This is a genomic window from Alphaproteobacteria bacterium (assembly GCA_018063245.1).
GTDB lineage: Bacteria > Pseudomonadota > Alphaproteobacteria > JAGPBS01 > JAGPBS01 > JAGPBS01.
Genome location: JAGPBS010000002.1, coordinates 1 through 56,188, shown reverse-complemented (window position 1 = coordinate 56,188; position 56,188 = coordinate 1). Strand labels below are relative to the sequence as shown.

Annotated in this window: 46 protein-coding genes and 1 tRNA gene; 24 read left to right on the top strand and 23 right to left on the bottom strand. The window is 39.9% G+C overall.

What is annotated here, in order from left to right; all coding sequences use genetic code 11:
* The 14 genes from KBF71_00545 to KBF71_00480 all read right to left on the bottom strand — a co-directional run.
* On the bottom strand, positions 1–2,540 hold a 2,540-nt coding region (locus tag KBF71_00545), incomplete at its 3' end, for a sel1 repeat family protein (protein ID MBP9876808.1).
* A 206-nt stretch (positions 2,541–2,746) separates the two neighbouring features.
* Positions 2,747–4,579: a penicillin-binding protein 2 gene (gene mrdA, locus KBF71_00540; protein ID MBP9876807.1), complete on the bottom strand. Its 1,833-nt coding sequence runs from the start codon at positions 4,577–4,579 to the stop codon at positions 2,747–2,749.
* Positions 4,580–4,591: 12 nt separating this feature from the next.
* Positions 4,592–5,107, bottom strand: a complete 516-nt coding sequence (mreD, locus tag KBF71_00535; protein MBP9876806.1) for a rod shape-determining protein MreD — start codon at positions 5,105–5,107, stop codon at positions 4,592–4,594.
* A gap of 54 nt (positions 5,108–5,161) precedes the next feature.
* On the bottom strand, positions 5,162–6,010 hold the full coding sequence (gene mreC, locus KBF71_00530) for a rod shape-determining protein MreC (protein MBP9876805.1): 849 nt from the start codon (positions 6,008–6,010) through the stop codon (positions 5,162–5,164).
* 69 nt (positions 6,011–6,079) lie between these two features.
* Complete coding sequence (locus KBF71_00525) at positions 6,080–7,114, bottom strand: rod shape-determining protein (GenBank protein ID MBP9876804.1); 1,035 nt, start codon at positions 7,112–7,114, stop codon at positions 6,080–6,082.
* 147 nt (positions 7,115–7,261) lie between these two features.
* Complete coding sequence (locus KBF71_00520) at positions 7,262–8,149, bottom strand: hypothetical protein (protein ID MBP9876803.1); 888 nt, start codon at positions 8,147–8,149, stop codon at positions 7,262–7,264.
* A gap of 58 nt (positions 8,150–8,207) precedes the next feature.
* Positions 8,208–9,419, bottom strand: coding sequence for a TIGR03087 family PEP-CTERM/XrtA system glycosyltransferase (locus KBF71_00515; protein MBP9876802.1), 1,212 nt, complete (start codon positions 9,417–9,419; stop codon positions 8,208–8,210).
* A 3-nt stretch (positions 9,420–9,422) separates the two neighbouring features.
* Positions 9,423–10,457 (bottom strand): FemAB family PEP-CTERM system-associated protein, encoded by a 1,035-nt coding sequence (locus KBF71_00510; GenBank protein ID MBP9876801.1) that lies wholly within the window; start codon positions 10,455–10,457, stop codon positions 9,423–9,425.
* Positions 10,447–11,283 carry a DUF3473 domain-containing protein gene (locus KBF71_00505; protein MBP9876800.1) on the bottom strand — a complete coding sequence of 279 codons (837 nt, stop codon included), beginning with the start codon at positions 11,281–11,283 and terminating at the stop codon, positions 10,447–10,449. Before KBF71_00505 ends, KBF71_00510 begins: the two co-directional genes overlap by 11 nt.
* Positions 11,284–11,372: 89 nt before the next feature.
* A complete protein-coding gene (locus tag KBF71_00500; GenBank protein MBP9876799.1) occupies positions 11,373–12,365 on the bottom strand; it encodes an XrtA-associated ATPase in 993 nt (330 codons plus the stop codon).
* Positions 12,366–12,376: 11 nt separating this feature from the next.
* Entirely contained in the window at positions 12,377–13,891 is a 1,515-nt protein-coding gene (locus KBF71_00495) for a hypothetical protein (protein ID MBP9876798.1), read from the bottom strand.
* A gap of 13 nt (positions 13,892–13,904) precedes the next feature.
* The gene (locus KBF71_00490) at positions 13,905–15,026 is read right to left on the bottom strand and encodes an AAA family ATPase (protein ID MBP9876797.1); all 1,122 of its coding nucleotides are present in this window, start codon (positions 15,024–15,026) and stop codon (positions 13,905–13,907) included.
* Positions 15,027–15,029: 3 nt separating this feature from the next.
* Positions 15,030–16,595 (bottom strand): hypothetical protein, encoded by a 1,566-nt coding sequence (locus KBF71_00485; protein MBP9876796.1) that lies wholly within the window; start codon positions 16,593–16,595, stop codon positions 15,030–15,032.
* A 40-nt stretch (positions 16,596–16,635) separates the two neighbouring features.
* Complete coding sequence (locus KBF71_00480) at positions 16,636–17,253, bottom strand: polysaccharide export protein (protein ID MBP9876795.1); 618 nt, start codon at positions 17,251–17,253, stop codon at positions 16,636–16,638.
* Between the two features lie 116 nt (positions 17,254–17,369).
* On the opposite strand from KBF71_00480, the gene galE reads away from it, so the two are divergent.
* From galE to KBF71_00460, 4 genes are all read left to right on the top strand, one after another.
* Entirely contained in the window at positions 17,370–18,365 is a 996-nt protein-coding gene (galE, locus tag KBF71_00475; GenBank protein ID MBP9876794.1) for a UDP-glucose 4-epimerase GalE, read from the top strand.
* A 102-nt stretch (positions 18,366–18,467) separates the two neighbouring features.
* A complete protein-coding gene (locus KBF71_00470) occupies positions 18,468–18,770 on the top strand; it encodes a TIGR02300 family protein (protein MBP9876793.1) in 303 nt (100 codons plus the stop codon).
* Positions 18,771–18,896: 126 nt separating this feature from the next.
* Positions 18,897–18,972 (top strand) — tRNA-Ala (locus KBF71_00465).
* 23 nt (positions 18,973–18,995) lie between these two features.
* Positions 18,996–19,562 carry a DNA-3-methyladenine glycosylase I gene (locus KBF71_00460; GenBank protein ID MBP9876792.1) on the top strand — a complete coding sequence of 189 codons (567 nt, stop codon included), beginning with the start codon at positions 18,996–18,998 and terminating at the stop codon, positions 19,560–19,562.
* A 7-nt stretch (positions 19,563–19,569) separates the two neighbouring features.
* Here KBF71_00460 and KBF71_00455 read toward each other — a convergent pair whose 3' ends face one another.
* Positions 19,570–20,607 (bottom strand): NAD(P)/FAD-dependent oxidoreductase, encoded by a 1,038-nt coding sequence (locus KBF71_00455; GenBank protein MBP9876791.1) that lies wholly within the window; start codon positions 20,605–20,607, stop codon positions 19,570–19,572.
* A gap of 145 nt (positions 20,608–20,752) precedes the next feature.
* On the opposite strand from KBF71_00455, the gene KBF71_00450 reads away from it, so the two are divergent.
* From KBF71_00450 to KBF71_00430, 5 genes are read left to right on the top strand one after another with little or no spacing between them, the layout of a single operon-like run.
* On the top strand, positions 20,753–21,184 hold the full coding sequence (locus KBF71_00450; protein MBP9876790.1) for an Rrf2 family transcriptional regulator: 432 nt from the start codon (positions 20,753–20,755) through the stop codon (positions 21,182–21,184).
* Complete coding sequence (locus KBF71_00445) at positions 21,181–21,546, top strand: group 1 truncated hemoglobin (GenBank protein ID MBP9876789.1); 366 nt, start codon at positions 21,181–21,183, stop codon at positions 21,544–21,546. The genes KBF71_00450 and KBF71_00445 overlap by 4 nt, the downstream gene beginning before the upstream one ends.
* Positions 21,543–22,514, top strand: a complete 972-nt coding sequence (locus tag KBF71_00440) for a 2Fe-2S iron-sulfur cluster binding domain-containing protein (protein MBP9876788.1) — start codon at positions 21,543–21,545, stop codon at positions 22,512–22,514. The genes KBF71_00445 and KBF71_00440 overlap by 4 nt, the downstream gene beginning before the upstream one ends.
* A gap of 59 nt (positions 22,515–22,573) precedes the next feature.
* On the top strand, positions 22,574–23,668 hold the full coding sequence (locus KBF71_00435; GenBank protein ID MBP9876787.1) for a GNAT family N-acetyltransferase: 1,095 nt from the start codon (positions 22,574–22,576) through the stop codon (positions 23,666–23,668).
* A 59-nt stretch (positions 23,669–23,727) separates the two neighbouring features.
* Positions 23,728–24,786 carry a GNAT family N-acetyltransferase gene (locus KBF71_00430; GenBank protein MBP9876786.1) on the top strand — a complete coding sequence of 353 codons (1,059 nt, stop codon included), beginning with the start codon at positions 23,728–23,730 and terminating at the stop codon, positions 24,784–24,786.
* Here the strand turns inward: KBF71_00430 and KBF71_00425 are convergent.
* The gene (locus KBF71_00425; protein ID MBP9876785.1) at positions 24,760–25,425 is read right to left on the bottom strand and encodes a hypothetical protein; all 666 of its coding nucleotides are present in this window, start codon (positions 25,423–25,425) and stop codon (positions 24,760–24,762) included. The two genes, KBF71_00430 and KBF71_00425, sit on opposite strands and share 27 nt — an antisense overlap.
* 51 nt (positions 25,426–25,476) lie before the next feature.
* Between KBF71_00425 and KBF71_00420 the strand changes: the two genes are divergently transcribed.
* The 4 genes from KBF71_00420 to addA all read left to right on the top strand — a co-directional run bounded on the left by KBF71_00420 (position 25,477) and on the right by addA (position 35,318).
* Positions 25,477–26,364 (top strand): LysR family transcriptional regulator, encoded by an 888-nt coding sequence (locus tag KBF71_00420; GenBank protein MBP9876784.1) that lies wholly within the window; start codon positions 25,477–25,479, stop codon positions 26,362–26,364.
* Between the two features lie 362 nt (positions 26,365–26,726).
* Positions 26,727–27,155: a tRNA (adenosine(37)-N6)-threonylcarbamoyltransferase complex ATPase subunit type 1 TsaE gene (tsaE, locus tag KBF71_00415; protein MBP9876783.1), complete on the top strand. Its 429-nt coding sequence runs from the start codon at positions 26,727–26,729 to the stop codon at positions 27,153–27,155.
* Positions 27,136–28,878: a phosphotransferase gene (locus KBF71_00410; GenBank protein ID MBP9876782.1), complete on the top strand. Its 1,743-nt coding sequence runs from the start codon at positions 27,136–27,138 to the stop codon at positions 28,876–28,878. The genes tsaE and KBF71_00410 overlap by 20 nt, the downstream gene beginning before the upstream one ends.
* 2,870 nt (positions 28,879–31,748) lie before the next feature.
* Entirely contained in the window at positions 31,749–35,318 is a 3,570-nt protein-coding gene (gene addA / locus KBF71_00405) for a double-strand break repair helicase AddA (GenBank protein ID MBP9876781.1), read from the top strand.
* Here the strand turns inward: addA and KBF71_00400 are convergent.
* From KBF71_00400 to KBF71_00390, 3 genes are all read right to left on the bottom strand, one after another.
* The gene (locus tag KBF71_00400) at positions 35,287–36,441 is read right to left on the bottom strand and encodes a VanZ family protein (protein MBP9876780.1); all 1,155 of its coding nucleotides are present in this window, start codon (positions 36,439–36,441) and stop codon (positions 35,287–35,289) included. The genes addA and KBF71_00400 overlap by 32 nt on opposite strands.
* Before the next feature lie 328 nt (positions 36,442–36,769).
* The gene (locus tag KBF71_00395) at positions 36,770–37,987 is read right to left on the bottom strand and encodes a UbiH/UbiF/VisC/COQ6 family ubiquinone biosynthesis hydroxylase (GenBank protein ID MBP9876779.1); all 1,218 of its coding nucleotides are present in this window, start codon (positions 37,985–37,987) and stop codon (positions 36,770–36,772) included.
* A gap of 5 nt (positions 37,988–37,992) precedes the next feature.
* On the bottom strand, positions 37,993–39,174 hold the full coding sequence (locus KBF71_00390) for an ATP-binding protein (protein ID MBP9876778.1): 1,182 nt from the start codon (positions 39,172–39,174) through the stop codon (positions 37,993–37,995).
* A 165-nt stretch (positions 39,175–39,339) separates the two neighbouring features.
* Here KBF71_00390 and KBF71_00385 point away from each other — a divergent pair, with 165 nt between their 5' ends.
* From KBF71_00385 to KBF71_00370, 4 genes are all read left to right on the top strand, one after another.
* The gene (locus KBF71_00385) at positions 39,340–40,572 is read left to right on the top strand and encodes an aminotransferase class I/II-fold pyridoxal phosphate-dependent enzyme (protein ID MBP9876777.1); all 1,233 of its coding nucleotides are present in this window, start codon (positions 39,340–39,342) and stop codon (positions 40,570–40,572) included.
* Positions 40,573–40,633: 61 nt separating this feature from the next.
* The gene (locus KBF71_00380) at positions 40,634–43,093 is read left to right on the top strand and encodes a DNA translocase FtsK 4TM domain-containing protein (protein ID MBP9876776.1); all 2,460 of its coding nucleotides are present in this window, start codon (positions 40,634–40,636) and stop codon (positions 43,091–43,093) included.
* Positions 43,094–43,120: 27 nt separating this feature from the next.
* A complete protein-coding gene (locus KBF71_00375; protein MBP9876775.1) occupies positions 43,121–43,765 on the top strand; it encodes an outer membrane lipoprotein carrier protein LolA in 645 nt (214 codons plus the stop codon).
* A gap of 26 nt (positions 43,766–43,791) precedes the next feature.
* Positions 43,792–44,529: a hypothetical protein gene (locus KBF71_00370; GenBank protein ID MBP9876774.1), complete on the top strand. Its 738-nt coding sequence runs from the start codon at positions 43,792–43,794 to the stop codon at positions 44,527–44,529.
* Between the two features lie 187 nt (positions 44,530–44,716).
* Here KBF71_00370 and KBF71_00365 read toward each other — a convergent pair whose 3' ends face one another.
* The 4 genes from KBF71_00365 to KBF71_00350 form a co-directional block, all read right to left on the bottom strand.
* Complete coding sequence (locus KBF71_00365; protein ID MBP9876773.1) at positions 44,717–45,652, bottom strand: hypothetical protein; 936 nt, start codon at positions 45,650–45,652, stop codon at positions 44,717–44,719.
* A gap of 85 nt (positions 45,653–45,737) precedes the next feature.
* Complete coding sequence (locus KBF71_00360; GenBank protein ID MBP9876772.1) at positions 45,738–46,769, bottom strand: hypothetical protein; 1,032 nt, start codon at positions 46,767–46,769, stop codon at positions 45,738–45,740.
* A gap of 5 nt (positions 46,770–46,774) precedes the next feature.
* Complete coding sequence (locus tag KBF71_00355; GenBank protein MBP9876771.1) at positions 46,775–48,271, bottom strand: mannose-1-phosphate guanylyltransferase/mannose-6-phosphate isomerase; 1,497 nt, start codon at positions 48,269–48,271, stop codon at positions 46,775–46,777.
* Complete coding sequence (locus KBF71_00350; protein ID MBP9876770.1) at positions 48,268–49,416, bottom strand: isovaleryl-CoA dehydrogenase; 1,149 nt, start codon at positions 49,414–49,416, stop codon at positions 48,268–48,270. Before KBF71_00350 ends, KBF71_00355 begins: the two co-directional genes overlap by 4 nt.
* Before the next feature lie 309 nt (positions 49,417–49,725).
* Between KBF71_00350 and KBF71_00345 the strand changes: the two genes are divergently transcribed.
* The 7 genes from KBF71_00345 (at position 49,726) to KBF71_00315 (ending at position 55,958) form a co-directional block, all read left to right on the top strand.
* Positions 49,726–50,652 (top strand): PEP-CTERM sorting domain-containing protein, encoded by a 927-nt coding sequence (locus KBF71_00345; GenBank protein MBP9876769.1) that lies wholly within the window; start codon positions 49,726–49,728, stop codon positions 50,650–50,652.
* 130 nt (positions 50,653–50,782) lie between these two features.
* Positions 50,783–51,121, top strand: coding sequence for a ferredoxin family protein (locus KBF71_00340; protein ID MBP9876768.1), 339 nt, complete (start codon positions 50,783–50,785; stop codon positions 51,119–51,121).
* A gap of 78 nt (positions 51,122–51,199) precedes the next feature.
* Positions 51,200–52,519 carry a type III secretion system ATPase SctN gene (sctN, locus tag KBF71_00335; GenBank protein MBP9876767.1) on the top strand — a complete coding sequence of 440 codons (1,320 nt, stop codon included), beginning with the start codon at positions 51,200–51,202 and terminating at the stop codon, positions 52,517–52,519.
* Positions 52,516–53,010, top strand: coding sequence for a YscO family type III secretion system apparatus protein (locus KBF71_00330; protein ID MBP9876766.1), 495 nt, complete (start codon positions 52,516–52,518; stop codon positions 53,008–53,010). Before sctN ends, KBF71_00330 begins: the two co-directional genes overlap by 4 nt.
* Positions 53,011–53,694: a hypothetical protein gene (locus KBF71_00325; protein MBP9876765.1), complete on the top strand. Its 684-nt coding sequence runs from the start codon at positions 53,011–53,013 to the stop codon at positions 53,692–53,694.
* A 25-nt stretch (positions 53,695–53,719) separates the two neighbouring features.
* Complete coding sequence (locus tag KBF71_00320) at positions 53,720–54,985, top strand: FliM/FliN family flagellar motor switch protein (protein MBP9876764.1); 1,266 nt, start codon at positions 53,720–53,722, stop codon at positions 54,983–54,985.
* 73 nt (positions 54,986–55,058) lie between these two features.
* A complete protein-coding gene (locus tag KBF71_00315) occupies positions 55,059–55,958 on the top strand; it encodes a class I SAM-dependent methyltransferase (protein ID MBP9876763.1) in 900 nt (299 codons plus the stop codon).
* The last annotated feature ends 230 nt before the right edge of the window (positions 55,959–56,188 follow it).

Sequence of the window (56,188 nt, the reverse complement as noted above, 5' to 3'; positions counted from 1 at the left end):
GCCTCATCCGTCAGCTCAACACAGACCTTGTCTGTGTCAATTTGCCATGGATCAGTGCAACCATCAAGAACGTCTTGAAAGGCTTCGCTCAGATGTGTATAGGCCGTTGATTTAGGCAATGCTAGGACCTTGTTCAAATATGTCCGCACCAGACCTATAAGAGAAAGAGGTCTAAAGTGCTGATAAAACATATCCAATATTTCCTGCTTCGATCTTGCAAGAAGGGGTTCGTACATTAAAGGGGTATGAACATCAAAGAAAATACTATCTTCAAGACCAATCTCACCACCAATCATATTCTTCACATGAATCGTTTGGTGAGCGGCTTCCATGACCTCATCACCAGGTTTCAAACAGCAGAGAACTTTATAAAAGTATGATTGGGGATTCGTGATAAATGCTTCAATGGCATTCGTAATCCCTTCATATACCATTTCTTCACCTGGTTTCATCTGAGCGATGTCTTCAATTGGCTGACTCGATCTGATCGGAAATTCCGCTGCAACAGAAGGATAGTAAGCATCAACGCCCTCTCTCTTTCCATAGATACATCCGCCGATAGAAGCCAGCGTCCTCAGCAAGGTCTCTTCACGATTCGACAAAACCTGCCCTTCTTCTCTTTCTGCAGACTTTGAGAAAATATTCTCCACAATCTTCATAAATTTCAGAGCAATCAAAGGCACTAACTCACCTGGCTTTTTATTCTCATAGGTTAATAGATTGAGAAGATAAGAACTTCCAAGGGCTTGAGACTCTAACTCAACCAAAGATGAACCCGTCACATCCTTGACGGCGCCTTCAAAACCTGGCTCATTCTTTCTCTGTATCAGAGATTGAACTGCAGATTGCAGACGCGCATGCAGATCCAGCTTCGGCAGATCTCTGACATAAACTTGCCTTCCGACCAATTCATTTTTCAAAAACGCAGGCTTCAGAGACATCTTAACGCCTTGATAAGTTTCAGTTGGCAATTGAGTCACCTCACAAGCAACAGCCCTATTCTCCTTAATATCTGCGTAAATCTTATATGGGCTTGTGGCCTCATTCAGCTGTGACAAGCGAATATCTGCTGCAACATATTCTTGAGTAAATTCATCAAACTCACCAAACATATCACTTTTTTCAAAGACCTTAGATAGAAACTGACAAAATTGAGTTATTATTCTAGCATCAGGATCTCTTAGAATTTCAATCCATCTCAGTTTGATGGCATCAAGATCAAGCACCACTTTCTCAAGGAAGAAAATTAACATTTCTGGATAATTTGGACCCTCATTACCCCATTGAAGTAAGCCCGAAACTGAAAGCTGATCATCCCAGGCTTGGAATAACGCTCTAAGATCATCTCGACTTTGAGTGCCTTGAAAGAAAGCGATAACTTTTTCTTGCATATCAACGGGAAGATAAAAGAAGACCCGCGTAAAACAAAGACGATTTTCCGGGCTGTGAGGCTCTAAAATGTCTTTAAGGAATAAAGACACATCTTCTGAAAGGACAGATAAATAATGATCCGCCAATGCATTTTCGGCCTTCTCGTCAATTTTGCAGGATAACCAAATATCGATTGCCTTTTCCTGATCTTGTGACACGCCCTTACCTTCATAATAGCATCGCCCTAATTTATACCCAATCTCATCCCACAAATCACGATCAAGTGAATTCCAGAGCCTAAAAGCCTCTTGATAATCTTGAGCGACCCCAAGTCCTGCGAAATAGCAATGTCCAAGCTTAATCACTGCCTCGGTACTATCCACCTTAAGACTATTCCATATCTTGAAGGCTAAATTCATAGAACGATCATATCCAACCCGGATGGTCGACTTTGCGGCACTTTCAGATCTATGTGCTGCCTTGTAAATAGATTTCATTTTTTTAGCTTCAACAAGTAATCGTGATTGAAGCCGAATTTTAAGAGCCATAGCAACGAGAGATTTAGAAATCTCAGAATTTTTTTCCAAAACAGCATACAGCTTTAAACAAAAATTGACATTAGACTCAAATGGAACGTTTTTTTGCAGAGCTCTAATTTTCTGATCTAAAAGCATAAGCCCGAAATCTACCTGACGATGCACGTACCACGAAGCCATTTTCAACCTATCCTGAAAAGCTGTGTGACCAGAATTGAGATTAAATTCTGATATGAGCATGTGTAAAGCGATAGAAGATTCCCTTGAACCACTAGGATTACCTTCTTCAAACACACCCCAAATAAGGTCCAAAGCCTCCCGTTGCAAACGACTATAGTCTTCATAAACTGTAGCCTGAAGACTCTGCGCCTTGAAAGATTGAGCCTTATCAAGAGACTGCTGAGGCGTTAAAGCTACGGCAGGAGCCGCAACAGTTCGATTTTCAATATGTGTCACAGTCACTGACCCAGGCCTGACGGAAATATGAAGCCTTTTAGGAGGCTGTTCTGCTGATTCAACAGGTCTTTTTGGAGGGGCAGAATTGATCAAAGCTCCTACAGGATTTGGGTTCGGATTAGGATTAGGATTAGGATTAGGATTTGGGTTTGGATTGGGAGGTAAAAGTCCTGACATTTTATTTCCTTATATAAATAGAATTAACAATTTAAATACACAATTATAAACAGACTTTGCAGCTAAATCAGCTTCAACATAGATAATCTATTGCATTAAATATAAGATGTCAATTAATAAAGGGAACACTCAAAGCCTACGCATGAAAAAGAAAAGCGTTAGAAAAACTGTGTAAAAATATCTATATGTACAGGCTTGCAAAACACTTACACAAGCTCTGCTGGTTTAAATTCTTTACAAGCCAGCATAATCTTTTTAGCAAGGGGTGCTGCAACTGAGCCTCCGAACCCCCCATGATCGACAATAATCGCAAGCGCATAGCGCGGATTATCCGTTGGGCCAAAACAAGTAAACATGGCATGATCTCGATGATGCCATGGCCTATGTTCGTTCCCCACAAGACCTTTTTCACGATCTTCCATTGAAATACGCTTTACCTGTGTTGTTGCTGTTTTCCCGCCCATTTGAAACGAAGGATCTTCGATAAAAGCGTGCTTCCCTGTACCATCAGGCTGCACAACAGCTTTCATGCCATCAACAATAATATCAATATTTTCAGGGTTAAAGTCTAACTCTGGAAATTTTACGGGATGAACTAACTCATTATCAACTTGACGCACAAAGTAAGGTGTGACAGCCTTGCCGCCATTTGCAAATCGGGCTGTCATCACAGCTATCTGCAATGGTGTCACCAGGATATAACCCTGTCCGATCGATGCATTAATCGTATCGCCACCTACCCAAGGGACTCCATGTTTTTTGATCTTCCAGGCCTTATCTGGAATCAGACCCGGACTCTCACCTGTAAGCCCTAAGTCATACTTTTGGCCATAGCCCAGCATTCTCGCTGTCTTAGCGATTTGATCGATTGAGAGTCGCCCTCCTAAATCATAGAAAAAGGAGTCACACGATTTTTGAATGGCTCGATGAAAATTGACTGTTCCACACCCATGCTTATGAACACAGTGAAAGCGGTGGTTTCCATAATCAATATACCCCTTACAAAAAACCTGATGGTTTTTGTTAACAGCATTATGTTCAAGAGCCGCCAAAGCAATTGTCATTTTAAAAATTGAGCCTGGTGCATATTGACCTGCGATCACTTTATTGGTGAGAGGCCTTGCTGGATCTTCCAAAAACTGTTTCCAGCTAGTATCTGATATCCCGCCCACAAAAAGATTGGGATCATATCCAGGATGAGAGACGCATCCATAAACAGCTCCTGTTTGGGCATCCATCACCACACAACTACCGCTCTGATGCTCTTGGAGCAACTCACCAATACGCTGCTGGAGGCCCAAATGAATTGTCAACTGTACTTTTTTTCCAATTTTACCTGGATCGTGAGCAAGTTCACGCACAACTCTGCCAAGTGCATTCACTTCTAACTGTTTCGCCCCTGGCGTGCCTCGAAGTTGATTATCAAAGGCTGATTCAATCCCTGAACGACCAATCTTCATCCCAGGGATTGTGTAGATTGGATCTGGATTCTTTTTTTGCTCTTCAGGAGAGATCGAGCCCACATAACCAAGCAAGTGAGCCAGAAGCCCCTTGTATGGGTAGCTTCTGATTTCACCCACATCAATAAAGATGCCTGGCAAATGAGGCATGGCAAATTGAATCTTTGCAACCTGTTCCCAAGTTAGATTCTCTTTTAGAAGAACGGGTAAAAACTTTTTCCGACTCTTCAAAAAACGCCGAATGCGTTCTTGTTCTCCATCTGTCAGATGCAGTAATTTGACAAAAGCTGAGAGCGATTTTTCAACATCATCTGTTTTCTCACGCAGAAAAAAAGCGCTAAAATTTTGATCATTTCGAGCAAGAATTTCTTCTTTTAAATCAACAATTAAACCTCGTCCTGGTGAGATAGGTCTCACACTGATCCGGTTCTTTTCAGCCATTGTTTTATATTTCTGCCCCTCAATCACTTGCAGATAAAACATTCTTCCAAGTACCGCTGACAATAAAAGACCTTTGAAAGCGCCGATTAAAATACTACGCCGCTGAAAGATATGAAATTTATCGTGATCAAAATCCATGTCTTACATCCCTTACGAAGCTAAAAGCCACTGATGGATTTTCCTCATCACAAAAAAAGACAAAGGGAAAAATAAAATCGTTAAGAGGTAATCGTAAGCAAGGGGCAAAAAGAGAGACATGCTCTTCGCATGGTAAGAAAAAAGCAGATACCGTACAAAACCTGCAAGAATAACCGACAAAGCGAAATATTGCCATATTTTGGAAAAAGGAGAGCGTATGAACCGAACACGGCGGTAATAAGCAGCTGACCTTAAAACCAAAAAACAAAGTGGCATAACACCCAGTAGCGTACCTGCCAACAAATCGTAACATAATCCAAACACAAAACAAAAAATAAGAGGCACAAGATTTGAAGCAAAGAGAGACCAATAAAATAAAGCACCAATCAAAAAAGCATCAACAAGAATTGCCGACCCATAAAACCCTTGAGGAACAAATCTAAAAATCATTAAAGCCATCAGAATAAAACCTGGAACAAGCTTTTTTACAGGATTTTTCACAAAGTACGCACTCGATAATACAGTCATTCAATCAGATCCCACACTTACATAAATTACCGAACAACAGGCATTTCGGCTAGCTTATTCCTGTCCCAATTTGTCAATTTCTTCTAACAAAGATTTATTCTCTATCACAATCTGGACAATATCAAGTCTTTCATAGTTAATCAGCGGAACAATATCCATTGTCCCAGGCTTCAGGCGCCCAATCAAAAGACCTTCTGGCAAATACCCCTCAACACCAGATGTTACAATATAATCATCTTTTAAATACCGAACGTCATCACCAATAAATTCAATTGAAACACCGTTTAGTCCATTTCCATTGATCATCGCTCTGTCACCGCTTGATAAGAACTTAACAGCAATGTGTGAATCAAAATCACTGAGCAAAAGAACACGTGACGATGATTGACCAACCTCTACAATATGGCCAACAAGAACCTTACCAACAACAACGGCCTGACCCATCTTAATGCCATCATGGGCTCCCACTTTCAATAAATATGTTTTACTGAAAGGAGAGATTGCATCTCCCACAATTTTTGCTGAGATATAAGACTGACCACCATGATCCTTTAAAGCCAAAAGAGATTTCATAGAATGATTTTCTGATTCAAGCCTTAAAGCCGTTTGTTGCCAGAGCTTCAATTGAGCATTCTCATATCGCAATTGCTCATTCTCGGCGTAAACAACAAAATAGTGATGGATGGAATCGTAAAGCCTCACAAAAACATGCCCAGGGCTTGTGAAAAGGCTCAAAATTCCAGCAGATACATCATCAAAATAGGTCTGAATCGGTTTAATTTTCTCAGGTTCAGATGAATGAAAACTGGCCAGCAAAATCGAAAACACCAAGAAAAAAAGGAGTGTTAGCTTCTGCGTGTAGGCTCTAAAAGAAGAGGCTCTGCTTTTAACGATCGGACGCATATCTTACTCTCAGCTCTTCATTTCTCCTGAAGCATGTTGTGGAAAAACATAATCCCACAAACACTCCATTTAATTGATCAACACATTTTTCAGCGTTTTCATTTCCTCGAGCGCACGCCCTGTTCCCAGAGCAACGCATGATAAAGCATCTTCAGCAATAGAGACAGGTAGACCCGTTGCATGTCTTAAAACAAAGTCTAGGTTTGCAAGCAATGATCCGCCACCCGTTAAAATGATTCCTTTGTCAACGATATCAGCAGCTAACTCTGGCGGTGTCTGCTCTAGAGCTGTTTTAACAGCTTCAATGATTTGGCTGACGGGTTCAGCGAGACTTTCTGCAATCTGGCTTTGGCTAATGGTAAGCTCTTTTGGAACACCATTCATCAAATCACGTCCTTTTACAGTCATAATCGGCCCTTCTCCTTTTTCAGGAGCGCAAGCTGATCCAATCTGTTTTTTGATACGTTCTGCTGAACCTTCACCAATGAGCAAATTATGATGACGACGAATATAGCTGATAATCGCTTCATCCATCAGATCGCCACCGACACGCACTGATCTAGAATAAACAATACCACCTAAAGATAGAACAGCAACCTCTGTTGTTCCGCCCCCGATATCAACAACCATAGATCCTGTTGGCTCAGTCACTGGTAAGCCAGCACCAATCGCAGCAGCCATAGGCTCTTCAATCAAAAAGACTTGTCTTGCACCCGCTGATTCAGCTGATTCTTGAATTGCACGACGCTCAACAGCTGTTGAGCCTGATGGAACGCAAATAATCACACGCGGACTTACGAAACTGCGACGATTATGGACTTTACGAATAAAATGTTTGATCATTTCTTCAGCGACTTCAAAGTCTGCAATAACCCCATCTCTTAAAGGACGAATGGCTTGAATGTTACCTGGCGTTCTTCCGAGCATTAATTTTGCTTCATCACCCACAGCAAGAACTTGCTTTTTTCCCTTAATCATAACGATTGCAACAACTGATGGCTCATTTAAAACAATCCCGCGTCCTCTGACGTAAACAAGAGTATTTGCTGTACCAAGATCAATTGCCATATCTGCTGAAAGAAAACCAAGAAGTTTAGAGAACATGTGGAGCACCTGCTATGTTATATGTTAAAAAACAACTATCTGATCTGACAATTGTCCTATTTTCCATATCATAGACCTTTATTAACAGAAAACCAAGTTGATTTTAAATCAGCTTGGCCCTCATTCACATTTAAAATTTTTTAGCTTTTAAACGTTATTTTTAATTGTTATTTTGGGGTTGTTTTTCAGGGCATCCGGTACACTGACTCGAAGCCCGCTAGGAATCACCAATAGTTCTAGTTTAGTACATTGCTCAATTTCAGGTGGTAATGAATCGACTAATGCATCTCTAATCCACACCACCTCTAAATCCTTTAATTGCCCTATTTCTGGGGGAATCAATACTTGCAAATGCGAGAACAACCGCATCTCGGAGGACACTTCCCCGGTCAAAATTGCATCTCTGAAGCGGCTATAGCTATTGTAGCACTGTATCATACTTTGCTCTTCATCCTGGTCTTGATGTTCTATACATCTTTCCACGCCTTCTTTAAAATCTAAAAGATGGAAAGCAAAATCTAGAGGAGAATCACTAAAATAATCTCCAGATAAATTTTTCTGCACTTCGTCTTTAGTCTTTCCTGTCAATTGGGTCAGTTGATCCATGATCCTTTGTGCCTTTACAAGGCTTTCCTCTTTAGAAACCCCGCCATATTTCTGAAGATTACTTTGTTGACGCGGGGTAAGTTCCATGTACTTTTTCCCATAAAGAGTATTACTTTTTAAACCATATAAATACTCATTCTTCATAGAAAGTTTCAAAATATCGCCTTTTGAACCTGCAAGATGTGTTAGTACTTTTTCAAATGCTTGCTTACCTTCACTCAAATCAGTTTCATAAATAGCATCCAACATCCTCATACCAATAGGGCTTAAAAAATCATCAATCGCTTTATAATTACCCACCATTCTCCCTGCCTGAGAAGACTCATCAAGTGACACACTATGCTCATTAAACTCAGTTTTCTTTGTTTCTAAAGCCTTGTTGTCTTCAACTCCTACCTTTGAACGATCTGGTTTATTTATATCTGACATAATATCCCTCCATACGTTATAATTATACAACATTTTAAAATAAAATAAAATAAATTTATTATTTATTCTCAAAAAGGGCGCGAATCACTCGATGACTTAGATCCCATGAATAATTTTTTTGAATGAACAAACGTGCTTTTTTTCCTATCTTTTCTTGTTGTGCACCATCATTCAGCAATTTGAGGACCGAATCTCTAAATTTCGCTGGCTCATCTGCTGTCATTGCCTCACAAGAGAGGTCCTCTAAAGCAGAAAGAGCTAAGTGAGTCGCAATGACAGGCTTACCCATAACCATTGCCTCTAACACTTTATTCTGTATACCACGTGAAACTCTCATAGGTGCAACAGAAACTTTCGCATGAGAGATATAAGGCCTTATGTCCGTAACGGACCCGGTTACTAAAATATTTCCCTCATTCACCAGCGCTTTTACATCAGGACTTGGATTCGATCCAACAATCGCAAAAAGCACATTTGGCAAGACATTACGGAGCATAGGCATAACATCTTGACAAAACCATGTCACAGCATCAATATTTGGCCAATAATCCATTGCGCCAGAAAAAACAATAACTTCTTTCCCTTCAGGATAAGGTGATGGGAAAGACAATTCCCAATCCCAAAAGGACAAGTCAACACCATTCATCACAGCTTTTACAGTTTTCATTTTTAGATCAGGATTTTGACTTAAAAAGAAATTGCGTTCTTTCTCTGACACAAAAAGGCTTGCTGTACAAAATTGTGCTATTTTCTTCTCAAAACTCTGTAATTTTCTGCCTTCACGCCTGTAAATCCAAGACAAAGGAAATGATTTTTGCATTGCATATTGCGCCCATTTATCTGAATCAACATCCACAAAATCCATAACCTTTATGGCATCTATCCACCCCTCATTCATAATGTAGGATGCCATGCCTGATGAAAAAACAAAAACCTTCTTGATATGGTGCATTGTGCGCATTTCCTCAACCCATTCTGCAAGACGCTCATCAAAAAAATAATATTCTGTCAAACTTTTACCTGTGATCAATGCTTTCAATGACCTTATCTTTGCCTGTAAAGGCTTTAGAGGTAAAAAACAGTGGCTCTTTGTAATCGCAGCGATAGTTGGCACATAGACCCAATCCGGCTCATGATCTATAAATCCACCCACATGAACATGATAAACCTCACTTAGATTCTGTAAAATATGCCAAGATCGAATCTTATCCCCTTTGTTTGGCGGATATGGGATACGGTGCACCAAAAAGAGAAGATGTTCTTTTTCCATCACCTATCCAATTTGCCGAACGATCATAGGACCCAGATGATTCGCAACACATAATGGCAAGCGCTTCCATCCTTCAATAAACAATCGATATTTAGGATTGAGTGGATTCATATTTGGCAATTCTTGACCTTGAGCTAAATGATACTCATAGACCAAAGGCTTAGGCTCAAACCCCCAATTACATTTATAATCATAGGCGCCTGTACCTACTTTACTTCGCCCAAAATCAAAAAGTTTTAAACCCTTCATACGTGCATCATCCATAATTTTCCAGTACATATAATCATAGGCCCCATATTTGCGAGCGGCTTTAGTACCACCACCATAATAAGGCAACACACTCTCTTGAAAATAAAAACTCACAAGTGAAGTCAAAGCCTCTCCCTCTTCTGAATAGACTGTACAAATCTGACAATCCTCTTGGAACACTTTTTTCAGAGCCTGAAAGTACGTCTTTGGAAAAACGGGCGTCCCCAGATCTCGAACACTTTGTGAGTAAATTTTAAAAAACTGATCAACATTATCTTGCCATACAAAATTTAAATTAACACGACCATCAAGAGCCTTTCTCACAACAGCTCTTTGCTTCCGCGGAATCAACAAGAGATTTTCTTCTTCATCTGGCAAGATTGGCCTTTCAAAAGTTGCATATAAACTATCATTACAAGCCCAATCTATATGTGCTTTCTCTTTCTGCCGATACTCAAGATACCGGGCGCCAAGAGAATTCATCAAACGAATCGCCTCTTGATCGAGCAGATCTGCAGCTTTTTGACTCTTCACCAGCGGACCACCATAAACACAAAATGCATTTGAAATCAAAGCCTTCGTGAAAAAAGGACTATCCACAAACGTCAGAGGCAAGATTCCCTCTATGGCCCCATCAGCCTCGACATAAAGATAATGTGTTTTTTGGTTAAAAGCGCTTTCAATAACATCTTGCCATGCTGACAAATGAAAAAATGTACCTTTTGGATGATTTGTTACAAAGTCATCCCATGCTTTCTGCTTATCTGGAGTTAAAAGCTTAACTTGCATCGGTCACTCCTATCTGAAAAACTTTATCCATGCGATCCCATTCAAAATCACGACATAGCATTCTCAGCTTTTCTTCCATCATCCCTAAATTATAATAATGTCTAAACTGCGCTTTTAACGGAAGATCATGGATGTGTGGTTGTTTTGGATCTATCTCCCATGGATGAAAATAAAAAATAGTTGGACGTTTATTTTGTCCTCGTGCTTGTTTCGTTAAAAAACGAAACAACGGATAAGGTATAAGACGAAAATAACCACCTCCGCTTACTGGAAGATTTTTTCCAAAAACAGACATCACTGTCATTGGGATCTCAAGAAATGGAGTCTCTATAAATCTTGGCCTATAAGAAGATTTTGGCCCATCTGGCATTCCGTACAAATCATGCTGAACAGGATAAATGCTTGAACTATACATATAGCCTTCTTCTGCCAAAATGTCGAAAAACCAAGGCGTCTTGCGACCAATCGAAAAAGTCGGCGCTCTATACCCTTTGACTTTTTGACCTGAAATATCTTCAAGTATCTGTTTTGATTTTCTGGCATCTTCTCTGAATTGATCTGCATCCATGGAATCAATCCGCTGATGATCATAACTGTGTGAGGCAATTTCATGTCCCTTTGCAACCATCTGTTTTATTAATTCAGGATGTCTTTCTCCAACCCAGCCTAGGGTAAAAAATGTTGCTTTTACATTATGCTCAGAGAACAAATCCAAAATTCTCTGCATAGAATCCACAACGCGACTGGTCATCCATGCCCAATCGTCTCGGTTGATTTTTGAGCTAAGCGCATAGACTTGAAAATATTCCTCCACATCGACAGTCATCGCATTCAACAATGACTTTTGATAATGCCCTTGCATTTTGAGATCATAATTTTCCTTACTCTCATGCAACAAAAGGGTCATTTGGGCTCTCAGGATGATTTGGGTTCAAGATGTTCTTTTAAGAAAGTTTCAAAGTTTTTAATTGTTTCTTCAATGGCATTCACTTTTAAAGCCAATTTTTTTGACTGTGACATTGACTTTGTTGTTTTTTTAGCTGGCGGCGATGACTTTTCTTTTGCATTCATTTTAATGGTCTGCACACTATCATCACTTAATTCCGAATTTTGTTCTTGCGCAATACGCTCCACAACCTGTTCAGAAATTTCATCATTCTCCTCTAAGTAAGAAGCAAGTAAAAGTCTTGAACAAAGTGTATTAATGCGTCTAGGGACGCCCCCTGTCACATTATAAATTGCTTTAAAAGCATCATGGGTAAATGACGGTCTTTTTTTCCATCCAACCGTCTCTAGTCGATGAATAATATATCCTTCAGTTTCTTCAGCCGTTAATGGCTTCAGATGATATGATGCAATGACTCTCTGACGTAACTGCTCTAAATCTTTAGAAGCAAGCATTGTCCTTAATTGAGGTTGTCCCATCAAAATAAATTGTAAAGGCGCATGATGCCCTACCTGCAAGTTTGAGAGCATTCGTAATTCTTCAATAGCAGTAAACGGCAGATTTTGGGCTTCATCAACAATTAACAAAACCGTCTTTCCTTGACTATGAGCAGAACGCATAAACTCTTCAAGATGTCGTAAAATCAGATACTTATCATCCCCAATATCCTCAACCCCAAAAGAATAAGCGATCATTTTCAAAAGATTTTCAGGATCAAGATTGGTTGTCACAATTTTACCAACAATAAATTCATCGGCATCCAGATTTGATAATAAATGCTCAATCAAGGTTGTTTTACCCGCACCGACCTCCCCTGTGATTACAACAAATCCCTCAGGATTATGCAAACCAAACGTCAAATGAGCAAGCGCTTTCCGATGCTCAGAACTGTCATAAAAAAAACGATGATCTGGGGTTAATTGAAAGGGTAGCGCTGTAAACCCGAAATATTCGTTATACATTTTTTGTCTCCCTAAAACTGCTTCTCTAAAGATATACTAACATAGTTTTCTCTAATTTTTTCAGCAATTGGTTTTCGTCGTTGAATCACATAATAATAGTCAATAGATACTGTTACTTTTTCTGACACTGTATAAGAATAACCTGTGTCAAACCGCCATGTTTTTCTTGTATCTGATCCCGTTGTGGCATCATTCTCATATGATCCACCTGCACTAAAATCTGCCTTATCAGTCACATTTCTGATATAGTTTAATCGATATGTTTTAATTGTCTCATTCCCGTTCGAGCTTGTGCCTGATGTTGCAGAAGTTGATTTCTGAACCGAAGCAGTTAAGTGATATGTATTACGCCCCTTCAAAATATCCATACCAAGCTCAAGGTCTCGTGCACGAATATTATTACCAAGCCCCTGGAATTCATTCGTGGCCACATTGACAAACTGCCCTGTAAGCGGATCAAAAGAAAGACCTGCCCCAACATTTGTTGAATTTGTTAAATTATTCAATCGCTCAAGGGATTGATTTTCTGTTTGATCTGTGTAAGTTGCGGTTAAATTAACAAAAGGCGTTAACTCGTACTGTGAATTGATATTCCAAGCGTCAGCCTTATATTTACGACCTCTTTCAACCAAGATATCCGAACGACGCCCTTGAATATGAAACCCATAATAATTGTAAAAACCATTCAAATTGCTTACATTTTGACTTGTATCATTGTGATGCTCCCATCCCGGCCTATAAGTCAATGCAAAAGGTCTTAGGATCATAACTTCATTTGCAAGATCTGACGTCCATTCTTTCACAATACGTGTAGGTGTCCCAGCCTGTCTTGTGCGGGAAAAATGATTTGTCAATGTTGACTTGAGGCGACTAAGATTTGATTTTGATCCAATGTTCTGGTCAAAAGAAAAAGTTTTTGTATCAAGTCCACCAATATTATTGGCTGCATCTTTTGATTTGCTCTGAGTTGGGTTTTCTTTTGACTCAGAATATTTAAATCTATTTTCTGATTCTGCCCATTCCCCGTGATGAGTATAAAAAATAGGCGAGATATCATACAAGAAAATAGATGAACTTTGAGAAGGTGTCGAACCTGACCCGCCTGTATCAAGACTCACCCTGTTATTTGCTGTAACGTTATCTCTTGGATTTCCCTTTGAAATCTGTGAATAAGAAGCATTTGCCTCAATATCAAAAAAATTCGGAACAACTGCAAACCAAAATGTTGAAGCCAACTGAGCATCATTACCACTAAAGTCATCCATTCTAAGATATTCTTCAAAAGTATAGCCAACATCGATCGTAAAATCGGATCTCATGGCTTTATTTTCAATAAATACCCTTGGATTGGTTGTTAAAATCGTATCACTTTTTTCCTGACCTGTGGGCGCACTACTCACATTATCAGTATGCGCAACACTAAAATCAATTGAGGGCGTTATATACAGCCTTGCATTAGCCTCTTGCGATAACACAAAAAACTCAACACTCACAAGAGACGACAGAAGCAGGAAAGGATATTTCATTCTTATTTTTTTTTCATTGTACATTTTTTGGTTCATAAGAATAGGTAGAGTAAGTATTCTTTTTTGTTGCATAGCGATGATAGGAACTCATCAATACATCAGAAACTGTTTTCTGAGCTTTGTTAAAAACAATACTTATATTATTACAGAATGATAAACGTCTCAAGCCTTCCTGAATAAGTTTACGCGATGTTTTTTGGGCCTCCACAACATAGATAATTTGTCCAACATAAAGCGCTAGAACAGCCGTTTCACTCGTTGCCAGAACAGGTGGCGTATCAAGAATAATCATCCGGTCCGGATACCTTTTTGCAATATCACAAATTTGTTCTGACATTTTTTTACTTGCTAAAAGCTCCGTTGCTTCATCTCGCTGCTTACCAATCGCAAGTAATGTCAAGTTTGGTATGTTTGTTTTCACAAGAACATCTGAAATATCAAGTTCAGGATTCAGCAATACATCCAGCAATCCCTTCTGATTTTCAACGCCTAGCATATCCATTGAAGATTTATGTCCGTAGTTTGTATGCATGTCACAATCAACAAATAAAACATGGATATCCTTCTCAGAAGCCATACTCATCGCCAAATTAATTGCGGTGAAAGATTTGCCTTCATCTTCAACTGAGCTTGTTACCAAAATCAAATTATTGAACTTATCTTTATTTTTCGTACTGATAAGATCTTTCTTTGCCTCAAAAGCTTTCAAAAGAATGGGTCGTTTAATAAGACGAAATTCTTCAGCAATTGCGGTTCTTTCACCCATCGGGTTAATAATCCCCTCTTCTTGCAATCCCGGAAAATTCAAAAATATCTTTTGAGACTTTGTATAAAAATCATCCTTCAACTCAATCTTAGAAGAAGCACCTTGAGCTTTTGGCTTGGTTGCTTTTTGTTTGCTGGAGCTTTGTAACTCAATCTCAGCATTAGAGTCTATTATTTGTTTTGACTCTACTGAAGCCGCTTTCTTACTCGAAAGGTTCAGACCTAATTTCTCTGTTGCCTTTTCAAGCAATGACTGATCATCTGAAATGCCACTCTCTTGCTTCTTTTTGCCCATTTGTAAGTTGAGTTTTTCAGCAAATTTACTGATTAAGTCTTTTGGCTTATTATCTTTATTATCTGAATCTGACATGTACTACCCCTTTGCAACATCATGAGGAAAATGAGCGCCCGTTGCGCTTAGAATTAAACTAATCAAAAGAAATAAAATACAAAGAGCCACAAAAACGATTTGCATTTTTTTCTCATCGACCTGTTCATGGTGTAAATCCAACATTGACACCGATCCAATCACTAACTGAGCATATTCCTCACGAAGCTGCGCTAAAGATACAAAAGTATTCTCAAGCTCAACTTTTAGATAAGAAACAAGCCCACCACCTCCAATTGCGACCAGAATAACAGCCAGATATAAAGCAAATCTGAGCGGAGCAACTGGGGTTAAAGGCACTGTAGGCGGATCAATAATCCTAAATTGATTCGTCTGGGTCGCAACTGCTGCTTGACCAATCGCAACAGACTCACGTTTTGCTAAAAGATCTTGATAGTTCTTTTCATAAAGACCTAAGTCCCTTACCAAATCAGAATATTCCGCTTCCACTTGTGGAGCCTCAATTGACACCTTCTGCAATTGTTCTAACTGACCCGTTAAGCGATTCAAATCATTCTCTTTCACTGCAATTGCTGTTTGTTGCTCTGCAATTTTTTTACGAATCTCATCAATAACAGGATTAGGAACTTGTTCTACAATAATAGAATCATCAATTTCACCTCTTGATACTTTATCAACAATATCCTTATGTTCCTCTTTTAATTTTTTGAGAATACGGTTTGTTGATACCACATCTGGATGCTCAGGCGTATACTGAAGCATCAGCTGATCAAGAGATTCCTCCGTTTGATGAATTCTATCTTCAAGACTTGCAAGGGTTCCTCTGGGACCACTCTTCTGATCACCAGCCCCTGATCCATTGACAAAAGGAGGCAATGTTTTTTCTTGTTCTTGCATATCTGCAAGTGCTGCCTTTAAACTCCCAAGCTCAGCTGTTATTGTCTGAAAATCTATTCTTGTCTGATCTAATTGAGTTGAATAGGTTTGATTTCCTATATAAATTGCATTTTTACCTTTAAAATCTGCAATTTTTTTCTCAATTTCTTGAATCTTATCTTGATATTGTTTCAGCTGCGCTTCAATAAAGCCTCTTGCATTTTGCGAATCAATTCTATTATCACCAAGATTGTTTTCAACGAAAATATTCAAAAAAGCCTGAACAATTTTTTGAGACAATTTTGCATCTGCATTCCGATATGAAATCTCAAATAAGTTATCACCATTACTCATGATCTTAACATTTTTCATCAAAGCTAAAACCAATGTTTCCATTGACTTGTCATCTGTTATTTCCAGATTTAAATCTGTATCTCTAATAACGCGTTCAATATTTGGCCTTGTCAGCAAAGTTGACTGCATCAACAATGCCTGAGACTTCACATCACTTTCTGCTGATAATCCCTGTAAAAGAGGCTTAAGCAATGTTTCTGTATCAACGTAAATACGGGCTTTAGATTCATAAACATTGGGAATTGATGCCACAATAATCCAACCTATAATACCAACAGCCCAAATTCCTCCTAAAGCCCACCATTTACGTTGCCACATCATTGTGAGAACATTTAGAACCTGTTCTTTAATCTCATCCATCTACTCTACCCCTATGTTATAAACCACAAACAACTCATTCTCAAAAATAGGATTGCGGAATAATCAATATATCACCGGGGAAAACATAAACATTTGCATCTATGTCGCCATCTTTGAGTAAATCGTCTAACTTAACAGTATATTCTCTTTGCTCACTTCCAACACGTCTGACGAGTTTTGTTCTATTACCCGCAGCATATTCTGTAAGACCACCCACATCAATCATCAAATCAAGAACTGTCATATGCTCTCTAAACGGAACTGATTTAGGCTCAAAAGCTTCACCCACAACACGAATCTGCTGATCAAATGGCCCAACAAAACCTGTCACAATCACTGACACAATCGGCTCTTGGACATATTTTGCGAGAACTTTTTCAACATCTTTTCCGAAATGTGTTGGTGTTTTTCCAGCAGCCTGCATGTCATTAATCAAAGGCATTGTGACTTTCCCGTCGGGACGCACAGTAACCGTTGTTGTTAAATCAGGATTATGCCAAACAAAAATATTCAAATCATCGCCAGGCCCTATGATATACATAGGCGATGTTGGTCCCGTCATTTCAGGTCTTGATCCAAAACATCCTGACAACAAAACACACACAGCTAATACTGAACATAAAAGAAACGTGGGTTTTCTAATTCGTGAGCACTTCATTTTTTTTCCTTTTTCTTTTTCATTTATCTTTTTATACTATCCTAACTCTAAATCTTATAAAAGAATGAATAAAGAAATTCCTAATATAATTCTATTTTTTCATACAGGAGACATAAATGAGTAAAACAGTTCTTATAACTGGTGGCGCTGGATATATCGGATCACATGTCCAATACTATTTTTTAGACCAAGGCTTTAAAGTGATTGTGCTTGATAATCTGAGTCAAGGACACTTAAGCGCTCTTTCCTCAGAAACAATCTTCTATAAGGGCGATATTCAAAATACAGAATTGGTTGATAAAATTTTTTCAGAACACTCAATTAGTGGCGTTCTCCATTTTGCAGCCTCTGTCGTTGTATCTGAATCTGTGCAAAATCCTCTCAAGTATTATGAAAATAACTTTATCAATACCGAAATTTTTATCAAATCTTGCCTTAAGCACAAAGTTCAGAATTTTATTTTTTCATCAACAGCCGCTGTTTATGGTATTCCAGATCACAATTCCCCCATTTCTGAAACTGAACCAACTGGCCCCATTTCACCTTATGGTCGCTCAAAACTTATGGTTGAATGGCTCCTAAAAGACTTATCACTTAGCCAATCTTTTCCTTACTGTGCTCTGAGATATTTCAATGTTGCTGGCGCTGACCCTAATCTCCGAACAGGCCAACTCACAAAAAATGCCACCCACCTCATCAAAGTCATTTGCGAAGTCCTCACCAAAAAGAGACCCAAAATTGATATTTACGGATCGGACTACCCAACGCCTGATGGAACCTGTGTCAGAGACTACATCCACGTAACTGATCTTGCAGAAGCACACTACCTCGCCTACCAACATCTTGAAAAAACAAAAGAATCTATCACATTCAATTGCGGTTACAATCAAGGTTTTTCAGTCAAAGAAGTCATCTCTGTCGCAGAATCTATCAGCAATCAAAAAATTGATTTTTCACTGGCACCTCGCCGTGAAGGAGATAGTATTTCATTAACAGCTCAGTCAAACTTGATCAGAACAAAATTAAAATGGACCCCCAAATATCATGATTTGCCAACCATAATTCAATCTGCCTATGCCTGGGAACAAAAAATAAGCCAAAAGACACAATAGAAAAAAATTTATCAATTCAGTTAGTTTTCTTTGACAAATCCAAAAAAGTGTGTAAAAAAGGATGGCATTAATTCAAATTTGTCCAAGTTGAAGGGAACGAGCATGATCAAACAAGAATGGGGTACCAAACGAATTTGCACCGAATGCGGTATCAAATATTATGATATGCAAAAAAAACCACCTCATTGCCCGAAATGTGGTACAGAATTTAATGCTGATTCAATCATTAAGTCTAGAAAATCTAAAATTCCACATTTTGCAGAGGATGCTGACGATATCAACACAGCTTTTGCAAGAGATGATGAACTTCTCTCAACAATCGATGATGGATTTAGCATCAGCGATGAAGACTTTGATGACGAGCCAGATCAATTCATCCCGTCAGATGAAAACGAAGACGAGTGATCTATGCTATATAAATCATACCAAACACCAGATAAAATTATATTATGAGCGAGGAGCGCGGTGTAGTTCACCTACATAAGCGACGAGCGAAGCGATAGAATTTTAAAATGGTGTTTGGTATATATTGGGGCCATAGCTCAGCTGGGAGAGCGCTACAATGGCATTGTAGAGGTCAGGGGTTCGATCCCCCTTGGCTCCACCAAATTTAAATCAGGAATAACAGCGATGCGCGATAAAATTCGCTGCCCTTGGGCAGGACGTGGAAAAGCATTTTATGACGACTACCATGACCATGAATGGGGCGTCCCTGTACATGATGATACCAAGCATTTCGAAATGCTCATTCTTGAAGGAGCCCAGGCCGGCCTTTCCTGGGAAACCGTTTTAAAAAAGCGTGAGGCTTACCGAGAAGCCTTTCATTTTTTTGACCCTCAAAAAGTTGCCAAAATGGAAGATGCAGAACTTGAGGCTCTTTTATTAAACCCAGGACTCATCCGCAATCGACTGAAAATTTTTACAGCACGTAAAAATGCAATTGCCTTCTTAGCAATTCAAGAAGAATTTGGCTCCTTTGATCGCTATATTTGGAATTTTATCGGCGGCAAACCAATTGTCAATCACTGGCAAGACATGAAAGATGTTCCTGCTAAGACAAAAGAAAGCGATGCTATTTCAAAGAACTTAAAGAAACGCGGCATGAGCTTTGTCGGCTCAACAATCATCTACGCTTATATGCAAGCCATCGGCATGGTGAATGATCACCTCACAAGCTGCTTTCGGTATCAGAAATAATCTGCAATTACCCAGCTTGCACCACCGGTTCATCAATCGCATGAACGCCTTTGGTTGTTGAATATTCAAAATGAACCACTTCATTCGGATACATATATTCAAAAGCTGATTTAGCAGCAATCGCCCCTTCTGAAAAGCCACATAAAATAAGCTTCATTTTTCCTGGATAATGGCAAATATCACCAATGGCAAAAATGCCAGGTTCATTCGTTGAACAGGATGCCGGATCAATCACTATATGATTTTTCTCAAGATTCAACCCCCAATCGGCAATTGGACCTAATTTCATCGAAAGTCCAAAGAAGGGAAGCAAAGCATCAGCTTCAATTTTTTTCTCATGCCCTTCTAAATCATAAATCACCACATGCGATAAATGCCCATCCTTACCTTCAAGGCTCTTTAATTGATAAGGAACCACAAAATCAATTTTCCCCTCAGCGACCAATTGATGCATTCTGCTTACACTCTCAGGCGCTGCTCTAAACTTATCACGTCGGTGAACCAAACTTATTTTCTCTGCGACTTCTGATAAAGAAATCGCCCAATCAAGCGCACTATCACCGCCACCAGCAATCACAATTTTTTTACCTCTGAAATCTTCACGCTTTTTCACATAATAAAAAACCGAATGAGCTTCAAAATCTTCAAGATGATCCATGGGTGGTTTTTTGGGGCCAAAAGCACCAACGCCAGCTGCAATAATCACAGCGCCGGCATCAATCTTCTCACCATTCGAAAGAGTCAGAATAAAACGACTGCTCTCTTGTTTTTGTAATTCAACCACTTGAACATTCAGATGAAAATGAGGCCCAAACGGCGCAGCCTGCTCATGTAGCTTTGTAATCAAATCTTCTGCTAAAATAGATGGATGTGCCGGAATATCATAAATTGGTTTTTCAGGATAAAGAGCGGCGCACTGTCCGCCAATCATTTCAAGAGAATCAATAACGTGACATTTGAGTTTCATCATCCCACACTCAAATATTGCGAATAAACCAACCGGCCCCGCTCCAATAATTGCTACATCTGTCTTATGTTCTGTCATTTCCAACCTTACATTTCGTCAATTCATACATCCTCTAACCTAACCCATAATTTTTTCTCTGTCATCTGAAATATGGATAAATTTCTTGACAATCGCTCTAAAACATATATTCTAAATATATGTTTTAATCAGTCTGGAACCAACCATGAATCTCACCAAATTTACCGATTATTCTTTGCGTGTTTTGCTTTATCTTGCTGAATGTCCGGAAACACTCTGCCGCATTACTGAAATCGCTGAGTGGTATGGAATCTCAAAACCTCATCTGGTCAAAGTTGTACACCAGCTTGCACAACTTGGTTATGTAAAATCAATCCAAGGCCGCAACGGCGGGATTTGTCTGAATCAATCACCATTCGAGATTACAATTGGCCAAATTGTACGGCAAACAGAACCCGATTTCCATGTTGTGGAATGTTTTAACAATGCAAAAAATACCTGCCGCATCACAAATACCTGCTCTTTAAAGCATACATTGCATAGTGCAACTGATGCTTTTCTGACCGTGCTGGACAAAACAACTCTAGCCAGCCTCACTCTGACTCAAAACAATCAAATAAGAAAGGAAAGCAGATGACAACTTTATATGAAAAACTAGGCGGTGCCGCTGCCATCGATACGGCTGTTGATATTTTTTATCGTAAAATGCTGAGTGATAATCGTGTGAATTATTTCTTTGATACAACAGATATGGAAACACAAATTGCGAAACAAAAAGGCTTTTTAACCATGGTCTTTGGCGGACCAAACAATTACACAGGCAAAAACATGCGCGATGGTCATAAGCATCTCATTGAACGCGGGCTTAATGATTCTCACGTTGATATTGTGTTGGAGCATCTTGGTAATACACTGAGAGAATTGGGTGCTGCTGAAACTGACATTGAAAAAGTTGCAGCTCTCGCTAACTCTGTACGTAACGATGTGTTAAATCGATGAAATTACATTTTAATGAAAACACCTATAGTTTGCATGAAGGAGAGACAGTTCTTGACTGTCTTTTAAGGCATGATCTCACTGTGCCTCATTCATGCAAATCTGGCGTTTGTGAATCATGCCTCATGAAAGCAACATCAGGATCAATCCCCCAAAAAGCACAGGCCTCACTAAAACCAAACATAAAAAAGCAAAACCTCTTTTTAGCTTGCCAATGCATCCCAACAACGGATCTGGCAATCCAAAACCTAACAGATGCAGGCCTCAATACAAAAGCAACTATTGTTAGCAAATCTCTCTTCACACCAGAAATCATCAACCTCAAAATAAAACCAAACACAGAATTTCAAGCTGAACCAGGTCAATATCTCACACTGATGACAGATGCGTCACTTGCGCGCAGTTATTCCATTGCAAACAATCCAATGCTCGATGGCTATATAGATCTCCATATTCGTCTTCTAAACAAGGGTCACATGAGTCATTGGCTCCAAAATGAGGCCCATATAGGCACTGAAGTCAATCTTTTTGGGCCAACAGGTTCTTGTTTTTATAATCTAGAGAATCAACCAGAAGCCTCAATAATTCTCGCAGGCACTGGTACGGGCCTTGCCCCGCTTTACGGTATTATTAAAGAAGCCTTGCGCAAAGGACATAAGGGCACAATTCAACTTTTCCACGGCGCAAGATCAGCAGAAGGGCTCTATCTTGTCAAAGAATTAGAGGCACTATCACAAGACCATCAAAATTTCATCTACACGCCATGTGTGTTAAACGGCCCTCCTGATAAATCATACCAATCAGGTGATCTTCAAGCCATTTTGCTCGAATCCCTCCCACAGAACAAATCCTCCATCCATTTATACCTGTGCGGCGCACCTGATATGGTGAACCCTTTAAAGACAAAAGCCTTTATGGCCGGCATTCCATCAAAACAAATATTCGCCGACCCTTTTCTACAGGCTAAATAAACCTTGTCTTTTCTGATCATTAGACTATACTGAACCTTATTTTATATGAGGTTTTTTCAATGACTCATTTATTATCTCTTACAACTCATCCTCTTTCAGAAGCCTGTGAGGTTTTGACACACAACCACGCTCCAACTTTCAATTCTCCTGCACATAGAAGGACAAATTTCTGGCTTGATCCCCTCTTGGATAATTACTTAAATCCGGCAAAAGGCGAAACGCTCTGGTTTGAAAAAAACAAATGGATTCAGATCTCTGGTTATAAAGATCCATTCAAAGTTCCTGGAGATCTTGAAATAAGCCTCTCACCGATTGCATTTCTTAGTGACTATTTCAAAATGCATGCTGGGCTGATGACCTATACGCATGAAAAACTCGATACTGCAAATTTACACAGTATCCTGCTAAAAACACCTTATCTTGTGAGCCCTGTTGCTCTCACCGTTCAAGCTATTATTCTTTTTGAACTGACTGAACTTACATCAAAAATTGGCCTTGCCCGCACAATGAATTTTTTAAACCGCGCAGAAACAGATATTTCATCTAGAGGCGTCCGTCGTTCTTATATAAATATCGAAAATGGAAAAGGAGCCATGGGCCCTCTTTTCCCTGTTGTCCAAGAACAGGTCGAGCTTACAAAGTCTTTGCTTAATCATGGATATCAATTGATTGGTGAATTTCACCACCTTTTAAAAAACACCTACGAACAACGGTTTTATAAAGAATTCCCAAACCCAGCTCTTCTTCCAAATCTCACTGTTGAAAACACTGACTTCGAATGGATTCAGGCCTCTCAAGATCAATCTCTACCGCCTGAACAATTTGGCATCTACACCCTGAAAAAAGGAAAAATCAAAGGGGGGCTCTTTTGTCTTCCAAATATTGAGGGTGCTTTTATTCCACATACATACCTTAATACGTTTTGGATAGATCCATCTATTCGCGGAACGGGTCTTGGAAGCAGAATCATCAATCTTACTTTTGACTATTCCAAACAAAGAGGCGCAGAGGTTGTTGAACTTGGTACAATGGATTTTCAGGCCCCGCTTTTTTATGAAAAAATGGGTTTTCAAAAAATACAGACGGATCCAAACATTCTAGTCACCAGAGATGGTAAACTCAACAATGGCTACCTTTACCGGAAATATCTTTAACTGTTGCTTTTTTATAAAAATTAATCTATATTGATATCATATTGCAGCAGGATATTTCAATGACACATTTGTTACCTTTCTCATCAAAAGCCCTTTCAGAAGCCCGTGAGATTTCAACCCATACTCATACGCCAACTTTCGATTCTCCAGCACATAGAAGGACAAATTTCTGGTTTGATCCTCTCTTGGATAATTGTTTAAATCCAGCCCGCGGTGAGACGCTCTGGTTTGAGAAAAGCAAATGGATCCAGATCCCTGGTTATAAAGATCCATTCAAAGTTCCTGGAGATCTTGAAATAACGCTTTCTCCAATTGCTGCGTTTTCAGACTGCTTAAAAATCAACGATGGTTTCGGGCTCTATAATGATGACATGATAGATGAAGAAACAATGTCAGAAATAACGCTTTATACACCGATTTTAGAAGCACCCATTGGTGAAAAATTTCAAGAAGCAACAATTCTTTCGCTTGATCATCTTCTCAAAAAAACGGGCCTTCAGAAAACCATGTCTTTTTTGAATGATCTTGAAATGATCTCACTCAGTAAAGGCGTCCATCGCTTCTATATCAATGTGAAAAAGGATCAAAATAATTTCACAAAAACCCTTCTAGAATATGGCTATATATTGACCGGCTCATTTCATCATTTAAAAAACAACAAATATGAACAGCGTCTCTACAAAGAAATCCCTGGACCAGCCCTCTACCCAGATGCCCCTATAGATATGCCAGATTGCAGTTGGGTTCCTGAAAAGGATGATTCTGACGATCTCCCGCCTGCTAAATTCGGTATTTTTATTCGTAAAAACGGATATGTAAGAGGTGGGCTCTTCGGAGAAATCCATACAGAAAATGTTTTCATTCCTCATGCTGATATTGATCTTTTCTGGATTGATTCTACGATTCGCGGCACAGGTTTCGGTACAAAAGTCATGAATTTTGCTTTTAAACACTTAAAACAAAGAGGCGCTCAAGTCGCAGAATTGAGCACAATGGACTATCAAGCACCCCTCTTTTATGAAAAAATGGGCTTTTCAAGAATCCATACCGATCCAAAAATCGTCAAATCGCGAGATGGAAAACTCAACAACTCATACATCTACCGGAAGGTTCTTTGAAAGAACATACAATTCACGTATTCGTCCATTATCAGTTCTATATAATTCGATAGTCTCGATTTTAAAATCTGTATTCTCACAGTATTCTAAGATCTCGTATTTTTGTGGAAAATAGCCCTCTGTTTTTCCCCAATTTTCTTCCAGACACATCCTTTGACCTGATAAATATTGCCCATTTTGATCTCCTTTAAACAGAGGTAAATCAATAAATACCTTCTGAGAAATAATCTTATCCAAATGTTTAATCAACAAATCCTGTTCAAGCTTATCAAACTCTAATAAGAATGAGAAACTAAGAATTGCATAATCATGTGGTTCACTAAAATTCAGAATATTCTCATGTTTGATTTGCACTATTTCACATTGCCTAAATTTTGCATTTAAAACAGAAATTTTTGATGCTGCATATTCAACCGCCGATATTAGATGAAAAGATTTATTTTTCAACAAATAGTCTACAACACGACCTTCACCAGCACCGCAATCTATAATGCAGGATGACTGCTCAAAATCGATAAATTTGAATAGAAATTCAATATCAATATTATTACTTAGACCAGCGTTTTCTGCTAAACACTCCGTGATAAAATTTTCTGGGGACAAGTCATAAAAAAATCTGTTATCCTGATTTGCGCACATAAAGTTTTTACTTCTCAAAATTAATATTAAATTATCACGATGAGTTCATGTATGACCCTATCATTCGATCATCTTAAAGCATTCTTCTACGCCGTCAAGTATGGGAGCTTAAAAAAAGCATCACTCTACCTAAACATCAGTTTATCAGCTGTTAGTAACCAAATTATTTTGCTTGAAAAAGAACTTTCACTCAAACTCATGATTAGAAATAAAGCTGGCGTTAAATTAACTGCTGATGGAAAAAAGCTGTTCGATCGTATAAAAAATACAATTCCCGATTTACAAGCAGTCTCAGAACTTTATGTACAAGATGATACAATCTCAGGCGATATTGTTCTTGATACATGGCCAGGCATCGCCGCCTTTGCAATTGCCAATCAAATTAAAGATTTCCTTGATAATTATAAAAATGTCAGATTAATTATAAAATGCAGAAACGCTGATGCACCTTTTGAAGAATGGCATTCTGATGTCTCTATCAGACCTTATGTTGAACAGAGACCCGATTTGCAACAAACCCTCTTATTTGGTGTCAATTTTCACTTATATGCCTCAAGAGCCTATTTAGAAAAATACGGCCACCCTTATGAATTTAAAGATCTTGATAAACATCGTCTTATCAGCGCATTTGACACGATTGACAGCACTTTAAACAATGAAACTGATTGGCATTTAACGATAGGCACTGACAAAATTCGCAAACCAACTTTTGTTGTCAACTCATCTATCGGGATCTTACAAGCAATCAATGATGGGGTTGGTATTGGAGCTCTGCCAACATACTATAATCCTGAAAACCAAGGACTTATCCGCCTATTTCATGAAGTCGAAGCTCCCACAATCAATTTTTATTATATTTACCCAGCCTATTTACAAAACATAAAAAGAATCAAACATCTAGAGAAGTATCTCAAACAGACTCTAACTCTAAACACCTAAGTGTACTCAACTCAATTTTTAATCCTGATTTTAAGATCAAAATTAAAAAAATCTTGACTTTCGCAGAAAAAAGCGATAGGATCATAAGTATAAGGCTTAGAATAGCTTTATTCGGAAGGGAAGTTATGTCCTCCAGCATAAAACTCCTTAAAAGATCCGATACATTTTCTTAGGAATGTTATTCCAGTTTCATTCCTAATAGATATCGATTCCAGTCATATCTTAATTAAAGGCTACACATAGATGAGTGTGGCCTTTAATTTTTTAAAAATGTCTTGAAGGATGGGCATGGACCCCTTACCATGGCACCTAGAGGCGCCACCATGAAAAAAATTGTTAAACATATTCATTCTTTATCAGACATGCAAAAATTTGCACAAGGACTTGCACAGCTCTTGCAACCCTCTGATTTAATTGCACTGAATGGACCTCTTGGTGCGGGAAAATCAACTCTTGCCAGACTCATTATCCAAAGTCTAGACCCAAAAATTCATGAAGTCCCAAGCCCTACCTTTAGCCTTGTTCAGACCTATCACTTACCAAATCTTACCCTTTGGCACTTTGATCTTTATAGATTAAATCATGCTGAAGAACTCTATGATCTCGATATTGAAGAGGCTCTTAAAGGCGTAAGCCTTGTTGAATGGCCTCTGCTTATTGATCAGATTCCATTGCCTTTTGAAAAATTGACTCTCACCTTAGCCGTTGGTAAAACCGAAGAAGAAAGAGAAATGACCATCACCTGTAGTCCTGATTGGAGGAAAAGACTCAATGACAAAGCCCTCATTTGATCTCTCAAAAATAGAAGCCTTTTTCCAAGAAAGCCCTTTAAGCTACAAGGCCTTTGCAGCTGATGTATCAGCAAAACAATTTTGGCAATGTATAACAGAAAAAGGGGCATCCTACATTCTACTCCTTGAATCTCGAAAGCAGGATTATGAAGCAACGCTCTTTATAACACAATTACTCCATCAAGCAAAAATCAAAGCGCCGCAAATCTATGCGCATGATAGCAAAGAACAGCTTATTCTCTTTGAAGATCTTGGCACCTATCACCTTGGTCATGCTTATTATGAACAAGACCAAACCCCTCTTTCTACTTTCTATCAACAAGCAACTGAGCTGTTGATACAATCACGCCAGATCGACATCACCCATTGCTCGTTTCCCTTACCGCTCTATCGTCATGATTACTTTGAAAAGCAAGCTCAATTACTGATCGACACAGCTGCTCCTATCGTTCTGGGTCATGACCTACCCTTAAAAGCCATAGAACTTTATAAAGAGATTGTTTCTCAAATTTTAGAGCAAATAAACTGTGAGCGATCAACCTTTATCTTCCGAGATTATTTTGCAGATAACCTCATGATCAAAGACGGAGAAACCTATGTTATTGATTTTCAAGATGCAGGTATAGGCCCCCTTGGATATGATTTCATCTCCCTAATTGAAGATGCAAGGTATGATGTCCCAGCTGATATAATAAAACATTGCGAAGAGCTTTACTGTGCTTCTCTTTCTGCTGAAGATTGCGCTATCTATAAACACCAAAAAGAGTACATCAAAGTCATTCGTCATTTACGCATTCTATCCAACTTTCTCACACTGACCACAAAGGGTAAAAGCGGATATTTAAAACATCTGCCGCGCGTTCTCTCTCACCTTGAAAAATTATTCAAACAAGAGTCATTTTTTGCTCTTAAAAACTGGTTTGACACATATCTGCCTTTTTCATCCATCCGCGTCTTTATCAAAAAACACAGGCCTATTGATCAAGCCATGATCCTAGCTGCTGGTTATGGCAAAAGAATGAGGCCTCTCACAGACCATACGCCTAAACCGCTACTGCCTCTCAATGGCAAACCTATTCTTGACTACATCTGTAATCTTTTAGTTCAAAATAAAGTAACCCAGCTCTTTATCAATGGCCATCATTTAGCCGATCAAATCAAGGCCTATGCTGCACATCAAAAAGAACAAAGGCGCTTTCAAACAGTTGTTTATTCGCATGAAAATACAATTCTTGAAACGGCTGGCGGCGTTCAGAAAATGTGCCAATTCTTGACCGAAAAAGATGCTCCTTTTTTCGCTCTGAATGGCGATCTTTACTTTGAGCCTTTACCTGATCAGACTTCCTTACTCGATCAAATGAGACAGGCATGGGATCCAGAAAAAATGGATGTTTTGCTCTGGCTTGTTCCGAAAGAAAAATGCTTCTTTCTTGACGGGAAAGGTGACTACTTTCTGAATGAAAAAAATCGCCTCACGAGAAACTTAACAGAGGCTGAAGCTCCTTATTTTTATGCTGGTATTCAAATTCTCTCTCCGCATCTTTTCCCAAATACACAAGAAGAAAAATGCTATTCTAACTTAGAGATTTGGGACAAAGCACAGGCTGAAAATCGCCTCTTTGGACTTATCTATGAGGCTGAATGGTTTCATATTGGCACCCCAGAAGCACTCAAAGAAACAGAGCAATTAATCGTTCAAAGACAGAAACAAAAGGCTGCATAAGATGAGTCTTTCAGATCAGATCCTTACTATCCCTATTGACAGGCCTTTTCTCTCTGATTTGATTCAAGGGATTTTTGAACGTTTTGGAAAAAGACCTTCTGATCTAAAAGATTTAACAATTGTGCTCCCAACACGCAGAGCTTGCAGGGCTCTCAAAGAAGCTTTCTTTGATGAGGCGCCTCATCAGTCGATGATTCTGCCGCGTATCTTGGTGCTGGGAGATCTCTCAAACGACGATATTCTACCGCTCATGGCGCATCATGATTCATCTTCTGGCATTATGAATCAACTGCTGACATTACCAAATGGCCTTTCGCCTTTTCGCAGACATTTGATCTTAACGCGCCTTTTGGTTGAAGCAAAGGAATATGTTCCCTCAACGCTTCAAGGACTTCATCTGGCTGAAGATCTGTCTGCCCTTCTCGATCAAATCTATGCAGAAGAACACAATTTTCAAAATCTCAGTAAATTGGTCCCAGATAATTTTGCAGCGCATTGGCAAGTCACATTGCAATTTCTACAAATTCTCACACAGGTCTGGCCTGAGATTCTAAAGGCTGAACAAGCCCTTGATCCCATGGATTTACGTAATCAACAATTTCGCCTCATCGCAAAAGAATGGGCAAAGGCCCCGCCTCAAAAACCCATCATCTTTGCTGGTGTGAATCTTGCCTTAAGCTCTGCTGCTGATATGATTCGATCAGCTCTTTTATCTCCCTCTGTTTGCCTTGTTCTTCATGGACTCGATCAAATTTCTTCTGATGCTTATTGGACAAAAATCAGAGAGGATCATCCTCAATATTTGCTCAAAAAATTATTAACGCACTATGAAATCGATCGCACAAACATTGCTCATTTCTATCATGCCGAGCCTCCATCACAAACAGATCGCACTCTGCTTTTAAGCGAAATTTTCAGGCCTGCTGAAGAAACACATCTCTGGAAAAATCTCAAAAGCAATCCATCCTATCAAGCTGCTTTTAACAATAGCCTCACCGGCTTGTCTTACATTGAAGCCGACCACCAGGAGCAAGAAGCACAAATCATTGCCTTACTTCTTAGACAATTTCTCCATGAAAAAACACAAGGAAGTGCTGCTTTTATCACGCTTGATCGATCACTCGCAAAACGTGTTCAAAATCACCTCAAAAGATGGAACATTTTCATCGATGATTCTGCAGGTTCCTCACTCTTCCAGTCAAGCCTTGGCTCTTTTATGCTTTTAATTTTGACTTACATAACAGATCAATCTAATCCTGTAAAATTGATGGCGCTCTTAAAACACCCTCTCTGTCACATGGGGATTAATAAAGTTAAAAGGCATCAGCTCATCACAGATCTTGAATGTTATTATCTACGTGAACATGAATATGAGTGCAACTTGCCATTACTTATCAACTTATCTGAAACACTGAATCCAGAACTCTCAAAGTATTTAGAGAAACTTCTCCAAAATCTGAGCGAACTGAATTTCCATCTCACCAGACAAAATGAGAGTGTTAAAACACTGCAGTTATGGATTAACCTACACATGACAACTGCCGAAAAACTAGCCCAAACAGCAGATGATACCTGCGCTCTTTGGGAAGAATCAGACTCAGATGAACTTGCTCATTTTTGGAGTGATCTTGCAAATCAAGCGGATGTTTTTGGATCGATCGAGATCGATGATTATGCGGCCATGATGTCTTATTTTTTTAAGAAACACACCATTCGCCCAAAAAGCACAATGACGCCTCGTCTTTCAATTTTAGGCCCTATGGAAGCAAGGCTTCAAAGCTTTGACTTTGCTATTTTAGGTGGCCTCAATGAAGGATCATGGCCTCCGGAAGTCACAGGCGACCCCTGGATGTCACGACAAATGCGCGCCGATTTTGGCCTTTCTGCACTTGATCAAAAAATCGGGATCTCAGCTCATGACTTCTCCCAGCTGTTCTCAACACCTCAGATTGTCTTAACACGCTCAGCGAAAATTGGAGGCACCGTTGCTGTTCCTTCTCGCTGGATTTTAAGAACAGAAACCTTGCTCAAAGCCTTTCATCTTGACAAAAAACTTACCTCTCAAACTGCACACTGGAAAGCAATTGCAAACAGGCTTGATCAATCCGATCATTTTCTGCCCATTGACCAACCCAGACCAACGCCTCCTGTTTCCATGAGACCAAGACGACTCTCTGTCACTGATATTGAAAAATGGATCAGAAATCCCTATCAAATCTATGCTCGTCACATCCTGAAATTAAAGCCTCTCAAAAAACTCGAAATTGATTTTGAAGCAAAAGACAAAGGCGATATTTTCCATCAAGTCTTTGAGGAATGTCTGAAAACATTTCCCCAAAGTTTGCCTGCAGATGTTGGTGTTTGGCTCCATCAAAAAGGCCTTGAGGTTTTTGGTGAGAAAATTCATAACCCGCGCATTCGTTTTTTCTGGTGGTCACGCTTTGAAGAAATTGCAAGTTGGTTCATCCAAACGCAAAGAGAAAGGGAAGCCGAAGGTTATCAAGTCGCCTTGATCGAAGAAAAAGGGCAAATGATTTTCAACACAGCTTTAGGTCCTTTTCACCTCGTTGGTAAAGTGGACCGTATTGATTTACTGCCCGATAACTCATACGAAATCATCGATTATAAAACAGGGGCACCGCCGACAAAAAAAGATGTTGAAGCTGGCTATTCACCTCAATTAACACTCGAAGCTTTGATGATCGAGCATAAAGCCTTTCCACTCGAATCACGCCCTGTGAGTCTTTGCACCTACTGGCAATTAAAAGGAATCCAACATATTGTGAAAATCAATAAAGTTCTCACGGGTGAAAAAGTGCGCCAAAGTCAAGAGGAGGCCCACCAAGGACTCATTGCAATGATCACACACTATGAAAATGAAAGCACAAGCTATATCGCTTATCCAAACTTTGCGATTGCTGGTCGTTATGATGATTACAGGCACCTCTGCCGCATTGAGGAATGGTCAACACATCATACGCCAAAAAAGATGGAGGCTTCCATCAATGCTTAATGTCAATCCTAACCATTTCCAGAAACGTGCCTCAAACCCACATCAATCTGTCTGGGTGAATGCCTCGGCCGGATCCGGAAAAACAAAAATTCTGATCGACCGTTTTTTAAGACTATTGCTCTTGGGCGAACCAGCTCAGAAAATTCTCTGTCTGACTTTTACAAAAGCGGCGGCGGCTGAAATGGCGCTCAGAATCCATCAAAAAACAAGTACCTGGACCATTTGCCCTGATGAAAAACTGATCGCAGAACTAAGCGATTTACTCGATGAAACCCCGTCAGATGACATGATTGCAAAAGCAAGACAACTTTTTGCGATCATTCTTGATGTCCCGGGCGGTCTTAGAATTCAAACAATTCACAGCTTTTGCCAATCCGTTTTAAGGCGTTTTCCGCTTGAGGCGTCTTTATCGCCACACTTTGAGGCGATCGATGAAATAGCTGCGCATGAATTGGTTCAGCAGGTTTTTGATAGTCTGCTTACAGATGTCTCACAGCATAAAATGGATGGTCTTTTTACACAAGCCTTTCAGTTTTTACTAGCCTATCTTTCAGAAGATCATTTTGAAGATCTCTTTGTCTCAATGCTTGATAAGAGGGAAGAGATTCTCGCTTTTGCCTATCATGATGAGGCGGATTTTGAGCGCATTGCCTCTCTTTATCTTACAGAATTGTCTTTAAATTCTTTTCAAACCGAACAGGATTTAATCAACCAATTTATAGCAGATCGACAAGCTGATATTGACTTTTGGCGCTCCCTCTACCCAAGTCTTAAAGAAGGCGCTAAGACAGATCAAAAAAACGCGCTCATCATTTCAGCTTGGTATCAATCTGATGATCAGCATAAGGCAGATCTCATCAACGATTATTGTTCTGTTTTCCTGACAAAAGATGGCGAACCACGCAAAAAAATTCTAACGAAGAAAGTTCTTGATCAACATCCTGAGGCTGACGAAGTCATCGCGCGCCTCACAGAGTCTGTTCTCAGCTTTCTAGATAAAAAGAAAAAGAACCATCTGTGTCTTGCCTCAACCTACTATGTGATTTTTGCAACTGAATTTTTAAAACGATACCAGCATCTCAAAGATCAACAAGCTGTTCTTGATTACCATGATCTGATCGCAAAAACAGCAACTCTTCTTGGTGCTGCCGATACAGTTAGCTGGGTTCTCTACAAACTTGATGGCGGAATTGACCACCTGCTTGTCGATGAAGCCCAAGACACAAGCCCTATTCAATGGCGTGTTATTTCATCGCTTGTACAAGATTTTTATACAGGCGAAAGCGCCCGATCAGTCAACAGAACTTTATTTGTCGTAGGTGACGAAAAGCAATCCATCTTCAGCTTTCAAGGTGCTGATCCTTATGGTTTTTTTGCCATGAATCAAAAATTTTCTCATTATGCACAGCTTTCTGAAAAGGCCTTTGAAAATATTCGACTGCAAGTCTCATTCAGATCAAATCAAACAATTCTTGATTTTGTTGATCATGTCTTTAAACCAACTGAAACGCTGCAAGGTGTTTCTCTGAGCGGTGATGAAATCAAACATTTTGCTTATCGCACCGATGCCCCTGGCTCTGTTGAACTTTGGCCTTTGATCACCTCTATCCCTGAAGCTGATAACGATCAAGAGAATAAAGAAACATGGACACTGCCTCAAGCGCATGAATGGACGATTCCTCCTACCAGACAATTGGCCGAAGAAATTGCTGATGATATAGCAAATCGCCTCAGATTAGAAGATCATGTCTCCGCTAAAAACAGAATCATCAAACCTGGCGATATCATGATTTTACTGCGTCGTCGGAGCCATTTGCTTTTGGATATCGTACGGGCTTTAAAGAAAAAAGGCATCCCGATTACAGGCGTTGACAGGCTTTACCTCCACAATCAGCTTATCGTCAAAGACATGATAGCTGTCTGTGAATGGGCTTTGTGTCCGGAAGATGATCTAACACTTGCTGTCATTTTAAAATCACCCTTCATCGGCATTAGTGAAACGGATCTGCTAAACCTCTGTGCACATCGAAATGGCACACTCTGGGACATGCTTCAGCAGCATCATACAACCTATGCTAACTACCTACAACAGCTCCTTGATGATTCAAAAACCTTAAGTCCTTTTGAGTTGATTGCCTCTCTTTTACAACGTGAATGTCCTGCGAATAAAAGATCAGGACGCAGAGCCATCCATCAAAGAATGGGCTCAGAAGTTGATGATGCTCTTGATGAGCTTTTATCAATTATCCTCACCTATGAAGGTCAACATATCTCTTGCTTACAATCTTTCACCTCTTGGATGAAATCGATGACTTTTGAAGTCAAAAGAGAAATGGAGCAAGTGGAAGATCGCGTCCGGATTATGACCGTTCATGGATCCAAAGGGCTTCAAGCTCCTATTGTGTATCTGCCTGACACCTTCCGGACACAACCCCAATCGAAAAAAATTATTTGGACAAATTCAAAGAATCCACTGCCCTTTTTCTTACCCAAAGCAGCTGACGGTGATGACCAAACTGATCTTTTCAAAAATACAATTCGCTTGAAAGATAATGAAGAATATAAACGTCTGCTTTATGTTGCATTAACAAGGGCAGAAGATCGGCTTATTATTTGCGGCATTCAAAGCCCCAAGCAGCAAGAAAACAGTTGGTATCACTATTGTTATAAAGCCATGGAAGAAATCGGCTCCACCTTCAACTTCATGCCATACAGGCATCCTGAAGCCTTTATTGGTCAAGGATATAAATTTGAAAATACAATGGTAGCGCCCATTGCTATCTCTGAAACGCCTTTCATCCATTCTCCTATTACAGATACAGTGACCACACTACCATCTTGGATTGATCTTAAAATTGATGACACACAAAATGTCAAACGCCTTGTAAGGCCTTCTGAAAAAGAGTCCAACAGTTTTATCACAGATGGCAAAGGAAATATTTCTCAGCAGCTCATCAAAGGGAAAATCATGCACCAGTGTTTTGAACTTTTTCCTTTCTTGCCTGAAAAGGATTGGGGCACACTTTTACGCAAGATCTCAATGCAATTTGGAGGAGCTGTCTCTTTGGAGCTTGAAGAAGATCTCTTGTTCCAGATCCGTAAAGTCATACAAGATCCAGTCTTCCAATTTTGCTTTAGTGACAAGGCGCGTGCGGAGGTTCCTCTGATTGGTCATCTCACATCAGAAAACATCTATGTCTCAGGGCAAATGGATCGCCTCATTGAGACAGATGATGTCATCTACTTTATTGATTTTAAAACAAGCCCTTATGTGCCTGCTAGCCAAGAGAAGATCCCGTCATCCATCCATTACCAAATGAATTTATATAGAAAGCTTCTTCAGCAAATTTATCCTGCCCACACAATTAAAGGAGCCATTTTATGGACAGCGGGTCCTAAGCTGATGTTTTTGGAGCAAAGCGAATAATCTGATTTGTCTTAGGTGTTAGATAATAGATGATCACAACCAACAGCGGATCGGTAATTTCAGGCGTATGTTCTGCACTCATAAAGATTTGCAAAAATTCTATCCCGCCTACAATAAAGCTAGCCGCCATCAGCGCTGTAAAAGGCTTCAGAGGGATATCCCATAAAATTTTCAAAAGACCACCATACAGAAACAATTTCAAAAAGAGGTTGAGAAAATTGACCTCAATGCTCCCAGTCAAAAATCCTGAAAAAGGCACAAATGAAAAAGAATGATAATGCATTAACCACTCAAAAGGATACAGAAAATAAAAGACCAACATTGCTGTAAATAAACACACCAACAAAGCATGATGTGCTCTCACATAAGCAGCGGATCCAAACCACAGAATCATCGCCACAATCGCACCCAAAACTTCATTGATTGAGATATCAACATCAATGAAAAAGATCTGCAAACCAAGCACAATATAGACAAAGAAAACATAATAGAGTGTGGGTTGTTTCATACTCGATTTATGGAACAAATACCCTATCAAATAGACCGAAATTGTATTGCCAACAAAACTCAATATTTCAAAATCCGGATTGAGTAACAGGGGCTTCAAACTATCTTTCATATTTTGCCAATCAAAGGTTGGGATAAAAGGGAATAATTTATAAGAAACCCATGAGCTTAACAAAACCATGATGAAGATATCACTTGCACGCAGTTCTGTATGGACAGATTCAGCATGTTTTTTAAAGATGAGGCCACCAATGTAACCCATAATACTTCCTGCTAAATTCACAAGAGCATCACCAAGACCTGGTATTCTACTCGGCACATAGATCTGCAAAATTTGAACAAAAATCGCAAACATAAAACCAAAGCTTAAAAAGACAACGGCATAGACGAAATCTGGCAATCTTTTCCCTGACGATGATCTTAAAAAAGGCCCAATAAAACCAAAAGGTAGAAACAAAAGAACATTCTGAAGTAAATCTCCTTTGCTATATCCTGCAAGGGTTGCAAAAAAAACAGAAATTTCCATATCTGACTTAATCACAGGCATCGAAAAATCAAATGGATACAATGATCCATAGGCAATTAAAAACATCAGAATGATCAGAATTTTTTTCATCAGCTTAACCTCTGTTATTTAGTCAGAGACAGTTGCATCATAGAGTTTAAATAGAAATTTTAAAAACCGTCATTCAGAGTCACCCCAACAAGGGGTGACGCCTGTCTCACCGAAGCTTTAGCGTAGGAGGATGGAATCTCATCTTCTCTAACACGTCATGCTGAATTCATTTCAGCATCTCCAGATCCTGAAACAAGTTCAGGATGACGAGGTAGTTAGGTAACGGACTCCATCAGCCTACGCCGAGGCTTCGACCTGACAGGCGCGCCTAGCGGCCCTCTGAGTGACGATTGAAACTATGCATCGGTCTCAGTTCATGAAGATCATTTTAAAGTGATTTGCCCTGCAATAGCAATGGCAAAGAACCAAAATCACCCATAGCCTCTGCCATAAAGAATTGATGCGCAACTTGCGTTCTTTCAACAGCCCAAAAGCCAATATTTCTGATGCGTCGCAAAACTGAATTTTGATTCGAAAACAAACGATTCAGGAAATCAGTTGCAAAAATCATCACACCATTATCAAAGCGCCGTGCTTGCTCGAATGTCTCTAACACATTTAAACTTCCAATATGCAAACCCAGTCTTTTTGCTTTCACAATCTCTTCCGCTAAAACAGCAACATCCCGAACACCCAAGTTAAATCCCTGTCCTGCAAGAGGATGAACACCATGGGCAGCATCCCCGATCAAAGCAAGCGATGGGGCAACATAAGTTTCTGCAAAAGATAAGGACAGAGGATAAGAAGCAACCTTGCCTTCGATTGATATCTCTCCTAAATCCATGGTGATTTTTTGAGATAAAAGACCTAAAATTTGCTCTGGGCTTCTTTTCACATAATCATCCGCAAGGACTGATGGCTCTGCCCAAACAACTGACATGCGATTATTGCACATTGGCAATAAGGCAAATGGCCCATTGGGGAAAAAATATTCAACAGCATAATTATGATGTGGTTTTGTATGTTTGATTGTACAAATCAGCGCTTTTTGATCATATTTATAGTCTTGAACTCCGATTTTTGCAGCTTTGCGACAATAAGAATTTTTACCATCTGCACCAATCAAGAGCGATCCTTTAACACGCGCACCTGATTTCAAATGAACAGCAGCCCCTGCCGTATCTGTTTCAATAGATTCAATACTGGCATTTTCAATCACACGTATGTTGTCCAGCAAAACAAGCCGATCAATCAACTCACGACTCAGCACAACATTTTCAGTAATCCAACCCATTGGACCTTTCCCACGTTGCTCATGATCAAAATGAACATAGAAAAATGAATTTTTATCAGACACGCGAATATCTAAAATTGGGCAAGATTTTTTTTTAAGACTATCTGCCAAACCAATAGCTTCATATAATTGCATCGTTGAATAAGATAGAGCCGTTGTTCTGCGGTCTTGATCTTGCTGCTTTTTCATTGCTAAAGTGCCTTGATCAATCACCGCAACAGATAGACCATATAGGCCAAGAATATAGGCCATTGTGAGACCTGAATGTCCTGCACCCACAACAATAACATCAACTTTATCTGATTGATTCATTTGCCTTATGCTCCTGTTCGTAATTCTTGTATTATGTTCTGACATATTTTAGTAAATGGCGTTAAATGAACATCTGAATATTGCCCCTCTTGAGCACCGCTATAAACAAGATACCCCGCTGCGGATCCCTTTCTTTGTTCTTCGCAAAGTCGTATAAAATATTTCAAGTTCTTAATGTAGCCCTCTTGAAAAGTCTCGCCATATTTAATCTCAATAGCGTGAATGAGGCCTCCCCACTCTCCAATCAAATCAACCTCATGTCCAGTCTGATCTCGCCAAAAATAAAGATTTGAAGGCAATCCCTGGTTCATTCTTCCTTTTAAAACTTCGAGAATCATTAAATTCTCAAAAAGAGCTCCCTTCAAATAGTGAGTCTTAATCTGATCTTCATTTTCAAGCCCCAATAGTATACAAGCCAAACCTGTATCATAAAAATAAAGCTTGGGCATTTTGATCAATCGCTTGTTAAAATTTTGATGAAATGGCTGTAAAGTAAAAACGATATAACTCGCCTCAAGAATTGTGAGCCATTCTCTAGCAGTTACGTGCGAGATACCGGCGTCTTGGGCCAAAGACGAAAAATTGACAAGCTGACCAACACGTCCTGCACATAATTTTAAGAAATTCTGGAAACGTCCCAAGTTTTCAATTTTTTTCAACTGCCTAACATCGCGTTCAATATAGGTTTGAATGTAACTTGGATAAAAGTCTAATGAATGCATTTTTGATTGATGAAGTCCTGGGTACCCACCTTTAAAAATTGCTACATGAGGCTCTAAATTTTGACCAATCTCATGAAGACTCAAAGGTAACAATGTCAACATACCAATCCGTCCAGATAGAGTTTGAGAAATAGCTGAACTCAAAGCAAAATTCTGAGACCCTGTAATCACAAAGCGTCCTTTTCGAGGATCCTCGTCTACAATCCCCTGCAAGTAAGATAATAGCGAAGGCACATGTTGGACTTCATCAAAAATAGCTCCATTTTGATATAGCTTTAAAAAAGCTCTTGGATCTCCTTCTGCTTGCATTCTAATATCTAAATTTTCTAGAGATACATAAGGCAAATCCGGAAACAATAATTTTGCCAGTGTCGTCTTCCCAGATTGTCTAGGGCCAGTTATGCCTATAATTGGAAAAAGAGTCACTAATCGCTTAAGTATAGTTGTTATATCGCGTATAAACATCAAACACCATGTTAAATTGAAAGTGTGACTTTCAATTTAACATAACTTACATAAAAGAGCAATTTAAATTGCTAAATGACATAGACCCTCACATTTCTAACTCTTTACTCTTTTTTTCCAAAATAGAGTTCACTATAATATATCTTGTTTTGAAAGGAAATTCTCATGACAACGGCACTCATCTCTCCCACAATTGAATCTTTAAAAGATTATCCTTTTGAGCGCCTCAGACAATTACTCGCCCCGATTGATCCCAAACCTGTTAATTTCACCCTTGGTGATATGGTTGATGTATCGATTGGTGAGCCGCGTCATACCCCTCCTGAACTCATCAATATAGCTATTCAAAAAGCCTCTCATCTTTGGGGAAAATATCCTCCCGTTGAAGGCACAGATGAATTTCAAGAAAGCATCAAAACCTATCTTGATCGCCACTTTGGATTCGATGAAAATATCATCAAGCTCAAAAATATGATCTTACCAGTCAGCGGTACAAGAGAGGGACTTTTTCTAGCGGCTCAACTGGCTGCAGGCGTCAAAAAATCAAAGGGCGACACTTATGCTCTTATGCCAAACCCATTCTACACCGTCTATGAGGCCGCCTCTAAGCTTGCAGGGATTCAACCTTACTTTTTGCCAACCACCAAAGAAAATGATTTTCTACCCAATCTAGATGCTATTCCCGTTGATATTCTTGAAAAAACCGTTATTTTCTATATTTGCACACCTTCAAACCCTCAGGGGAAGGCTGCAGATCTGCTCTATCTCATGAAGCTTCTTAAACTCGCCAGAGAGTATCGATTCATTCTTGTCTCTGATGAATGTTACAATGAGCTTTATAATGAAATTTCTCCCGTAAGCGCTCTTCAAGCTGCAATAGAACTCAATCAAGCCGATGATTATACAGATTGCTTCGCAAACTTACTTGTTTTTCATTCACTCTCTAAAAGATCAAGTGCACCTGGACTGAGATCAGGTTTTGTATGTGGAGATCCTAATTTAATTGCTCCCTTTGCCAAGCTTCGTCGTTATGGACATGCTGGCATGCCCTTACCTTTGATGAAAGCTTCTGCGGCCCTTTGGCTTGATGATGAGCATGTTCAAGAAAATCGCAGACTCTATCAGGAAAAATTTGATCTTGCTGAACAAATTCTCGGGGAAAAGATAGATTACAAAAGACCTGATGGCGGTTTTTTCATCTGGCTTGAAGTCCCCGATGCAGAGGCCATCACCAAGCAATTATGGCAGAATCATAAAATCAAAGTCTTGCCTGGCAATTACATAACCAGACCCGATACAAATGGTCACAATATTGGAAACTCCTACATCCGTATCGCTCTTGTTCATGATTTAAAGATCACTGAATATGTTTGCGAAAACCTTAAGAATCTATTATAAATAGGGAAATGGTTCTGCTCAATGTCATCAAACCATCAAAACTAACCAATTTTTGAGTCCCATGTCATTTCATCTGTCCTTTCTAAAATCTCGTTTTGTTCAAAAAAGCATTTCCTTGGCTCTTTTTAGCCTATCTGCCTTTTTAATTTTATCTTTTTACTCATACAATGCCGATGACCCTTCTTTTAGTACAGCAAACTCACAAATTGTAGATCCCTTTATCCACAATCTAATGGGCTGGCCTGGTGCTCTTTTGAGTGACGTAATGCTACAGTATATTGGCTTTGCTTCTTACCTTTTTGTCATTCTCATACTCACTTGGTCTTGGCAACTTTGGGTTGCAGACTTTGAAGACTGGCACTTTAAGGATTTTACAAAGAGAAGATTGATCTCTTTCCTTTTTGCATTTCTCTTTCTGTCTAGCGCCTTTTACCCCTGGAAATCTTCCTTGTTACCTGACAATCTCTCTAATGGTGGTATGATCGGATCAGTTCTATTCGAAGAAATGGTCTTTCAAGTCAATAAAATCAAAACAGATCCTAATCTACTCCTCATGCAGATGATCGTTCTCTTCATCGGATTTTCTCTTTTCATTCACGCATCCGCTTTAACTTACAAGCAATGGGGAAATATGATCCTCATCTGGATGAACAAAATTGGCATCTTGGCAACACACCTTTTCAGATTTAAATCACAAGTCACTGACCGTGTTTCTTCTGCAACAGGCGTTTTGAAAGAAGTCATGCCACAATTTAAAAGCTCGATTCTCACACCGCAAGATGAAGAGAGATCCTCTTACCCAGAACGTTCTATGCCTTACTTCGAGCCAATCTCACAAGGCCGCAAACCTCTGATGGCAGAAAGACCCATGGAACCTGCTCCCCCACAAGCCCGGGCAAAATCAATCCCTGTTGAGCAAGCACCAAAGGCAAAAGCTGCACCGCCTGTTCAAACCAGTTTCCATTTTGATGATCAAGTGTCATCTGAGTATGAACTACCTCCTTTAAGTCTTTTGCAGGAAGCTCCTATTCGACACAACAAAGAGGGCATGCTCTCAGAGGCTGAGCTTCAAGACAAGGCGCGTGAACTCGAAAAAGTTCTCTATGACTTCAGCATCCAAGGTCAAATCAAAAAAGTAAGCCCTGGCCCTGTCATTACGCTTTATGAGTTTGAGCCTGCTCCTGGTACAAAATCATCACGTATCATTAGTCTGTCTGATGACATTGCACGCACCATGGGCGCAACTTCCGTTCGTATTTCAGTTGTTGCTGGTGAAAATGCCTTAGGGATCGAGCTCCCAAATCAAACACGTGAAACTGTCTATATGCGTCAAATGATGGAATCACATGAATATCGTCAAAGCCACCAAAAGCTCGGCCTAGTCTTAGGAAAAAACATCAGTGGCCAGCCGATCATTGCTGACCTTGCTAAAATGCCTCACCTTTTGATTGCGGGGACGACAGGTTCCGGTAAATCTGTTGGTATCAATACAATGATTCTCTCACTGCTCTTTCGTCATCCGCCCGAGAAATGCCGCTTCATCATGATCGATCCAAAAATGCTTGAACTATCGGTCTATGATGGTATCCCGCATTTACTTTCTCCTGTTGTGACAGATCCTAAAAAAGCAATCATGGCGCTCAAATGGGCCGTCAGAGAAATGGAAGACAGGTATCGTGCTATGTCTCGTGTTGGTGTTCGAAACATTGAAGGTTATAATGAGAGACTTCGCCTTGCCCGTGAGCGCAATGAAATCCTAACCAACCGCATTCAAACAGGCTTTGATCCAGATACAGGCAAACCAATCTTTGAAGAACAACCGATCAGCCTCAACGAACTGCCATACATCGTCGTGATTGTTGATGAAATGGCTGACTTGATGCTTGTTGCTGGTAAAGAAATTGAAGCAACCATTCAGCGCCTTGCGCAAATGGCACGTGCTGCAGGGATTCACATTATCACAGCAACCCAACGACCATCCGTTGATGTCATCACCGGTACAATTAAAGCAAACTTCCCAACACGTATCAGCTTTTATGTAACATCTAAAATTGACTCTCGCACCATTTTAGGTGAACAGGGAGCAGAGCAGCTTCTTGGACAAGGCGATATGCTTTACACCCCAGGCGGTGGTCGCTTGATCCGTGTCCACGGACCATTTGTAAGCGACCGTGAAGTAGAAGAAGTTGTGAAATTCTTGAAAGCACAAGGCTCGCCGCAATATGAAGATGCTGTTACAGAAGAACCTGATAATGCGATGTCAGGCGCTGGAAACAGTGGAGGCTCATCCTTCTCTGATGCGATCTTTGCTGGCTTTGACAATAGCAATGATGACAATGCTCTCTATCAACAAGCAATCGCTATTGTGAAACGTGAAAAGAAAGCCTCAACAAGTTTCGTTCAAAGACACCTCCGAATTGGCTATAATAGAGCTGCTTCTCTCATTGATAAGATGGAAGCAGATGGCGTTATCAGCTCAGCCAATCACGTTGGCAAGCGCGAAGTTCTTATTTCAGATTAACCATTTCTATTTTTAGGAGATCATCACATGAAAAAATTAATCACAGCCGCCCTTCTCTTCTGTCTTACCCTTGGCAATCTTCCTGCAATTGCCGCAAGTCAATCAAATGACAGAGATCTGAATGCTGATGTCTATATGTTCACCAAATCAGAGCAAGCGACTTTAAAACAGATCGAAGCCAAGCTCAACCAGATCACAACATTACAAAGCAGATTCAAACAAACAAATGCTGATGGCAGTGAAGTTATGGGCACTTTCTATCTCTCTCGTCCTGGCAAAATGCGTATTGAATATGATCCGCCAATCAAAAATTTTATTGTTGCGACCGGCACTTTTCTGGTCTATTGGGATGATGAAATGCAACAGCAAAGCCATACAACCATTGGCTCAAGTCTTGCGGATATCATCTTACGCAAAGAGATCAGATTTGGTGAAAGACTCAAACTGTGTGGTTTTGAAACAAAGGGGCAGCTCTACAAAGTTTGCCTTACAGACAGCGAGAACCAAGACCAAGGAACTTTCTCTCTCTTTTTGGATAAGACAAATTTCACACTCAAACAATGGACCGTTGAAGATCTGATGGGCAAACTCACAACCGTGAATCTCTTAGATCCGCATTACAATGTCAGCTTTAATGATTCAATCTTCCGCTTCACAAAGCCCCAACAATAGAGCCAAACAATGGTTAGGAGAGAATCATGCCAAAACCAGTCGAAAACCTCACCGGGCTAAAAACTGAAAACGCAGCAGTACCCTCACCTCTCGTGTTCACCGAAAAAATCATGAAGGTGGATGTACGATCACCCAGATACTCAAGAAAGATGTCAAACACGCTTGAAAAACCCGTTACAAAGAGAAAATCAAATCCTGTTACCGGTCCATTTAAAACCAAGTCCTCTGTCAGAATAGATAGTCGCAATGATCTTGCTTATCACCTCAATGCCAACAAGGAAAGACTCCTCTATATCGAAGAAATTGACATGAGTTGGACGAATATTGAAGGCGCTGATCTCGAAAAACTCCTCAGGGCTATGCCTCTCTTAAAGGGACTCGATATCTGGCATTGTGAAAACATCAAATCTGGAACACTCGTGAAGTTACCAAGACACCTCTTCACAACGCTTAAAAAGGTTGATCTCTCTTTCACACTTGTTACGAATAAAGATATTCAAACTCTTTTACAAGCAGCGCCCCATTTAATCCACATCGATCTCTGGGCTTGTCAAAAGATTACTGAAGGTGTTTTCTCTGAACTAAAACCAGACTCTCTTTCAGCCTTGAAAACAGCTAGACTCGGCACTCTAAAGATAAAAATAAGTGATATTCATGATCTAATCCGCGCAGCCCCTAAGCTCACAGAAATCCATCTCACAGATTGTCCATACATTACCAAAAGTGATTTAGAAACAATTCCAGAGCATATTGCTATAAAATGATAAAGCTATAGTTAACAAGAGCTTCAGAACTTCTCCAAAATTTACTCTTAATTTATACGCATTTTATCGGCATAATAAAATACAACAAATGCTGATAACAAGCTTATATCATGCCGACAAATTTTAAACCTGTGTATACAATTAATTCAGCTATAGCTAAGCACCTTATTTTGTGTAAGAGCCTTTATTAAACCGTCCCCTCTTCAATTTGTGGCACCTCATAAGGCGCTCCATCTAGCTTTTCATACCTTGGTTTTCTACGAATCTGCTCTGCGCCTGCCAGTATAGATATTGTCAGTATGACGCCAATTGGTGATAAAACGGCCAACCAAAAAGCAATTTTTTTATATTTAAGCTCTGCTAAATACTCATCAAGCGTATGAACTTCGCTATCTTCAAAACTATCAAAAATCATTGGACCAAATGTACATACAGCAAATGTAACACAAAAGATTGTAAACAGAACCCACAACAAACATTTTATAGCTTTTTCTGGCGGTGTCACCCAGGCTATTCTTTTACCGGCATAAGACAGATCAACAGATTGCCCCGCACAATATTTAGCGAAAGCCTGAAAATAATCTATCTGCTCTTTGGGTAAATAATGATAATAAGTCGAGTGGCACTGATACCATTTTAAAGAAAGGGCAATAAAATGAATGCCTTTTGTATAAGGAGCATTAACAACCTCCTTCAGCATTTGCACAAAATCATCTGGCATATGTGACACAGGCAAAGTTAAAATTTCAAGATAAGGCATTTTTGCAATGATCTTTTGAAAATCAACACGCATCACAATAGTGCGTGATTCAAAAGCTCTGAGCGGGAGGACCTCATCTTCTGCCATCTCCGCAATCTTTTCCTTCAAAGCCCCTAGGGCTTCATTCGTCCAAACGCGCATCTCATAAAATTGCTCTGGAAGAGGAGCTACCTCACGCGCTAAAAGATCTTGCACGCTTTCTTCATCATGAGCTAATACCGCAGGGGCCCTTCTTAATTGCGGGATTGTTTCTACTGCGACGCATTGAACACCTGGAATCGCTGAGAATGGCCCTATATCAATTGACCTAAAATCTTGATGATCTTCCTGTCCATTCAGGCTTAACAATTCAACAGCTGACATCTCATACTCCTTGCTCAATCATGACCTTAAAGTATTTGTAAATCATCATGCCTTAAAAGACAATAGTATAAAATAAAACTTAGTATTATTTTTTTGTAACATCCGGTGTTACTGTTCTTGTTTTAATGCGCTCGATATAAATCCGTAATGTTTTATCGCCTGGCTTATATCTCACTCCATCTGTCACTTTTTGTTTTCCATGCATAAATTGCGCAGGATAGCGACCGCTCCGCTTTGCTCTTTCTTCTTGATGCGTTAAGTCATGATCATGAAATTTACGTGGCTTTCGACTGCGCGCAACAGCCTTTGATAAATCAGATTCTCCTGATTTCATTTTATGAATGGAGGCTTCTTTTAAAGTCTTGGCTTTTTTATCAGCTCCCTCGAGAATATCTTTGCCTTTTTTACGAACCTTAGATGGACCTGGCTTTTCAACCATTGCATAATGGTCAGACTCGTAATGCTTTGGAATATAATCAAAGGGCGAATCTGAGAAATGCCCTCGTTGCTTTACTGGATAATCATCTTTTTCAATCCTCTGAATGTAGGTCAACTTCTGTTTTTGTCCTTTCCGGAAAGGTTTTTCAGGCTCAGCCTCTTGATCTTCTTTGGCATCATTTGTAATATCTTGAATCACTTTCATACGGTCTTGAATAATAATAAGATCTTCTTTATTCATTTCACGCGCAAAAGTAATCTCTGCTCTTTTTGATATAAAGAGATAAGGCGCAATCGCTAAACACAGCCCTTCTAAAACAAGGGAAAGATCTGAAAAAGGAAAATAAATAACGAGCATATGGTATTTTCCAATCAACAAAATAAATAAAAAACGAACCAGAATCAAAGCACAATAAGCCAAGTAAACTCTCAAAAACAATGCACTTTTGGAAAAAAACGCAATCAGCACCGCATAGCCTGTTAAAACCAAAAGCGTATCATAGAGCACCAAATATTTTAAAGCGCTCATGACGGGCGATCTGAACAGAGAATAAGCGCTGATATTATTAAAAAAAGCAAAAAAGACTTGGAAGAGTAGAAAGATCCCAATGCCAATCATGATGCGCTCGAACCCATAAAGCGGATGATATTTTGCTATATATTTCGGCACTTTTTCCATCAAATCTATGCCTGCTTTTTTTGATGCGTTAGACTAAAGTGCGGATCCGCATCTTGCTCTTCTTTCAAAACAACATCATCCTCACCCAAATATTCACCAGAGAGTACTTGAATCATTTTCAACGGAACCATCCCAGGATTCTCTAAAGAATGCAATGAGCCTAATGGGATATAAGTCGATTCATTTTCAGAGAGCAAGTAAGTTTTATCCTGACAATTGACTCTGGCTGTACCGCTCACAACAACCCAATGTTCTGACCTATGTAAGTGTGTTTGCATCTCAAGAACAGCACCAGGTTTTAACATCACAAATTTCACTTGAAAGCGATTGCCTTTATTGATCTGCTCATAATTACCCCAAGGCTTATAAACACGATGATGCTGAACCGCCTCTGATCTGCCTGATTTTTTAAGCATCTTCACACAGTTCTGAATCTCATCGGCCTGACTTTTATCCGCAACCATAATCACATCACGCAGTGCAACGATGATCATGTCTTTGAGGCCAATCCCGGCCATCATTTGCTCTTCCGTGTGAATCAAACAATCTTCAACTTCATGTAAAAAAACTTCACCTACAGTGACGTTTCCATTCTCATCCTTGCTCCGTGACTCCCACAAACATTTCCATGATCCAACATCATTCCAATCCATGTCAGCATGAACAGCAAGCACATGAGGTGATCTCTCAAGCAAAGCATGATCAATTGACCAGGCCGGCACTTTTTCAAAAATCTCTTTACTGAGACGCGTAAAATCTGGATCCTTTTGTTTTTTTGCAAAAGCATTTTTACAACCAGCATAGATTTCTGGTTCATATTTTTTCATGTCAGTTAAAACGCGATCAACTGAGCTGAGCACAATGCCGCTGTTCCAAAAAAATTGCGGATCTGCAATCAAGGTTTTTGCGGTTTCTAAATCTGGCTTTTCTCTGAAAGCTGTAATGGGATAAAGCCCTTCATATTTGCCAGAACACTCAGCTCCCATTTGCAAATATCCGTAACCTGTATGCGGACTTGTCGGCGGAATACCAAAAATCATGATTTTCTCGTCTACAGCCCCAACCAAGGCTCTATTGACAGATTCTTGAAAAGCCTCAATATCACCAATATAATGATCTGAGGGTAAAACAAGCATAACGCCATCTTTATCAATCTCAGAAACCTTTAAAGCTGCAAGCATGATCGATGCTGCCGTATTGCGCCCGGTTGGTTCTAAGACCATCCCTAAGGGCTCAACGCCAATATTACTGAGTTGCTCTGCAATAGCAAAACGATGCGTTTCATTGCAAACGATAATCGGCGGGTGATATAAATCTGGATTTTCCACCCGCTTCACTGTCAATTGAAGCATTGAATGATCGTCTGAGTAGAGCAATCTTAATAGTTGTTTCGGATAATTTTCACGAGAAAGAGGCCAAAGGCGTGTCCCACTGCCTCCCGATAAAAGGACCGGGTATATTTTCTTCTTTTCACTTCTCATGAATCCGAAAAAATTGATCATTGAAATTCCTTACATAATTCTCGCCCAATCAGCATGCGGCGAATTTCATTTGTACCAGCGCCAATTTCGTATAGTTTTGCATCTCGCAAATACCGTCCTGTTGGGTACTCATTGATGTAACCATTCCCACCCAAGCATTGGATTGACTCAAGCGCCATCTGTGTTGCTTTTTCTGAAGCAAACAAAATAGCACCAGCGGCATCTTGGCGCGTGACCCGCTTTTCATCACAAGCTCTTCCTACGCTATAAACATAGGCTTTGGCTGCATTCATATTGACATACATGTCAGCTAATTTCCCTTGCATCAATTGAAACTCACCAATTTTTTGACCAAATTGTGTTCTTTCATTCAGATAAGGTAAAACTGTATCATAACAAGCTTGCATAATTCCTAACGGCCCACCTGCAAGTACTGCTCGCTCATAATCAAGACCGCTCATCAAAACGGCAGCCCCGTTATTTTCCTGTCCAAGAATATTCTCAAACGGCACATCACAATCTATAAAAACCAGCTCACACGTATTCGATCCACGCATCCCAAGCTTGTCCAATTTTTGCGCTGTCTCAAATCCCTTCATCCCTTTTTCAATAATAAAAGCTGTAATGCCTTTAGCACCTGCCCCAGGATCTGTTTTCGCATAGACCACCAACACATTGGCATCAGGACCATTTGTGATCCACATTTTTGTGCCATTGAGTGTGTAATATCCATTTTTCTTTTCAGCTTTTAACTTCATGGAAACAACATCAGAGCCCGCCCCCACCTCAGACATAGCGAGCGCCCCAATATGATCACCTGAAACCAATTTAGGCAAATACTTTGCCTTTTGTTCTTTTGTGCCATTCAAGCGAATTTGATTCACACAGAGGTTAGAATGAGCACCATAGCTAAGACCAATTGAGGCACTTGCTTTACTGATCTCTTCCATCGCTACAATATGGTCAAGATAGCCAAAGCCAGCACCACCGTATTCTTCTTCCACTGTAATGCCTAAAATACCAATATCACCCATCTTTTTCCAAAGCTGATTCGGAAAAAGATTCAAGCGATCCGTCTCTTCTGCAAGCGGTGCAACCTCTTTTGTTGCAAAACTGCGCACTGTTTGACGAATCATCTCAGCAGACTCAGTTAAATGGAAATTCATTAGACTCATGATGTGTACCTAACCTTTGTTATCGTTATTTTAGAGAAAAATAGTAAAACAAATGAAAACAAAATGAAAGGGTTTTAGAGCCTCACCACTCATATTGTTGACACATCAAACTAACTGTAAAAAAGAAAAGCAATTTTTCTGTCTTTAATCTTAAAAATTAATTTAACTATTTGATTTTAAACAATTTAATTCATGGCACGACTCATGCATTTATCATCTCAGTCGATGTAATGATTACAAGATTAAATAAAGCATCGCTGTATAAACTTAAAAATAACCTATTTTAGAAAAGGAATTATCATGAGAAAAATAGTATATACTTTAAGCACTTTAGGACTCCTCACAGCAGGACTCTATGCGACCTCAGCCCAAGCCTCAGTCATCAATACCTTTTGGGATTTTACAGGAACTGCTCCTGCTTCAAACGCTGTTAATGTGGCAATTCATGATTTCGTTAATGACACAATCACTGTCACACCAATGGATGTAAGAGCAACGGCAAGAACAGCAACTGCATATAGCCCTCAAAGTGGTCCAAGTGCGACCTATTTTAACACTGATCTGACCGCTGGCTCACTCAACAACGTCGATCTCACAACACCTGCCCTCACACCGACTGCATTAGGTGTTGGAACAGCATCAGAAAATATCGCACTTAGAAATAGAATAAACATTTATGATGGAGGCACCATCACCGTTGATGAGCAAACTGAACTTGGTCACAATCTGGCAACCATCTTTCCGGGTGTGACAAGTTTTGATATTTTTAAACAAGATTTTATCTTCCTTGACCTATGGTATATTAACCAATTTGTGAACGTGAATTATTTTCCAGCAAGTTACTCTCTTGAAATCACACTTGCCGGAGTGAATAGCGGAAATCCAGTGCTTATTGATGGCGTTAATTCCAATCTTTTATATCCTAACCCAGCTAGCTCAAGCACAGAGCAACAACTCAATATCAATACAATAGACATTACATCCTACATAGGCAAAGATTATCTATATATCACAACCCTCTCAGGAGCTGGCATCCAATTGGTCTCAATGCGCTTTAGCTTTGAAGAATGCGGTATCTACAAAAACTGCAACGGCGGTGGCGACGATGGCGGTGGTGATGACGGTGGCGGGGATGATGGCGGAAATAACCCTGTCTCTGAACCAGGCGCAATTGCCCTTCTCGGATTCTCACTTGCTGGCCTTGCTCTCTTACGCCGCAAGCAATAATAATGATTCACTTTAAACAATCTGAGCCCTTCGGGGCTCATTTTGTTTTGATGATCAATTCTAAAAAAAATCTTGCCTTTTTTGATCAAAAATGTCATTAAAAAGAGATCAAAAATAAAGGGAGCCTCTTATGACACATGTCGTCACCGAAAGCTGTATTAAATGCAAATATCAAGATTGTGTAGAGGTTTGCCCTGTCGACTGCTTCTATGCAGGCGAAAACATGCTTGTCATTCACCCTGACGAGTGCATTGATTGCGGCGTCTGCGTTCCTGAATGTCCTGCAGAAGCAATTATCCCAGACACAGATCCAGCCGCTGACAAATGGCTTGAAATCAACAGAGATTATTCTCTCCTTTGGCCCAATATCGTTCAAAAAGGCAATCCTGAAGCCGATGCAGATAGCTGGAAAGATGTTCCAAATAAGTTTGCAGAGCATTTCAGCAAAGAGCCTGATCCAAATTGCTAAAGATGAGCCACCTGGTCTTCACCATTTCATAAGAAAAAGCCGGTAGGATTAGTATAGAAAATAATAAAGTGCAGATGAATGAGTGAATTAGACTACATCCCAGCTATCCTGAAATCGAGCATTCAAGAAACAAACTTGATTGAAATCAAGGGACGTGTTCTGCAGGTGATTGGAACCATCATCCGCGCGGTCGTGCCTACAGTCAAACTCGGAGAAATCTGCGTTCTCAGAACACCCGGCGTTGAAGAAGAGCTCTATGCTGAAGTTGTTGGCTTCATTAAAGATGCAGCCCTATTAACACCGATTGGCGATATGACGGGCGTCTCCACTGATACTGAAGTTCTCCCTACTGGCCGTCAGCACGTTGTTCCTGTAGGCCCTGGTTTATTAGGCCGCGTTCTCAATGGAATGGGGCAGCCTGTAGATGAAAAAGGCGAGATAGATGCTGTCGATTATTACCCTGTCTTTGCCGATGCGCCTGATCCTCTCAAAAGAAAAATCATCACAAAACCATTACCTCTAGGCATTAAAGCCATTGACGGGCTTCTCACCTGTGGTGAAGGCCAGAGAATGGGAATTTTTGCAGCTGCTGGCGGCGGTAAATCCACGCTTCTTTCGATGCTTGTGAAAGGCTCATCTGCTGATGTCACCGTCATCGCGCTGATTGGTGAAAGGGGACGTGAGGTCCGCGAGTTTATAGAACATGACCTTGGCCCTGAAGGCATGAAAAATTCTGTCATTGTTGTCGCCACATCTGATAAAGCATCGATGGAGCGCGCAAAAGCAGCCTATGTTGCAACGTCGATTGCTGAATATTTCAGAGATCAGGGTAAAAGGGTTTTATTCCTCATGGATTCAGTCACACGATTTGGGCGTGCCTTGCGTGAAATTGGCCTTGCCGCGGGCGAGCCGCCAACAAGGCGTGGGTTTCCGCCAAGTGTCTTTGCATCTCTTCCAAGACTCATGGAGCGTGTTGGTAATTCTGACAAAGGATCGATTACAGCTCTTTATACCGTTCTCGTTGAGGGCGATGATATGACTGAACCCATCGCTGATGAAACAAGGTCAATTCTCGATGGACATATTATTCTCTCTCGAAAATTGGGCGCTGAAAATCATTATCCTGCGATTGACGTTTTACGCAGCGTAAGCCGCGTCATGACCAATATTGTGCCAGAGGCTCATATAAAAGCTGCTGGTCGCACCCGTGAATTGATGTCTAAATATGAAGATGTTCAATTACTTGTCAAAATTGGCGAGTATAAAGAAGGAAACGATCGCGTAACCGATGAAGCCATTGCCAAAATTGACAGAATTAAATCCTTCTTGAAACAAGGAACTGATGAAAAATTTGGCTTTACAGATACTGTTAATCAACTTCAACGGCTTGTTACATGAAGCAACAGATTGCTGATATTGTTAAGATCAAAAAGATCAGAGAAGAATCGGCTTTTAATGAAATGAAACGCCGAGAGCAGATTCTTGAACAGGCCACAAAAAAGGTTGAAGAAAAAGAGAAAGAATTGTTAGACTACCAAGAATGGCGCATTAAAGAGGAGAATAGGCTTTATAACAATATCTTAAAGAAAAAAGTCTATGTTAAAGATATTGATTCTCTGAAACTTGAGATCATTCATAACAAAGAACAGGAACAAGATTACGTTAAAGCAAGAGATGACGCCCTTCAGGAAAAAGAAAATGCACATGACGCTTACATGGACTCAAAAAAAGATTATTCACAAGCAGTCATTAATACTGAAAAAACAGGAGAAATCTTGACGGTTGTGACAGAAGAAGAAGCCTTTGAAGCTGAACGAACTGAAGAAGGTGAAATGGAAGAACAAGCAACCTCGGTTTCAATAGGACCAAGAGAAGAATGGGAAAACTAAATGACAACGGACTTTAAAAATATGACAGCGACCTCACAAAAACAAACTCAAGCAATGCCAGATCTTTCTGCACAGCTCAAAAAACCTGACTTCAGCACACAAAGAGCTGATGATAAAAACAGCCCTTATGACAAAGATGACATCGATCATTTTGAACGTGCTCTCGATGAAGCAAAAAAATCTAAGAAACAATCTTCAGACTCAGATGATGACAAAGAAACCTTCGTTGATCCAAGAGGGATGAGACTCGGCATGGCTAATATCAACTTCTTAGAATCATCAGACAATATGTCAATTGGCAAAATTCAATCACAAGGCGTGTCTGACGGCAATCAAAAATTGATCGATGAAATTAACCGTGTTGTTGACCTCATTTCAATCCGCGCATCGGAGGTTGGCCCTGATGTAAGAATCTCTGTGAAACAAGACATTCTCCAAAATACAGAAATTCAACTCAGCCAATTGCAGAATGGAAAAATCCAAGTTCACTTCGAGGCCAATGATATCAGAGCCGTTCAAACAATTGCTCTTTACAAAGATATGCTCGCTGAAAGACTTGGCGATTCTTATCAAGTGAGCGTCAAAGACGGTACTTCTCTGGATCTTGGTCAAAATAGCGACCATGAATCAAGCACAAAGCAAGAGGCATCCCCGCAGGATGAATCAGAACAAAAATCAGCATAATCAAGCAGCTTAGTAAAATATCACCATGTCAATGATCCAAACAAAAAAAATTCCAAGCATCTCAAAAGAGTTTCATCTTGCACGCAATGCATTGCTGGCTTTGAAGGACAGTGTCATTCTACCCTTTGCAGGCAAAGCTATGACTTTGACATTTTTGCCTGACTCAATCAAAGTAAAGCCTGAAGTTGAAATTCATGCATCCATGAACAATGTTCCTTTTGCAATCAAGCTTCAGTCATTCTTTTTTGCTGACTATCTCAAAACAAAATATCCTGAAGCCACGATGACAGAGATCGTAAGTCCTGTGCGCAACGCTCTTCTTGAAGTTGCTTTCGATGAGTTTTTGGCCACCTTAGAGCAAAAATTCAATCAAAAAATTGAAATCCATCATCTCCAACTCACAAATACAGCGACTTCTAAACCAGATGACAAAGCCTTCATTGATCCGCAAAACGCCTTTACTTTCTCATTCACTCTTACCGACAAACAAAATCAATCAACCATTAATGGCATTTTTGAAACAGATTTAAGCGGCCTCAATGCACTGGAAGCTTTGGTGAATCGATCAAGTCCTGCTGGCATTGCATCATTTAAAACCAATGCACGCATCCCCCTAATTATGGGACAAACAAGACTTTCATTTGATGATTTAAAAGGCTTAGAAAAAGAAGACGTCATTCTTTGTGACAAAGCTTTTTATCGCCTGAATCATGAAAAAATATTTGGCATTTTGCCAGGACTTGGCTCATTCTTGGGCAAGCTGAGCAATCAAACCTTAACGATAGAAAAAATGTTTGAAAAGGAGATATCCATGGGTGACGAAGATGATGATTTCGATCTTGACGAATTCTTATCTGATGATTTTGACGATGAAGATGAAGACGATCTAGATGAGGAAGAAACAGAGGATGATCAGACTCTTAAACCAGAAGATCAAGAAATACTCGATCACCTTGACGAAGAAGAACCAGAAGAAGCTCTCGCGCCTCAAACACCACCTGCAATGCCTCCTATGCCTGCCGCTGCCCCTGTTGCCACTGCAAAAAAGGCAAAAAGCGAACCCAATGCAACAAATTTTGCAGCTCTTCCCGTGAAAATGGTGTTTGAATTGGCAAGCCTCAATATGCCATTTGATCAAACTCAAAAAATCACAGAGGGCTATCAAATCAATATAGGCATTGACTTAAACTCTCCGATCACCATTAAAGCAAATGGAAAAAGCATCGGTAAAGGTCAATTGGTTCAGATCGAAAAACAAATCGGCATTCAAGTCACTGAATTATGGAAATAACCCTTAAATAGCCTATCGATTAATCCTCTCTTTTATTTTATGTATGAGTCTATTTATGCAAACCTCTCGTCTTATGGCTTCTGACAGAAGTCCTCAACTCCTCAGTCACAATTCAGAGCAAAATAAAGCCTTTGATTTAACGATCTGCAAAAAAAATCTAGAAGCAAAAGAGACACTGACCCTCTCGCTTGCAGAAGAACTCACGCTGCTAAACGAACTCGCTCAATTTGAGCTAGGTCGTTTTCTGCTTGAAAATAAAGGTCTGAATGGATTTTGGACTGCTTACATCATCCTTCACGGTCCGCAAAAGAAAAACCTTTCTGAACTTGAGCAGTGGACCCTCCACTCAGCTCCTGTTGTTAAAGCGACCCAAGAACGATTTGCGATTTTTCAAACAGAGCTTCAGCAAGCTTTGAAAGAGAATACACAAATGGCCTCTATTCCCTGTGGTCTCATGGATGATTTATTAGGATTGGACTATACACATCACCAGAATGTAAAGCTTGTTGGGATTGATTTAGATCCTGAATCTCTTGAACTCGCAAAGAAAAACGCAGACCTTCATCAACATACAAATGTCGCTTTTGTTCAAAAGAATGCCTGGGATCTAGAAAGTCCTGAGCAATTTGACCTGATTACAAGCAATGGACTCAATATTTACGAGCCTGATGACAAAAAGGTGGTTGATCTTTATAAAGAATTTCAAAAATCTTTAAAACCAAAAGGCATTTTGATTACAAGCTTTCTAACACCACCGCCTGCCCTTTCACCTAACTCCACTTGGAGAAACTATAATCAAGAAGATACTCTGAAACAAAGAGCTATCTTTGCCGATATTATTGGCGCTCAATGGCAGGCCTTCCGGACAGAAGCTCAAACGCGTACGCAACTAACAGAAGCTGGATTCAAAGTCACAAAGGTCATTTACGACTCACAAGGCATGTTCCCAACAATCGTTGCAGAAAAAGAATAGCGTTACCTCACAAATTTACCTCTTTTGTCATCCCCGCTTTCTCCTTTGTCATCTCCGCTTTCTCCTTTGTCATCCCCGCTTTCTCCTTTGTCATCCCCGCGAAGGTGTACAGACCGGAGACATGGGTAACGAATGTGCGGGGACATAGGTAACACTTTTTCGATTATAACTTAGAGTATAAATTTACGGGAGTGTATTTTTCCATCTGATCTAAATCTATTGCTCCAAGC

Coding starts and splice junctions, on each gene's coding strand:
- KBF71_00345 (MBP9876769.1), top strand. CDS start 49,726: ATGAGAAAAATAGTATATACTTTAAGCACTTTAGGACTCCTCACAGCA.
- KBF71_00470 (MBP9876793.1), top strand. CDS start 18,468: ATGATCAAACAAGAATGGGGTACCAAACGAATTTGCACCGAATGCGGT.
- KBF71_00435 (MBP9876787.1), top strand. CDS start 22,574: ATGACTCATTTATTATCTCTTACAACTCATCCTCTTTCAGAAGCCTGT.
- KBF71_00525 (MBP9876804.1), bottom strand. CDS start 7,114: ATGTTCTCTAAACTTCTTGGTTTTCTTTCAGCAGATATGGCAATTGAT.
- KBF71_00390 (MBP9876778.1), bottom strand. CDS start 39,174: ATGTTTATACGCGATATAACAACTATACTTAAGCGATTAGTGACTCTT.
- mreC (MBP9876805.1), bottom strand. CDS start 6,010: ATGCGTCCGATCGTTAAAAGCAGAGCCTCTTCTTTTAGAGCCTACACG.
- KBF71_00325 (MBP9876765.1), top strand. CDS start 53,011: ATGACAACGGACTTTAAAAATATGACAGCGACCTCACAAAAACAAACT.
- KBF71_00375 (MBP9876775.1), top strand. CDS start 43,121: ATGAAAAAATTAATCACAGCCGCCCTTCTCTTCTGTCTTACCCTTGGC.
- KBF71_00430 (MBP9876786.1), top strand. CDS start 23,728: ATGACACATTTGTTACCTTTCTCATCAAAAGCCCTTTCAGAAGCCCGT.
- galE (MBP9876794.1), top strand. CDS start 17,370: ATGAGTAAAACAGTTCTTATAACTGGTGGCGCTGGATATATCGGATCA.
- mrdA (MBP9876807.1), bottom strand. CDS start 4,579: ATGGATTTTGATCACGATAAATTTCATATCTTTCAGCGGCGTAGTATT.
- mreD (MBP9876806.1), bottom strand. CDS start 5,107: ATGACTGTATTATCGAGTGCGTACTTTGTGAAAAATCCTGTAAAAAAG.
- KBF71_00460 (MBP9876792.1), top strand. CDS start 18,996: ATGCGCGATAAAATTCGCTGCCCTTGGGCAGGACGTGGAAAAGCATTT.
- KBF71_00340 (MBP9876768.1), top strand. CDS start 50,783: ATGACACATGTCGTCACCGAAAGCTGTATTAAATGCAAATATCAAGAT.
- KBF71_00355 (MBP9876771.1), bottom strand. CDS start 48,271: ATGATCAATTTTTTCGGATTCATGAGAAGTGAAAAGAAGAAAATATAC.
- KBF71_00400 (MBP9876780.1), bottom strand. CDS start 36,441: ATGAAAAAAATTCTGATCATTCTGATGTTTTTAATTGCCTATGGATCA.
- KBF71_00495 (MBP9876798.1), bottom strand. CDS start 13,891: ATGAAATATCCTTTCCTGCTTCTGTCGTCTCTTGTGAGTGTTGAGTTT.
- KBF71_00440 (MBP9876788.1), top strand. CDS start 21,543: ATGAAATTACATTTTAATGAAAACACCTATAGTTTGCATGAAGGAGAG.
- KBF71_00370 (MBP9876774.1), top strand. CDS start 43,792: ATGCCAAAACCAGTCGAAAACCTCACCGGGCTAAAAACTGAAAACGCA.
- KBF71_00420 (MBP9876784.1), top strand. CDS start 25,477: ATGACCCTATCATTCGATCATCTTAAAGCATTCTTCTACGCCGTCAAG.
- KBF71_00455 (MBP9876791.1), bottom strand. CDS start 20,607: ATGACAGAACATAAGACAGATGTAGCAATTATTGGAGCGGGGCCGGTT.
- KBF71_00385 (MBP9876777.1), top strand. CDS start 39,340: ATGACAACGGCACTCATCTCTCCCACAATTGAATCTTTAAAAGATTAT.
- KBF71_00450 (MBP9876790.1), top strand. CDS start 20,753: ATGAATCTCACCAAATTTACCGATTATTCTTTGCGTGTTTTGCTTTAT.
- KBF71_00350 (MBP9876770.1), bottom strand. CDS start 49,416: ATGAATTTCCATTTAACTGAGTCTGCTGAGATGATTCGTCAAACAGTG.
- KBF71_00315 (MBP9876763.1), top strand. CDS start 55,059: ATGGCTTCTGACAGAAGTCCTCAACTCCTCAGTCACAATTCAGAGCAA.
- KBF71_00480 (MBP9876795.1), bottom strand. CDS start 17,253: ATGAAGTGCTCACGAATTAGAAAACCCACGTTTCTTTTATGTTCAGTA.
- KBF71_00485 (MBP9876796.1), bottom strand. CDS start 16,595: ATGGATGAGATTAAAGAACAGGTTCTAAATGTTCTCACAATGATGTGG.
- tsaE (MBP9876783.1), top strand. CDS start 26,727: ATGCAAAAATTTGCACAAGGACTTGCACAGCTCTTGCAACCCTCTGAT.
- KBF71_00505 (MBP9876800.1), bottom strand. CDS start 11,283: ATGACTGTCGATGTGGAGGAATATTTTCAAGTCTATGCGCTTAGCTCA.
- addA (MBP9876781.1), top strand. CDS start 31,749: ATGAAAATGAAAGCACAAGCTATATCGCTTATCCAAACTTTGCGATTG.
- KBF71_00425 (MBP9876785.1), bottom strand. CDS start 25,425: ATGTGCGCAAATCAGGATAACAGATTTTTTTATGACTTGTCCCCAGAA.
- KBF71_00500 (MBP9876799.1), bottom strand. CDS start 12,365: ATGTATAACGAATATTTCGGGTTTACAGCGCTACCCTTTCAATTAACC.
- KBF71_00515 (MBP9876802.1), bottom strand. CDS start 9,419: ATGGAAAAAGAACATCTTCTCTTTTTGGTGCACCGTATCCCATATCCG.
- KBF71_00380 (MBP9876776.1), top strand. CDS start 40,634: ATGTCATTTCATCTGTCCTTTCTAAAATCTCGTTTTGTTCAAAAAAGC.
- KBF71_00330 (MBP9876766.1), top strand. CDS start 52,516: ATGAAGCAACAGATTGCTGATATTGTTAAGATCAAAAAGATCAGAGAA.
- KBF71_00410 (MBP9876782.1), top strand. CDS start 27,136: ATGACAAAGCCCTCATTTGATCTCTCAAAAATAGAAGCCTTTTTCCAA.
- KBF71_00320 (MBP9876764.1), top strand. CDS start 53,720: ATGTCAATGATCCAAACAAAAAAAATTCCAAGCATCTCAAAAGAGTTT.
- sctN (MBP9876767.1), top strand. CDS start 51,200: ATGAGTGAATTAGACTACATCCCAGCTATCCTGAAATCGAGCATTCAA.
- KBF71_00490 (MBP9876797.1), bottom strand. CDS start 15,026: ATGTCAGATTCAGATAATAAAGATAATAAGCCAAAAGACTTAATCAGT.
- KBF71_00510 (MBP9876801.1), bottom strand. CDS start 10,457: ATGCAAGTTAAGCTTTTAACTCCAGATAAGCAGAAAGCATGGGATGAC.
- KBF71_00360 (MBP9876772.1), bottom strand. CDS start 46,769: ATGGAAAAAGTGCCGAAATATATAGCAAAATATCATCCGCTTTATGGG.
- KBF71_00395 (MBP9876779.1), bottom strand. CDS start 37,987: ATGAATCAATCAGATAAAGTTGATGTTATTGTTGTGGGTGCAGGACAT.
- KBF71_00520 (MBP9876803.1), bottom strand. CDS start 8,149: ATGTCAGATATAAATAAACCAGATCGTTCAAAGGTAGGAGTTGAAGAC.
- KBF71_00445 (MBP9876789.1), top strand. CDS start 21,181: ATGACAACTTTATATGAAAAACTAGGCGGTGCCGCTGCCATCGATACG.
- KBF71_00365 (MBP9876773.1), bottom strand. CDS start 45,652: ATGTCAGCTGTTGAATTGTTAAGCCTGAATGGACAGGAAGATCATCAA.